Genomic DNA, 57,671 nt, shown 5'->3' with positions numbered 1-57,671 from the left:
TCTTATTCTTTTTAGGAGTTCTTTTTGGATACTATGTTATTTGCCCATTATCCATTAATTTCTTAGGAACATATCAGGTTAGTGAAAAAGTACATAACGATTTCGATTTAAGTAGTTACATCAGTTTAATTCGCTCTTCTGTAATTGCATGTGGTATTATATTTGAACTCCCAATAATTATATATTTCCTTGCAAAAGGCGGTATTATTACTCCTGAATTCCTTAGAAAATACAGAAAAATAGCCATGGTTATTGTACTTATAGTTTCGGCTGTAATTACACCTCCAGATATTGCTAGTCAAGTTATTGTTGCTATTCCTGTACTTATTTTATACGAAGTGAGTATTTATATTGCCAAATTTGTAACTAGAAAAGAACGTAAAAAATCTAAAGCTGTAAAAAATGTCAGATAAAATAACCGAGTTTAACGACTATAGAGCCAAAATGAACGACCGCATTTTGAGCGATGATAATAAAATTATTAAACGCATCTTTAATTTAGATACTAATGCATTTCAAGCTGGTGCTTTAGATGTAAAAACAAAAGAACTTTTAGGTCTTGTTGCATCTACTGTTTTACGTTGCGACGACTGTGTAAAATACCATTTAGAAACGGCTTACAAATCTGGATTAACTCGCGCAGAAGTTGTTGAAGCTTTAAGTATCGCAACCCTTGTTGGTGGTACAATAGTTATTCCTCATTTAAGACGAGCGTACGAGTTTTGGGATGAATTAGAAGCTACAGAAGCCTAAATTAAAGTAAAAACAATCGCTAACAGAAAGTGCTATGATTTTAGTATTTTAGCACTTCTGTTTTTATAATATCAGAATATAAAAAAACCACAACGTGAAACTAAAAGCTGAACATTTAATGAAGTCCTATAATGGGCGAAAAGTTGTAAAAGATGTCTCTTTAGAGGTTAATCAAGGGGAAATCGTGGGCCTACTTGGTCCAAACGGTGCCGGAAAAACCACATCTTTTTACATGATTGTTGGCTTAGTAAAACCTAACGGTGGAACTATATATTTAGAAGATAAAGAAATCACGAAATACCCTATGTACAAACGTGCACAACACGGTATTGGGTATTTAGCTCAAGAAGCTTCAGTATTTAGAAAATTAAGTATTGAAGATAATATTTTAAGCGTATTACAACTTACTAAATTGAGCAAAAAAGAGCAGCTCATGAAAATGGAATCGCTTATTGAAGAATTCAGTTTGGGACACATTCGTAAAAACCGAGGCGATTTATTATCTGGTGGAGAACGTAGACGTACTGAAATTGCACGAGCACTTGCTACCGATCCTAATTTTATTTTATTAGACGAACCGTTTGCCGGAGTAGACCCTGTAGCTGTAGAAGATATTCAGCGTATTGTGGCCCAACTTACTAAAAAGAACATTGGTATATTAATTACAGACCACAACGTACAAGAAACCTTAGCGATTACAGACCGTACCTATTTAATGTTTGAAGGTGGAATTTTAAAAGCTGGTAAACCTGAAGAACTTGCCGAAGACGAAATGGTTCGTAAAGTGTATTTAGGTCAGAATTTCGAGCTTCGTAAAAAGAAGTTGGATTTTTAATTCTTACACCTGTTCTACATACAACTTTAGTATTAAGAGTCAATTTATAAGCTATTTTAATTGATAATAAACTGCAGTATCCGCAATTTGAGTATGGTCTTTTCTAGACTATAACAAGTTAAACATCGGTAGTAAAATTACTATCTAAATCTACAAATGAGAGTTATAGATTACAATGATTCTATTTTAAGCTCGTAGGAATACAAGAATCACTTAGAAAGCATCAAATAGTACATACATTTTATAAAATTACAGCTATATTAAAGATTTTTGTGCTAATTAGTTAACGTTTAATAACTCCCCTTCATTACCACATCTAACATAGACATCGCAACATATACAAGTATAATTATTGGGATTGCTGCAAACTTTAAAGAAATCAGGAGCAAGACACAAATTATAAGAAAGATATAGCGAATGGCATTCGGCTTAAAGTCCCAAGATTTAAACTTTAAGGCAAATAATGCTATTGGCGCGTTCAATAAAAAAGTACTAGTAATAGTTAGCGCAATTAAAAATCCTTGATTCATAATTATGGCATTCATCATATCGTTTTGCTGCAATTCCATAATTAACGGCAATGAAATAATTAACAACGTATTTGCCGGTGTTGGTAGTCCTTTAAAATAATCTTGTTGCTCTTCGTCTAAATTAAATTTTGCTAAACGATATGCAGAAGATAAGGTAATAAAAAAACCAATTAGAGGTAAGAAAGAAGGCATAATAGCATCGCCACTAAAAAACGCATTCCAAGAACCTTCGTCTGTAGATAATTCTGGTTTCTCAATACTAAAGCTCAATAATTTATACATTACAATACCCGGTACAACCCCACTGGTTACCATATCTGCTAAAGAATCTAACTGTAATCCTAATTCTGAAGATACGCCAAGTTTTCGTGCAGCAAATCCATCGAAAAAATCAAAGAATATACCTGCAAACACAAAAGCAGCAGCGACAATAAAATGATTGTGGGTTGCAAATATTACGGCAATACAACCACAAAATAAATTTAATAACGTCAGTGCATTTGGCACATAATTTTTAATCAACATACAGTAATGTGTTTATGTAAAAATAGTAAAGATTTAGGGTGTAAGATAAGACCATTTAAAAAAATAACACAATAAGCCGTTATATTTTAAGTTAAATACTAAGTTAGCATAAGTGCAATGCTAAGTACTAACTACATTTTATCTTTTTACAAAGGCAAAAATAAAGTTTTTAAGCCAATTAAATTATCTGCATATTTGTAAAAAAATTAACGTTGAGAATATTTTTCACTACCCTATTCGTATTAGTAAGTGTTTCGGTTTTTAGCCAAACAACTAGAAAATATTCTAATGAATTTATGAATATTGGAGTCGACGCCGCCGCTCTAGGTATGAGTCACGCCGTTACCGCCCAATCTGCCGATGTTAATTCGGGGTATTGGAATCCTGCTGGATTAATCCATTTAGAAGATAATCAGTTGGCGTTAATGCACTCCAGTTATTTTGCAAACATTGCAAATTACGATTATGCAGCTTTTGCTATGCCTATAGACGACAGAAGTGCAATGGGAATTTCTTTAATTCGATTTGGAGTAGATGATATTTTAGACACCACACAATTAATCGATGATGACGGAAATATTAACTACGATAGAATTGAACTGTTTTCTACCGCCGATTATGGCGTAACATTCTCCTACTCTAGACAACCTGTTTTTGCAGAAGGCTTTAGTTATGGTGTAAATGCTAAGGTAATTCGAAGAATTATTGGGGATTTTGCTAATTCTTGGGGATTTGGTTTAGATCTTGGTATACAATACGAAACAGAGTCTTGGAATTTTGGTTTAATGGCCAGAGATATTACAACTACTTTTAATGCATGGCAAATTGATGAAGACAAGTTCGAAACCATACAAAATGCAATTGGAGGGGAAAATCAGGAATTACCTGAAACTACAGAAATCACAATTCCTAAATTACAATTAGGCGTTTCTAAAACCTTTAATTTTAATTACGACTATTCGTTAGAAGCTGCAATAGATTTACAAATGCGTTTTGCTGAAAACAATGATATTATTTCAACATCTTTTGTGAGTATTAATCCGTCATTCGGATTTGAATTCGGTTATTTAGATATGGTTTACTTACGCGGCGGTATGGGAAACTTTCAAAATGAATTACAAATCGATAATACAGAACAAGTAAGCTTTCAACCCAGTTTAGGTGTTGGTTTTAAATATCAAGGCATACAAGTCGATTATGCGTTTACAGATATTGGCGACCAAAGTGTAGCTTTATACTCGAATGTGTTTTCTTTGAAATTGGATTTTAGTATCTTTAGACACTAATTAATAGGATGAATCTGTCCTTATAAATTTAGTTTAAACACTTTGAAACACCTCTTATTAGCCTTAGCAACAGGATTATTATTAGCCTTTGGCTGGCCCACTTACGGTTTTCCTGTTTTATTATTTGTAGCTTTTATTCCCCTGCTTTATGTTGCGCACGACATTAAAGAACAGCAAACCATAAAATATAAAGGTTGGCGCTTATTTGCGTTGTCTTATTTAGCTTTCTTTATTTGGAATTTTATTACTACAAACTGGTTACAATATGCCGATATGTTTGGAGCATGTTTTGCCATTTTAGTAAACAGTTTACTCATGGCTCTTCTCATTCTAATTTATCAAGCCGTTGCTAAACGTACAACTATAAACAAATCTCTTTTATTTTTAATTACACTTTGGATTTGTTTTGAAAAACTCCACTTAAATTGGGAATTTTCTTGGCCTTGGTTAAATTTAGGAAATGCTTTTTCTGAGTATCCTAAATGGATTCAATGGTACGAATTTACAGGTGCTTTTGGTGGTACACTTTGGGTGTGGCTGGTTAATGGCATCCTGTTTAAAGCGCTTTTAACCTTCTTTAAATTTAAAGAAAATAGCATCTTAAAACGTGCCGCGATACAAACTACTTTACTAATTTGCTTACCAATAGTATTTTCTATAGTCCGTTATTACACCTACACTCCAGAAGAAGACACCATTGAAGCTGTAGTTTTACAACCTAACATTGACCCTTATAGCGAAAAGTATAATGCAACTAATAAAAGAGTTGGTGAGTTATTAATACAGTTAGCTGAAGAGAATATTACAGAAAACACGAATCTTTTAGTGTCTCCAGAAACCGTTTTAGCCGAAAATTACGGTGTTAATTTACCTCGATTTAATAGTAGTAGTGAGTTTTTTCAAGCAAAAAGCTTCGTATATAACTATCCTAATTTAAATTATTTACTTGGTTTACAATTCTATCAAAAACATACTAATAAAGCAGATATTCTACCAACTTCAAATCAATATAACGATAAACTTTGGGTAGATTATTACAATTCGGCCGCTTTTATAAATGCCGATAAAGAACCTTTAATTTATCATAAATCGAAGTTGGTTGTTGGTGTAGAAAACTTCCCATATCAAAGTATCTTAAAGCCTATTATTGGAGATGCCATGTTAGACTTAGGTGGTACTGTAGCCATGAAAACAACCCAAAAAGAGCGTTCAGCTTTCAAGTTAAAAAATTCAGAATATAAAGTTGCTCCTGTAATTTGTTACGAATCTGTGTATGGTGAATATGTTACGGGTTATGTACGTGAAGGCGCAAATGTTTTAGCTATAATGACAAATGATGCGTGGTGGGGCAATACTCAAGGACACAAACAACATTTAAGTTATGCTAGACTTCGTGCTATAGAAACACGTCGTGCAATTGCTAGAAGTGCGAACACCGGAATTTCTGCATTTATAAGTCCGAAAGGAGATATCATAAAAACCTTGGCTTACGAAGAACAAGGAAGTTTAAAAGCCCGTATTCCTGTAAATACAAACATTACTTTTTATGTACAAGCAGGCGATTATATTGCTAGAATAAGTATGTTTCTTGCTCTTGGGTTATTTGTAATTACCTTTTTTAGAAGAGATCGGGTATAACGCTCAAATTATCTATTTCTAAATAAGTTTACTTAAAACATTAAATGTACTAAAAGCTCTTTTAATAAATCGCCCTGTGGCACTGCATTAGACCCAATTCCCTTGCTTTTCACATCAAATTCACGTAAGATAGAAATATTTGCACTCACCTTTTTCATTGGGTAATTTCTCACAGCAACTAAATATTCATCTACAAAATAAGGGTTTATTTTAACTGCTGAAGCCACACTTCTAGGATTCTTATCCGATAATCCGTGAATTTGTAATAACTGAGAAAAGAAACTAAACACTAAAGAGACTGTAACCACCATTGGATTATCTTTAGGGTTTTCGGCAAAATACTTTACAATACGCTGCGCTTTCACCACATCTCTAGCTCCTATAGCTTTTCGTAACTCAAAATTATTATAATCTTTACTAATCCCAATATTTTCTTCAATATGCTCTGGAGTAATTTGAGTTTCTTTTGGTAAAATAATCTGAAGCTTCTCTAACTCATTATTAATTTTACTTAAATTATTTCCTAAGAACTCTACTAGCATTTGAGCCGCTTTAGGCGTAATGGAATACGATTTTGGAGATAGCGTTCGACGAATCCAATCGGCCACCTGATTTTCGTACAGTTTTTTACTCTCGAAAACTACTCCGGACTTTTTAATTGTTTTATAAAGCGCTTTACGCTTATCGGCAGATTTATATTTATAATTCAGCACTAAAATTGTAGAAGGTTGCGGATTTTTAGCATATTCAGCTAATTTTTCAATGGTGCGCGATAAATCTTGTGCTTCTTTAACTATTATCACCTGATATTCTGCCATCATTGGATACCGTTTGGCATGCCCAACAATATCTTCGACAGTTACATCGCGACCATACAATACCATTAGATTAAAACCGCGCTCTTCTTCTGTCAGTACATTGTCTTCAATATAATCGGAAAGCTTATCTATATAATAGGTCTCTTCTCCCATTAATAGATAAATCGGTTTTAAATTCTTTTGCTTTATATCGGCAACTAATTGTTTAATCTCGTCCAAACTGTAAACTATATAGGATTATTCCAAAAATACGTCTTTGGAATTTGGTTTTTGAATTTTGAAATCTACCTTTGAAAATTCAAGACCTAGCAATGCAAGAACTTAACTTTCCGAAGTTTTCATTTCGATTCAAAAGTAGCGAAAATAAAATTTCTATTTTTGATGATATCCGTAAAAAATTTGTGATTCTTCAGCCCGAAGAATGGGTACGACAACATTGTGTACACTATTTAATGCAGGTAAAAGGTTATCCCAAATCGTTAATTAATGTTGAAAAGGAATTAATTGTAAACAAGTTACGCAAACGCTACGATATCGTTATTTTTAATCCCGATGGCAGCATACATGTTATTGTAGAATGTAAAGCACCAAAAATTAATATTACACAAACCACGTTCGACCAAATTGCAAGTTATAATTTAACGCTTAACGCCACCTATTTAATGGTAACAAACGGGTTAAATCATTATTATTGTCAGATGGATTTCGAATCTGAACAATATAATTTCCTTCAAGACATTCCTAATTATAACGCCTAACAGATTATGAAAATTGCTATTGCTATATTAAATTGGAATGGACAACAGTTACTAGAACAGTTTCTACCTTCTGTTATTTTAAATTCTGAAGGTGCCGATATTTATGTTATTGATAATGCATCTACAGACGATTCTATAATCGTCTTAAAGCGTAAATTCCCTTCGGTACATATAATTTTAAATTCAGAAAATGGTGGCTACGCAAAAGGCTATAACGACGGATTAAAACATATTCCCGCAGATGTATATTGCTTATTAAATAGCGATATAGAAGTAACTCCAAATTGGCTAGAACCTATTAAAGCGGCTTTTAATGCAGATGATAAAACCGCTATCATCCAGCCTAAGATTTTAGATTACAAGAACAAATCGTATTTTGAATATGCAGGAGCGGCTGGCGGATTTATAGATAAGTATGGTTATCCGTTTTGTCGTGGACGTATTTTCGACACTTTAGAACAAGACCATGGACAATACAATACTAGTGTAGAAATTGATTGGGCAAGTGGTGCCTGTTTATTTATAAAATCTGATGTATTTAAAAAGGCAAACGGCTTAGACAACGATTTTTTTGCACATATGGAAGAAATCGATTTATGTTGGCGTGCTAAAAATTTAGGCTACAAAATAAAATGTGTTCCAGATTCTATTGTATACCATCTAGGAGGCGCCACTTTAAATACTTCAAACCCGAAGAAAACCTATTTAAATTTTAGGAATAGTTTATTCACTTTAGTTAAAAATGCTGGCGGAAATTTACTCGGTATTATCCTCGTTAGAATGCTTTTAGATGGTGTTGCAGGAATTAAGTTTTTGGTATCTCTAAAATTCAATCATTTCTACGCAATAATTCGTGCACATTTTAGTTTTTATAGTCAATTATCAAAAGTATTAAAACAACGTAAAACCTTGATTCAGCAAGCTAATTACTTCAGTGTAAAGTCTATTGTTTGGTCTTATTTTGTTAAAAACAAAAAAAGTACATCGAATTGAAAAATAGTTAGTAAAAGTTTTGTTAAACACTAATTTAACATCTTTTTTTTCATATTTTTGATATGTTTAAATGTAATTTAAGAATTATTATGAAGAAACTCATTTTAAGCAGTGTAGCTGCTTTACTCCTATTATCATCATGTGTATCTAAAAAAGAATATGCTGCCTTAGAATCTAAGCAAAAAGAAACTCAGGATTTATTAAATTCGGCAACTGTAAAATTGAATAGCTGTTTAACAGAGAATGCTGCAGCGACTGCTAGAGCAGAAGCGTTAAAAGATCAGATAACAGATTTAATTGACACTAAAGGTAACTTAACAACACTAACTCAAAAAGGTGCTGAAAACTTAGAGAAATCTTTAGAAAGCATGAAAGAGAAAGATCTTAAGATCACAAGATTACAAGATGCTTTAACAAGAAAAGATAGTGTTACTTTAGCTGTTGTTACAAGTTTAAAGAAAGCAGTTGGTATCGACGATCCAGACATTGAAATTAATGTAGAAAAGGGTGTTGTATTTATCTCTATTGCAGACAAATTATTATTTAAAAGCGGTAGCTACATCGTAACAGATAAAGCTAAAGATGTTTTAGCTAAAGTTGCTAAAGTAATAAATAGTAAACCAAACTTTGAAGCTATGGTTGAAGGACACACAGATAACGTACCTTACAAAAAAGGTGGAATTCTTGAAGACAACTGGGATTTAAGTGTTAAACGTGCTACATCTGTTGTAAGAGTATTACAAGACATGAGTGTTAATCCTGCGCAATTAATCGCAGCTGGTCGTAGCCACTATGTACCATTAGTAGATAATGATACCGCAGAAAACAGAGCGACTAACAGACGTACTCGTATTGTTGTACTTCCTAAAATTGACCAATTCTACGAAATGGTTGAAAAGGAAATGAAAAGTATGGTTGAAGCTGATAAACAATAATTCATCTTCATCTCAAATATTAAAAAGCTCAATCGAAAGATTGAGCTTTTTTTATAGCATATCTTTTTAAAAATTAAAATAGAAGTTTAGCTTTGACTATCTTTATTTTCAAACTTTAATTATAGTAATCAACCTAAATATTTTATTACCTATGATAAATAAAAACTCTGTTCCTCCTGCTCTTATAACTCGAGATTGGCTTGCCATAGAGCGTACAAAACTTGCAAACGAACGGACTTTTCTAGCATATTTCAGAACATTTATGGTGTTTTTAGGAACGGGATTAACCATTATAAAAATGCATATGTTTGAAAAAGTAGAATGGTTTGGGGTTGTATTAGTAATAATGGCACCGATTGTATTGGGTATCGGAATTTTTAGATTGTTAAAAGTGAGAAGTATAATTCGAAAACATTATAATGTCTAATGAAAGCAGCAACAGTTAGACAATTAAAAGTAGAATTACAAGATCAAACACAGGAAGAACTTGTAGCATTGTGCTTACGTTTATCCAAATTCAAGAAAGAAAACAAGGAGCTCCTCACCTATTTATTATTCGAATCTCATAACGAAGCCGATTATATAGATCATATAAAAGTTGAAATAGCAGAGCAATTTACAACCATAAACACCAATAGTTTTCATTACATTAAAAAGAGTGTCCGCAAAATATTAAGGCAACTTAAAATCTACGCGAGATATTCTGGAAAGAAAGAAACCGAAGTAGAATTACTCTTATTTTTCTGTTCCGAGTTGAAGGCCTTTAGACCATCGATTACACGAAATGTGACGCTTACTAATTTGTACGACAGACAGGTTGCTAGTATTAAAAAAAGCATAGCTACTTTACACGAAGATTTACAATACGATTACGAATTAGAACTTGAAAACCTATAGAGATTGAAGATTATAATTAGTCATCTTTAAAGTAATTTTACCCGTTTTCATACCATCTTCTTTCATTTGTTTTCTATCGATAGATGTATCTTTCCCCATATAATTCAGGGGAATTTTAACACGTTCAATTTCAAAACTCACATCTACTTGTTCTGGTAATAGCTTCTGCTCATCTTCAAAATGAAACATTAAATTATAAGTCCCGTTTTTCTTCGTATTTATTTCAGATTCAGCTATACGTACACGTTTGGTATCTAAATAGAGAGTTGCAATAGAAAAATCTGCACGCTTATCTGTAGGAATAACATTTATAAGTTTATATGTTATGCCATTTTTTGTCTCTTCACCACGATTAACCGTTATAAAAGGATATTCAAACAATTGTTGAAGCGAAAAATCTAAACCACGTTTAGGAATCATTACAAAATCATCCGACTCAAATTCTGCGCGTTTATCTTTGGCGTATATCATTTTGGCATGCTTAGTCGGCATGTTAATAAAACTCACATCTACATCCAATTCTATATCTACCGTAAAGGCCTCAATAGCATCCATACGCGTTTTAATAGCTAATAAATCGGCATCAATCTCTTGTGCAAACACACTAGAAACACATAAAAACAAAAGTAAAAATCGTATCATCCTATATCTTTTTTGTTAAACACATAAATCCCTAACCACATTATTAATCCAATATATAAGGTTAAAACCAATGTGTTATGAATTATGGCATCCCAATGAATTATATTATAAAAAAAGTACTGCCAGGTATCGTTTAACTTGGCAAAAAACAATATATTAAACCAATCTACACCAAAATCGACTTTCAGTAAAATATTAGAAAGAATTAAAAAGAAAGCTGAAACAATCCATGTTTTTGTGGCTTCCTTAAAAAATACGGCTATGGTTAAACTGACCACCGAAAAGAATACCATAGAAAACGCACCAGACACAAATGCCCATTTTAAACGGTAAAAGGCATCGGCTTGTTCAAAGAAATTTAATGCATTTAAATACACGATTAAATCGCCTTTACCAAAAATACCATACGACAATACAAACGCCGATAGCGCTACAAAAAACACAACTATTAGTGTAAAAATGATGGCCACGATATATTTACTAGCAATAAATTTCCATTTACTAATGGGTTGCAACATCACCGCCTGCAAGGTTCTATCTTTATATTCAGACGTTAAAGTTCCCGAAACAATAATCATTAAAATTAAAGGCAAATGAAACCATAACGTATTTAAAATAAGATACACTAACAGATTCCCGTTAAGCAAAGTTCCTTCAAAATAAAAGGTTTGCTTTAAATTATCGAGAAGAATATCTATAATATTTGTACCCTGAAAATACGCACTTACTAATACCACGGCTTCAATAATAAAGAGCGCAGCAAGCGCATAGTAAGTTTTACTTTGTTTGAAAAGTTTATAAAATTCTGTTGAAATTAATGCCAGCATGCTTAGAGTTATTGAAACAATTTATCCATATCTAATTCTGGCACGCAAGACGTAATAAAAATCTGTTCGTCAGCTAATTCCTGAATAAGTTTTGGGACTTGATTAGTGGTTATGGTAACATGAGCAATTTCACCTTTATACATAACATCGTAATGTTTTAACGCTTCAGACAATTTAATATTCGGAGCACTAAAACTAAAACTCGTAGTATTTTCGAGAATAATATCTTGTGCTAAGCCCGATTTAATAATTTCACCTTGCTTCATCACATACATGGTGTTGCAAATTTTACTAAGCTCTTCAATAATATGAGAAGAAATTAGAATGGCTAACTGTTCCTTTTCAGCTAAATCGATAATTAATTTTCTCAAGGCTGAAATCCCTAATGGGTCTAATCCAGAGAACGGCTCGTCTAGAACCAAACATTTGGGATTATTAAGCAATGCTATGGAAATACCTAAACGTTGCTTCATTCCCATTGAAAAATTCCGAACTGGATCTGTTCTATCTATAGGTAAACCAACTTGTAATAATCGGTTTAGAATATCGCCTTTAGATACTTTTAAACCTTGAATTTTACAGAATAAATTCAGATTATCGTAGGCGTTTAAATACTCGTAAAGGGCAGGTTTTTCAATAATTCCGCCAATAGGCTTTATACCTTGGGCTTCTAAATTAACCGTACCTGAATTCGGTTTTACCAATCCCAAAATAATTTTAAAGAGCGTTGTTTTTCCAGCGCCGTTAGCACCTAATACACCACAGATTTCTCCTGCTTTACACTGAATGCTTACAGATTTTAAAACTTGTAATTTTCCGTACGATTTACATAAATCTGTTGCCGATAATATCATGAAGTTAATTCGGGTTGAAGTTTCTTAAAGTCGAATTTTGCCGTATACGACCGTTCTAGAAAAGTACGCGACCAAAATGCTTTTCTAATTAAAAACAAAGGATCTTTTACCATGAAATAAGGCACATAATGAAACCATTTTACACCGTGTTCTTCATAATAATTTGCAACCTTTTCTTTAATTCCTAATTCGCTTGCTGCCACTAGAGCGGCTTCACGTTGGCATTTTGAAACGATATAATTTGCGGCTATACGTTTTCTAAACCCGTATTCGAAAAACTGATCTTTTGCTCGTTTATAATTCTGATAACGCGACCAGCCATCCATAATCACTAAAAAAATATGAACGAAAGAGAACAGGAAACACCAAATCCAAAAGCCTTGAATCCATATATTACTTTGTAAAAAGGATGCTTTTAATTGTATCCAATAAATCCAAGATTCTAATATAAATAGAAAAAGAGAATAATATAACAGTTTACCTACCCTAAAGTAAGAAACAAATGCACTAGGCTGTTTTGGTAAACTCAGCAATTCCATAGAAGCAAATTAAATAAATCTTTAAAAAGATTCAAACTTTAAAAGTGATTAAAAAACAAAAGCCTGTAAAAAATTACAGGCTTCTCTATATATTATAACAATATTGAATTAAAATTGTTCTCTTCCAGAAAAATGGAATGCACTTTCAATAGCAGCATTTTCATCGCTATCGCTACCGTGAACAGCATTTTCACCGATTGAAGCAGCAAATAACTTACGAATTGTTCCTTCTGCAGCTTCAGCAGGGTTTGTAGAACCAATAAGCGTTCTAAAATCTTCAACAGCATTTTCTTTTTCTAAGATTGCAGCAATGATTGGTCCACGTGTCATGAATTCAACTAAATCTGCGAAGAAAGGTCTCTCGTTATGAATTGCATAAAATTCTTGAGCGTCTGCAGTTGTCATTTGCGTTAATTTTAATGCAACGATTCTAAATCCTGAAGCGTTGATTTTTTCTAAAATTGCGCCAATGTGTCCGTTTTCAACCGCATCTGGCTTAAGCATGGTAAATGTTCTATTTGTTGCCATTTGTATTTTTAAATTTAGGCCAAAAGTAATGTATTTCTTAGAAAATACCATATAATCACATATTAAAAAATTGTATCTTCGCCTCTTATGACAACATCAGAAATCAACCAAATACAAGCGCTTTTAAGTACGCCTAAACAGATTATTATAGTACCACACAAAAATCCAGATGGCGATGCTATGGGCTCTACCCTAGCATTATACCATTATCTAAAAGGATTTAATCACGATGCTCTAGTTATGGCTCCTAACGATTATCCCGACTTTTTAAAGTGGTTACCAGGAGATGAAACGGTTTTAAAGTATGAATCTGAAACCGAACGTTGCGAAATTTTATTACAAAAAGCAGATCTTATTTTTACCCTAGACTTTAATGCGTTACACCGTGTTGGAGATATGGGAGATAAAATTGGTACAAGTGAAGCTATTAAAATTATGATAGATCACCACCAGCAACCAGACAACTATGCGAAGTTTATGTTTTCTGATGTACGTATGAGTTCTACATGCGAAATGGTCTACCGCTTTATCGAGATGCTAGCTCATGAAAACAGAGTTACAGCAGATATAGCAACCTGTTTATATACGGGAATCATGACAGACACCGGCTCGTTTAGATTTGCTTCTACAACAAGTAAAACCCACTATATTATTGGAAAGTTAATGGAACACGGTGCTAAAAATGCCGAAATTCATAATGCGATTTACGACACCAATAGTTATGCAAGACTACAACTTTTAGGTTGTGCTTTAAAAAATTTAAAAGTAATTCCTGAATTACGAACAGCCTATATTACATTATCTCAGGACGAATTAAATCAATTTGATTTTAAAAAAGGAGATACTGAAGGCTTTGTAAACTATGGACTTTCTTTAAATAATATTATTTTTGCAGCCATTTTTATTGAACACAAGAAAGAAAACATCATTAAAATATCTTTAAGATCTAAAGGCGATTTTTCTGTTAATGAATTTTCTAGACAGTATTTTGAAGGTGGCGGACACACCAATGCAGCAGGCGGTAAAAGTGATTTAAGTTTAGATGAAACCATTGAGAAATTTATTAGTATCTTACCAAGCCATAAAAATGAACTAACCTCATGATAAAACTAGGTTTATGTTGTTTGGTAATTTTCAGTATTATAAGCTGCAAGTCCCCAGAAGCCAGACGACCAATATCTGTAAAAAGTGGTTCGTTTGTAGATGCATCTATAGAACGAAACATTCAATTATATGAAAACGAAAAAATACGTTTCCAAGAGATCATGGATGCAGATCCAGAGCAAGATTACTTACGCTCTCAAAATGGATTCTGGTATACGTATAATATTAAGAAAGATTCTGACACTTTACCAAAACCCGATTTTGGAGATGTTGTAAATTTCGATTACAATGTTAAAACCATAAACGGAGATATGGTTTACACCAATGCCGAAACCAAACCCGACACATATATAATGGATAAACAAGAACTGTTTACCGGATTACGTGAAGGTCTTAAATTAATGAAAGCAGGAGAAACAGCAACCTTCTTATTTCCCTCGGCAATTGCCTATGGCTATTACGGAGATCAAAATAAAATTAACACAAATACTCCGCTAATTTGCAGAGTTACCATTCATTCAATAACAGAAAATTAAGATTACACAAATGACATTATTAAAACAATCTATTAAATTTATTTTACTTACACTTTTAGTAAGTTTTACAGCATGTAACGAAAAATACCCTGATTTAGAAGACGGGATGTATGCTGAAATTATTACGAATAAAGGAACTATGGTTGCCAACCTAGAATTCGAAAAAACACCTGTTACGGTTGCCAATTTTGTGTCCCTTGCAGAAGGAACAAACACTATGGTAGACAGTACGTTTAAAGGAAAAAAATATTATGATGGTATTATTTTTCACCGTGTAATTGATGGGTTTATGATTCAAGGTGGAGATCCAACAGCAAGTGGTTCTGGAGGACCAGGTTATAAATTTGAAGACGAATTTGATGAGACTTTAAAGCACGACAAACCTGGTATTTTATCTATGGCCAATGCAGGTCCTGGTACAAACGGAAGTCAGTTTTTCATCACAGAATCTGCAACTCCTAACTTAGATAACAGACATACAGTATTTGGAGAATTAGTTGAAGGTATTGCCATTCAAGATTCGATTTCTAATGTTGAAGTTGGTCCAAACGATAAGCCGGTAGAAGATGTTGTTATCAAATCTATTAATATTATTAGAAAAGGTTCTGCTGCTAAAAAGTTTGATGCTAACGCTGTATTCTTAGAAAGTTTTAAAGAAATAGAACGTAAAAAAGAAGAAGCTGAAAAGAAATTAAATGAAGCTAAAGCTGCATTCTTAGAAAATGATAAAGCCATAAAAGCGGAAATGAAAACACTTCCTACAGGCTTAGGATTATCTATGCTTAGTGAAGGTGATGGTGCTAAACCATCTTCTACAGATCAGGTTCTTATTAAGTACGCAGGATATTTAGAAGACGGAACTTTATTCGACACTAATGATCCAGAAACAGCAAAATCTTTTGGAGTATACAACCCACAAAGAGATCAGCAAGGTGGTTACCAAGCTTTCCCTATGATTTACAATGAAACTGCAGGTTTAATTCCTGGATTTAGAGAAGCCATGTTAAACATGAATGTTGGCGATAAAGTTAGAGCTTATATCCCTGCTGCTTTAGCATATGGAGAAAGAGGTGCTGGTAATGTTATTAAACCTAACTCAAACTTAATCTTCGATTTAGAAATAGTTGGAATTGCTGAATAATTACTTTTCACTTTAACACACAAAAAAGCCGCTAATTATAGCGGCTTTTTTGTTTTAAACTTTGTCCTATTTTTTTTACTTCTAAACTAAAATTCCAGCTAAATAAGTATACAGATTACTTATTTAAATTAACAACTTCCTCAGTTTTGATCTTAGAAAGTTCCTTCAACTTATTCGCTTCAAAAAGCATTGGCAAATTTTTTAAAGGGGTACCAACTGTAGCTTCATAATTTGTGTAATCCTGAAACGTAATTCCATCTACAACTCGTTTATTATAAGCCACTCTAAACCTTACTCCACCTTCATTTACACTATAATTATAAGCTAAATAATCAATCTTTTTTGTATTTTCATTAATCCAATACATATACTCATCGTCGTGATCCTCTCCACCACCTTCTTGGTTAAATGTAACTTCAATCACATTATAAGTATCATTTTTAATACTTATGGTTTCAATAAATTTAGAGTTTACAGCTTCATCATTTAATTTATGAGGAAGTGTTGCAAAATAAATCACAGAATTTACAGCACCTGTTCCACTCGTCACCTCTTTTTCTGAAAGATTTATAACTTCATCATTAACCGTCCTAGAAAAGTTTCCATTCTTTAAAACATCAACTACTAGCGAGTCTCCTTTTTTATAAGTTTTGGTATACTCGTAACTCGAGCCATTATTTTTAAAACTATATGTTTTATCTCTAAACACAAACGCATATTGTGCAGTATTATATAAATCGCCGCCATGAGCAGCAATCGCTTCATTAATCAAAGTTTCAGATTTCGATAAAGCTACCGACTGTTCTGTTAGTATAGATGTTTTAACCTCTTCTAGTTCGACGTCTTGTTTCTTTTCTTTTGTATTACACGATGTAACGAATCCTATGGTAAAAAGGATTAAAAATGATTTGAAAATATGCATTAAATTATTTTTAAATTAGAATACAATATTAATCGCTTAAAAAGTGAATACCTTTCAATTTTTCGGTAAATTTTTCAGAGGTATGTACTTATTCTACTAACATTATTAATATATATTCAAAAAGAAGGAATTTCATATCATTTTAAATCTGCTTAGCTGAAATTAATTGTATAAGCTAACACAGTTCGTCATCTATAATTTTGAGAATATTCTCAGCATTCAATATCTTTGTAAATTCAAAACCTACTTGACCCACTCGTCTTTAATGACAAAAATTATAAATACGACCCCAACATCTTAATTATATGACTACCAATAAAAAATGGAAAATCGGTGGATTAGCATTTGTCCTAATCATACTTTTAATATTGATTTTTGTACCCACCGTAATTAAAAACTATGCCATTAACAACAGTAAAACATTACTTGGTAGGCAGATTGATATTGATAAATTAAAACTAAATTATTTTACAGGAACCGTAAAAGTCATCAATTTTAAACTCTTTGAAGCAGATGAGACAACCAATTTCATCAGTTTTGACACATTGATTTTAGACACAGAACCTTACCGTTATCTAAGTAAAGAATTAGTGGTCGAGCAATTTTACTTAAAAGGGTTAACCGTAAACGTAACTCAGCAAGACTCTATTTTTAATTTCGATGATTTAATAGCGTTCCACACCTCTAAAGTAGATACCGTTCAAGTTGAAGCACCTGAAGAAACAGAACCTTTAAAATACAATTTAAACAATCTAGAACTTAAAGACGCTCACTTTGTTTTTAATGATAAGAATGTAGACCACATAACTAATATTGAGGATTTCTCTTTTATCATACCTTTTATAGGTTGGAATCAGGAAGAAAAAAGTAATGCAGATTTAAAATTTAATTTTGAAAATGGTGGCTATTTCACCTCTAACTTAAATGTAAATCCTACAGATGGAGAGTACGATGCCAGAATAACTATTCATGATTTATATTTAAATTCTTTTTATAAATACGCAGCAGCTAATGCCAATATAAACAGTCTTAACGGTCATTTAAACACCGATATTAAAATTGAGGGAAACATTAACGATGCCGTGAAATCTATTGCTTCTGGTCGCGTTTCTATTAGTGACTTTGAAATGACAGACAATAACGATGAAAAATTTCTGGCTTTAAAAAACTTCAAAACCAAATTACAAAAAATAGATTATGCCAACAGCTCGTATATAATAGACTCTTTGAGTTTAACAGAATCTTATACCCATTTTAAATTGGATTCTGTAACCAATAATTTCTTTAAAATTTTTAAAATTGAAGAAAACGCAACTGCAACACAGGATACTTTAGCAGAACAACCAATAGATACAACTCAGGTTACTGAGGAAAAAACAAATCTATTTTATGCCATAAATCATTTTAACGTGAACCGTGGTGTTTTAGACTATTCTGATAATCTTACAGGTGAACAATTTGACTACCATCTTAGTGATATTCAAATCAATTCAGATAGTATTTCTAGTAAATCCGATTGGGTAAACATATACTCAGATATGGTTTTAAATAACCGCGGTACTCTAAAAGCTAAACTTGGTGCTAATCCATTAGACACTAACAATGCAGAAATTGACATTAGTATAGAAGACTTTTTATTATCAGACATCAATATTTATTCGCGTTACTATTTAAGTCATGACATTTTAGAAGGTGACTTTTATTACAACACAAAAACTACCATTGTAGACGGCGAATTAACGAGTGAAAATAAGTTATTAATAAAAAATGCAGAAGTGTCTAATACAGCAAAAGGTGTAAATACACTTCCTTTAAAGTTTGCATTATTTTTATTGAAAGATAAAAATGGCGATGTAAAATTAGATGTTCCTATAGGTGGAAACATGAACGACCCTTCTGTAAGCATTGGTAAAGTAGTAGGGACAACATTAAAAAACCTTATTGTAAAAACAGTGGCTAGTCCTGTGAAATTCTTGGGTGGCTTAGTTGGCGGTGACCCAAAAGATTTAGAAGAAATTGAGTTTACATATTTAGATACAATTCCTACAGGAAAATCAATTCATCAATTAGATAAACTTAGTAGTTTAGAAGAAAAAAAAGATGGTTTAAAAATTGAAATGCTTCACTATGTCGATTTAGATTTACAAAAAGAAGCTATAGCATTAGCTGAATTAGGTCAAGCTTTTAATACAGAAACCAAGAAGGATTATACTAAAGACGAAAAGGCTTTTGAGACTTATTTACAAACAAAAGTCGGTTCAGATTCTATTTCGGTTAAAGACGCTATTTTAAAATTAAGCGCAGACATCAATTTAGATGCTTTAGCAGCCCAATATAATACTCTGCTTATAAAAAACACAGAAGCCTATTTAAAAGAAAAAAATACGTTTACAAAAATTAAAGTATTAGCTGCAGATCCAAAAGCTCCAGGACATACAGGGTCTAAATCTCGATTTAAAATTACATATGACTTGTTAGAAGCAGACATACCAAAATAAAAGTATAGCGAAATAAAAAAGTCTCAGATTACAACTTAATCTGAGACTTTTTTATTTCTATTTTTTTTATAAAACACATAAGATTTAAGATGTAATAAAAGCTAATATATCGGCCTCTTTAAGCTTCGGATTTGCACCTTCATGACTTGCAACTAAGGCTCCAACAGCACAGGCATAATCTATAGCATCTTGTGGCGGCGTGTCTTGTAGTAATTTAGTTATTAAAGATCCTAAGAATGAATCGCCAGCACCAACCGTATCTACAACTGTAATTTTATATCCAGCATTACAATAAAACGTTTCATCTTGATAGTAAATTGCACCACTAGCCCCCTTAGTTACACAAATCGATTTTGTATTAGTTTGTTTAGACATAAACTGAATATTGTCTTCTAAAGATGTGGATTCGAAACCTAGGGATTTAGCGATTTCAAAAATTTCATCGTCGTTAAATTTTATAAAATCGGCTGCATTCATTAAATGATTTAAAACCGTTTTGGTATAATGAGGCGCTCTTAAATTAATATCTAAAATTTTATAATTAGCGACTTTTAAAAGTTCGTATAAGGTATTGCGCGATATAACATCTCTTGCCACTAAACTTCCATACACAAAAGCATCTGCTTGTTTAGTTGCCTCTAAAGCTGTTTCTGTAAGCTGAAGATTATCCCAAGCACGATTTAAATTTATAGTATAAGATGCCGAACCATTTTCATCTAAAAGCACATCTACTTCTCCCGTTTCTAAAGCAGCATCAATCTGAACGTTAACTGTATTCACACCATGTGCTGCAATAAAATCAGCAATTTCTGTTCCTTTCGTATCATCACCAATTCTGGTAATAATAGACACCTTATTTCCTAAAGACTGTAATCGTAGCGCAACATTTAAAGGTGCACCTCCAATTTTTTTATGCGTTGGAAACACATCCCATAACACTTCGCCAAAACAAACTATATTTTTCATTTAACTGTGTTTTAAAGCTGATTTATTCCATGCCTTTAGGCTGTGTACTATACCATTTTCAGAAATGGCATTGTACGCTTTAGAAAATGCATTTACAAACGTTTCAGACGTTTTTAATTTTCCAAAAATAGATTCTAGTTCTAAAAATTTAGCCGGATCTTCTTTAGCTAATCGCGCTTGTTTTGCTAAAGTTTTAGCCATGACATCTTTTATAAGTAAATCGTCATGGTTTTCGTCCTTTCCTAAACTGTAAATCGCCCAAGCAGCAACCACTAATGCGGCAAAATCTACAGAGCCTTGACGCGCTAATTGTGCATTAACAGTAGGTAATACGAATATTGGAAATTTAGCAGAACTCTCTGAACAGATACGATCTATTTGATCTTTCATATAAACATTCCCAAATCTATGTAATAAAGTTTCTTTATATTTATCTAAATCTACGCCGTCTAAATCTGATAATGTTGGCGTAACTTCCTGATCCATATACAATCTTAAAAACGTACTAATTTCTGGATTATAAACCGCTTCATCTATGGTAGAACATCCTCTTAACGCTCCTAAAACGCCTAATACAGTATGTCCTGCATTAAGAAGTGTTAGTTTCATTTTTTCGTAAGGATCGACATCTTCTACAAATTGCGCACCAACGGTTTCCCAAGCTGGTCTTCCGGCTTTAAAATCGTCTTCAATAACCCATTGGTGGAACGGTTCGCAAACTACTGGCCATGCATCATCGATACCAGAAGACGCATTTAAATTTGAAATATCTACCGGAGATGTTGCAGGTGTAATACGATCTACCATACTGTTTGGGAAGGATACATTTGCATCAATCCATGCAATTAATTCCGGCTCAGTTTTTTCAACATAACTCATTAACATACGCTTAGTTAAATCGCCGTTACCCTTAATATTATCGCAAGATTGAATAGTGATTGCTAATCCATTTTCTTTACGGCGTTTTAGAGCTTGAGTAAGATATCCGAATATGGTTTTTGGCGCATCTGGATGCTCTAAATCGTATTGAATTTGAGGATTCTCATAATCGAATGCTTCAGTAGCTTCATTGTAATTATAACCACCTTCTGTAATCGTTAACGTAATAATTTTAATTTCTGGACTCGCCATTTTTTCAATGACTTGCACCGGGTTTTCAGGAGCATACATACACTCTACAATAGAGCCAATAACCCGTTTCGTAAGCGTGCCGTCCAATTCTTTTATAACAAGGGTATATAAACCATCTTGTTCCTTTAATGTATTATATATTTTAGTATCGAAATCTAATAATGCCACACCACATATTCCCCAATCTGTGACATTGGTATCGTGTAATAATTGATCTGTATAAAATGCTTCGTGAGCTCTGTGAAATCCACCAATACCCACATGTACAATACCAGCCTTTACCTTAGAACGATCGTAAGTTGGGCAAGATATTTTTTTGGCAACTTTGGCCAAATTCATCTGATTAAGTTTTATTAAATTTTCCACGATATTATATGTTTTTAATTTTTCCTCTTTTTAATTTCCAATATGCCATTACAAAATATATAACCGTACATACAAAAGCATAACGATAAAAAATATCTCTATTTTCAATATAAATACTCTCGTCTGCACTTCCAAACAACACCTTGCAAGACAAGTATAAAGTTATGGCCAATGCCATTATTGCAATCCCGCCCAATACTTTTGAAAAGATAGAGTTGTCTTGAATTTTAGCAACTTCTTGTATCGCTTTTTGGTCTTGATATTTAGCAATGTTTTCATTTCTAACTTTTTCTTCTAAGACTTCTGTTGGATAAGATTCCTTAGCACCATATTTTCCTGCTAAAAGGGTATACACTATAATTGTAAATATCCAAGTAGGAATAAAAAGGTAGTAAAAAGGCATAATATTTATAATGTTCAATCCAAAACCAAATACTAATCCTAATCCCCATGATACAATAGCAGGCGTACTAAACGTTAATTTTTTATAATGCGACCAATATCTTGTATAACCTATTTTTGGAAAAATTTGATGTTCTGCAAATACAATTCCTCCTACAGGAACTACTAATAATCCTGCATACGTTAATAATGGTAATATCTGACTGAATACAAACGGAAAACAAGCAACAATCATAGTCACCACACCAACAACTAGTGTTGATTTTTTACGGGAATGCGAATTAAAAACCGCCTGAGCGGCAAGTCCTGCTCTATATAAATTAGCAATAGCAGTAGTCCATCCCGCAACAATTACAATTACAAATCCTGACCAACCTAAAGCGTAATAAGCAACATCTCCTGGATCTAAAGCAACTATAGGTTTGCCTATAATAACGGCTGCTCCAGCTCCCATAATTCCTGCAGAAATCCATGCCACATAGTGACCGAACATCATCCCTGTACTCGTTGATAATCCGTAAGATTTCTTTTTAGCAAAACGCAACATGGCCATATCTATTAAACCAAAATGCGTAATAGTATTGGCTGCCCATGCAAACCCTATCACTTCTACTAAACCTATACCTGGTTCTCCTTTACTGTTTAAACCGGTCCAAATGGTATGGTCTCCTAAAGTTACAAAATCAGCCCAACTTGAAGGAATAGTTTGTCCTAAATCTGAAAGGGACAAGGCAGGAAGTAACACAAAAGCACCGCTTAAAAACATTACAAACAACCAAGGCGCACAAATTCCTGAAAACTCGGTAACCGCTTTAAACCCATAAATAGCAATTGCAACAACGACTAACCCCACACACAACACGATTAAAACAAACCATAAATTCGTGGGATACCAATCTAGTTGGGCTGGTATATTAAAAGCAAAACGTACGGCGGTTGCTGACACCGTAATCATGGCGGCCGATATCACAGTAAAAATGATAATGTTTGCCCAATTGTAGAGTTTCGTCATAGAATCTCCGGCAATCTTATTTAAATACGTATATAAACTTAATCGTGTTTCTACCGCTATGGGAGCAGTAATTAAAGTCCAACTTAAAACAGCTAAAATATTACCTATTAATAACCCTAAAAGGATGTCTTTAGTGGTTGCGCCTAAAGCTACAAAAGTAGCTCCAATAACAAATTCTGTTGCAGCAACATGCTCAGCGGCATATAAACCTGCAAAATGTGTCCAATCATGTAACTTATGTTTAGACACAGGTAACTGCTCTTCGTCTATACTCTCAAACTCCTGATAATTAGTTTCTGTCTTCATGTGTTATTCGTTTGCTTGTGTTTTAAAGCCATTTGTAAAACGCTATAAAAACATGTTTTATTCGGTTAAATTTTACAAACGTCATTTTTACGCTTTAATTTATTTTTCAAAGTTATTCAAAAATTTGAAATATCAAAATAAAATCATAAAATATTCTATATTAACTCATTTATATTCTAAATTATCTCAAATTTCAGTTTTCAGCAAAACTAGAGACATCATAATATTAAGTCCCTATTGGACGTTTAATAATTAAAATACAAAAAAAATTATTACATTAGCTTCATATTTAAAGTTTATGAAATCAAAAAAAATAAACAACATCTCTGTTGACTGTGTTGTTTTCGGATATAATACTCTTGAGAAAACACTTAACGTCTTATTAATAAAACGCTATTTGGAATCTGAAACGACTTCTGAAATATTAGTAAACGATTATGTTTTAACAGGATATCATGTACATGAAGATGAAACCCTAGACGATACCGCTTCTAGAGCTTTAAAAGAGTTAACTGGACTAAGCCGTTTATACAAAAAACAGTTTAAAGCCTTTGGAAGTCCCAATCGATTACTGGACGAAAAAGACCAAGAATGGATTAAAAATGAAGGCTTTAACACCAGAACCATTACCATTGCATATTACTTTTTAATAAAAACAGAAGCTGTTAACTTAGAAAACAATAAACATAATGCCAAATGGTTTCCGGTAAATGAATTACCAGAATTAGGTTTCGATCATGAGTCTATTCTCTTAGAAGCTTACGAAGATTTAAAAATTAAATGTCTGTCCGAGCCTATAATTTTTGAATTACTACCACATAAGTTCACCATAAATGAGGTACAAGATTTGTATCAGTCTATTTTAGGAATTGAAATTGATAACCGTAATTTTAGACGAAAGCTTATTAATAAAAAGTATATTATTCCTTTAGATGAAAAACAAGTTGGAGTCTCTAAAAAGCCCGCGCAACTGTATATGTTTAGTAAAGATGTTTACGAGAAAATGTTTCAGAAAAATTATTTAATAAGCATTTAATTGAATTTTAATCTCATACCTAACTTATAGAATTAAACAGAACCCATTTAGGTGTGGTTCTGTCTTACCAAGAAATTATATCTAGCAGCACAAACTCGTATACTCTCAAATACGCTTAGCGAATTTTTCACTATAGTTCAGCACTAATTTTATTTAAAATAAATTAAAAAATGAAACTATATTTACCCTGAAAAAACAGCTAAAATTATAAGCACACGTTTACAATTTTAGTTTTATAACCAACCACCAAGCTTAAAAGAGATTAAATGAGTAAAAAACCAACCATTAGAATTGCAATTATTGTAATCTTATTTTCAATATGCAATGTGGCGTTCTCGCAGCACACAGATTTAGTTGATAAGTCGCAAACACAAATTTTGGCCGACACAACAAGAACCTATTTTATTCCAGATGCTACACATAGAGGTATGAGGTGGACTAGGTCTCATAATAAATGGTTTACTACAAAATTAGGGTTCTCTCCTATTTTAGATTACAATCTAAACATACAAGACCAAGACAGTAAAGACCAAGTTGGTTCTCAAGAAAGCCGATTCGATATTAGAAGTGCCCGTGTGATGCTTCGTGGAGATATAAATTTTAAAACACCATGGCATTATTTAATAAGTGTAGAATATAAAGGATTTGATCGAGGCGACGATGATCCAAATTTTGGAATTACCGATTTTAAAATTGTTGCGCCCCTGTCTGAAAATAGCGATATTACATTTGGGAAAATTAAAGAAACCTTTGTTTACGAAATGGTTGGGGATGCTGCCAACTTACCGCACTTTGAAAGATTACTAAGTCCTTTTTTTAACAGTAGAAACATCGGTGTTATATATCATCACTTTTTCTTAAACAATCGTTTAACAGCTTCTGCTGGTTTTTATAAAGATTGGTTTGCTAGTGATAAAAGTTTTTCTAAATCTAACAACACTTTTACAGCTCGAGTTACCGGACTTCCTAAATGGGAGAATGATGGGAAACAGTTTATGCACATGGGAATTGGTGTACGTTATGTAGATGCTGTCGACGATATTATTCAGCTAAAAGGTAAAAACGAATCTAATATAACTTCTAATTATGTAGACACTGGAGCTATGGATGCGTCTAATCAATTAAACGTAAACATAGAGCAGTTATGGAGTTTAGATAACTTTTCTGTTTTAATGGAATATGTTCACAACTGGACAGATACCAAAGATTTTGGAACCGAACAATTTAACGGATATTATGTTACTGGAAGTTATGTATTAAGTGGAGAACAAAGACCATACGACCAAAGAGCCGCTTACGCGAGACGTATAAAACCTACAGGAAAATACGGTGCATGGGAAATATTTACGCGTGTGGGACGCACCGACCTTGAAACAAAACAAATTCATGGAGGCATAAATAACCGATACGATCTAGGTTTAAACTGGTGGGCAACCCAATATTGGAAAGCGGGGGTGGTTTACGGTATTAGTAATTTAGAAAGAGACGGACTTACGGGAATAACAAATAATGTGCAATTCCGAATCCAATGGATTTACTAATGTGAATTTAATCAATTGATTTGAAATTTTCAGCTAAACAAACATTACAGTCCTATTATATTTCATTCAATTGCAAAAAATAAGCTATCTTTTCAATCACTAAACAAGTAAATACTTTTAAAACATCTTTACATGATTTAACCACATGTAATACTTGAATTAAAGTTTAACCTAAAATTAAAAGATTAAAACAAACAAAATTATGAAACAACTATTTCTACTTCTATTAGTAACCTTAAGTTTTACAGTAAAAGGACAAAGTATTATTGGACAATGGGAAACCTACGACGACAAAACCAATGAAAAGAAAGCTCTTATTGAAATTGAAAAAACCAATGATATCTATACCGCCAAAATAATTAAGAAATATATTGGTGAAGAAAATTCGGTTTGTGAAAAATGCGAAGGAGATAAAAAAAACAAACCAATTATTGGATTGGTAATTATTGAAGGTATAAAAAAAGATGGTAAAGAATATAACGACGGTACAATCCTAGATCCAGAATCTGGCGACGTATACAGCTGTTATTTAAAATTAGTAGACGACAACAAACTTAAAGTAAGAGGCTATATGGGTGTTGCACTTCTAGGAAGAACACAATACTGGATTAGAAAGCAGTAAATCTTTTTTAATTTAAGCTCAAAAAAAAATAGCGAGATAAGTCTCGCTATTTTTGACACTATCATAAAAAGTGTGTAAGTTCAAAATTTCAGGGTTAGGTTATTTATAACTTAATCCTGTTTTCAAATATAGCTAAAAATTGATTTAGTATCACTCCCCAATTTCTGATTGGCATGGTCCATTTTTTAGTGCTTTCTCTCAAAGCTAAAAACACGGATTTCATAACTTCTTCATCGGTTGGAAACGAGAGTTTGTTTTTTGTGTATTTCCGTATCTTTCCATTTAGGTTTTCTATAAGATTTGTGGTGTAGATTATGGTTCTTATTTCAATAGGAAAATCAAAGAATACTGTAAGCTCATCCCAATTATTTTCCCAACTTTTAATGGCGTAAGAATATTTAGAATCCCATTTAGTTTTGAAGTCATTTAAAGCAGCTTTGGCAGCTTCTTTTGTAGGAGCAGTATAGATTTGCTTCATGTCACGAGTAAATTCCTTTTTGTCCTTCCAGACCACGTAACGACACGAATTTCTTATTTGATGCACAACACAAATTTGAGTCGTTGATTTCGGAAAAATAGTTTTAATAGTATCCGTAAATCCATTTAAATTATCGGTAGCTGTGATAAGTATATCTTGAGTTCCTCGAGCTTTAATATCGGTTAAAACACTCATCCAAAAGGCTGAAGATTCATTTTTACCTAACCATAATCCTAGGACTTCCTTTTTGCCATCTGTTCTCAGGCCTACTGCAATATAAATAGTCTTGTTTATGACTTTAGAGTTTTCCCTAACTTTAAATACGATGCCATCCATCCAAACAATTAGGTAAGTGGCCTCCAAAGGCCTGTTCCGCCAAGCAATAACATCTTCTGTAATCTTATCTGTAATCCTTGAAATAGTGGATGTAGAAATATTAAAATCGTACAGCTCACGTATTTGTTCTTCAATATCACTGTTACTCATGCCTTTGGCATAAAGCGATATAATAATATTTTCGATGCCTTCTGTTGTACTTTCTCTTTTCTTTACAATTAAAGGATTAAAAGAACTATCACGGTCTCGAGGAACTTGAATCTCTGTTTCTCCTAAAACGGATTTTAATTTCTTTTTAGTGTAACCATTTCGAAGGTTGGCTGCTTTACTTTTTTTGTGCTTATCGTAGTCTAAATGGGCATCTAGTTCCCCTTCTAGTAACTTCTCAATACCACGTTTGTGCAACTGTTCTAAAAAGGATGTTAGCTCTGGTGCATTCTTGAATTGTTTTAAAAAGTCTTCGTTTAATAAATCTTCTGGTTTCATAAGTGTGTAAAAAGTTAAAATTAATGAATAAAAAAAATCTCAGATTAATATTTAACCTGAGATTTTAAAACTTACACAGTTTATGAGATACTGCCCTATTTTTTTTCCTTTAGGTTGTGATTAACACAACCAACTTAACTAATAAACTTTAAAATTTAATAGGATTAATAGTAAACCTCTAAAACATCTGCATTTTCAGATTTTAAAGAAACCGCGTCTATCGATGCTGGTAGAAAAACAGTTTCTCCTTTAGAGATTTTATATGTTGTATTATTAAAAACCAACTCTAAACTTCCTTCAGCACAAATATAAATTACAAACGAATCTAATTCTGAATAATCTTTTTCCATTTCTCCCTTAACATTCATAATATTTGTTTTAAAATATGGTGAATGTACTAGTGTATTTGTTCCGTTTTCAGGTTTTGTATACGCAGTTTTATACGTATCGCTTACACTATAATCTATAACATCTACAGCCTGTTCTGTATGTAATTCTCTTGTTTTACCAGTTGTAGCATCTACACGTTCGTAATCATAAATACGGTAAGTAATATCTGAAGTCTGCTGAATTTCTGCTAAAAGCACACCTGCACCAATGGCATGAATACGTCCTGTTGGAATATAATACGTATCGCCAGGAGCTACAGTATCGTTATTTAACACATCTAAAATCTTTCCAGACTCTAGAGCTTCTACGTAAGATTTTTTATCGACTCGCTGATTAAACCCAACAATTAGTTCTGCATCTTTTTCGGCTTCCATAACATACCACATTTCGTTTTTACCAAACGAATTATGTCGTTCCTTAGCAATTTCATTACTAGGGTGTACTTGTATAGAAAGTGGTGTTTTGGCATCAATAAATTTAATTAATAACGGAAATTCTGTTCCGAATAATTCATACACCTTCTTACCAACAATGGCTTCTTTAAATTCTTCTATTAACGCGCTAAGTGTTTTTCCTGCAAGACTCCCTTCGCTTACCTGAGTTTCATCGCCTTTAACATCCGAAATCTCCCAAGATTCTCCAATACTGTCTTCTTGATACTCCTTATGTAAAACGGTTTTTAACTTTTCTCCTCCCCAAATTCTATATTTATATAGAGGCGTGAATTTTAATGGATATAGTGACATTTTATTATTTTATTACATACAAAAGGTTTCAAAATTTAATTTTGAAACCTTTTGAAATGAGTTAAATTCTTATTTATTAAAAGAAACTTCTAAAGGAGAGTTAATTTTCTCCGCAAATTCCTGAATATGCTTTTCCCAAGAGGCTTTCGTTGGATATTGCTTAGATTCTTTCCATGCAAATCCGGCGTAATATACCACTTTATTATCATTCACTTTAAGCTGTGTGTACAGATTACTACGATCTTTCATGTTAGTAACATAATAATCTGAAGAAATCATATCTGACTTAGCTGCAACAACGGCTGTCCCTAATTCCGAATCAAAGTATTCAGATTCCCAATACGAAATCCAACCTTCATCTACGTTTTCAGTAATAGTTCCTAAATTGTCGTGTAACGTTAAGCCTATAGATAATACATCTGTACCTTCAACATGAATTTCAAATCTTGAAAAATTATTTCCATAATCTAAAGAAATGTGCTTTTCTTCAGAAATCGTGTTTCCATTTGCATCCCAATCTGCATAATCTAAAACAAAACTCGTTCTTATAGGGCCATTGGTAATGGTTTTGTAATCTGTAAAGTTTTTAGAAATATAGTAAGACGTATCTACTTTTACAGCAGACCCTCCTACACCACGACTAGACCCTACGTGAAAATTATCTAAGCCTTCTCCATGATCAATATGATATGCACCTGGGTTTTTAGCATTCTTAGCATACCATTTATCAATAATAGGATAGTCTACTTTTTTTAACCAAGCATCAATTCCACTAGATAATGTTCCGCCAGGAATAGAATCTTCAATCATTTTTTGAGCTACTGGTCCATAAGTTCTAAACGCTACTTTATCGTTTTCCCATGTATAATCGTCTGTACGTTCTGGCACAAACCTAGAGTAACAGTGAACCACAGAATCGTGCTTGATTGTAACGTCTATTATAACCAATTCGAATTGTTTTTCTGAATTTGGGGCTAATTCTGGTTGAAATAATAACACATCTGCAGTACCATCTTGATCTTCATCTACAAACTGAGATGTTAACATCGATTTTGTTGCGACATCCTGAACACTAAAATCTTCAAAACGTTCACCTTCTTTTAATGTTACATCTGCTCTAGAGATTTCAATTGTTTCAAAACTACGAGGTAATTCTAAATTATTTTTTACTGTAATTAACGTACTTTCTTTTTCTTTAGAACCACAACTCACAAATAATGAAGCTGCAACAACACAAGAAAGTAATAAACCATTTTTCATATTAATCTTCGTTTGAAGGTTTTCCTATTGTGGCTAAAATACCACCATCGACATATACTACATGACCATTTACAAAGTTACTAGCTTTTGATGACAAAAACACCGCCGCACCTTGTAAATCTTCTGGATCTCCCCATCTTGCAGCAGGAGTTCTGCTAATAATGAAGTCGTTAAACGGATGACCATCTACACGAATTGGTGCTGTTTGCGATGTTGCAAAATAACCTGGTCCAATTCCATTGGTTTGAATATTAAACTTCGCCCATTCGGTAGCCATGTTTTTAGTTAACATTTTTAAACCACCTTTTGCAGCTGCGTATGCACTTACTGAATCACGTCCTAATTCACTCATCATTGAGCAAATATTAATAATTTTTCCTCCCCCTCTTTCTATCATACCTTTAACAACCGCTTTAGATACGATGAACGGAGAAATTAAATCGACATTAATTACAGCTGAAAAATCTTCAACCGACATATCAATCATTGGGATTCTTTTAATAATCCCTGCGTTATTAATTAAAATATCAATAGGTGCAACTTCTTCTTCTATTTGTTTTATACCCGCAATAACCTGAGCTTCGTCTGTAACATTAAACACATAACCATGTGCATCAATTCCGTCTGCTTTATATTCCTTTAGGGCATTATCTATCGCTGCTTGAGATAAATCGTTTACTACAATTGTAGCTCCAGCATTCGCTAAACCTTTAGCCATAGCCATCCCCAATCCGTGAACAGCTCCAGTAATTAATGCTGTTTTTCCTGTTAAATCGAATAAATTTGTTGACATTTTGTTATGTTTAATTTTATCTTAACTCAGTTATTTTTGCAACATCCATATCGTTGTAATCTAAATTCTCTCCTGCCATTCCCCAAATAAATGTGTAGTTTGAAGTTCCTGAACCTGAATGAATAGACCATGGTGGAGAAATTACAGCTTGATCGTTTTGCATCCAAATATGACGTGTTTCTGTAGGTTCACCCATAAAATGACACACGGCCTGATCCTGAGGAATATCTAAGTAATAATACACTTCCATTCTACGATCGTGAACGTGAGCCGGCATGGTATTCCAAACACTTCCTGTTTTTAATTCTGTCATTCCCATTTGTAATTGGCAAGTTGTTACAATGCCTCCAATAATCATTTGGTTTACCGTACGGTGATTGGCAGTTTCTAAAGACCCTAATTCTATTTTATTAGCTTCAGATTTACTTACTTTTTTAGTTGGAAAGTTGGTGTGTGCTGGTGCCGAGTTTAAATAGAATTTTGCTGGATTGCTAGCATCGTCGCTTGCAAACACTACATCCTTTACACCCATACCAACATATAAAGCATCTTTTAATCCCATATTATACGTTGTACCATCTACAGTTACAGTTCCGTTTCCCCCAACATTAATAATTCCTAATTCTCTACGCTCTAAGAAATAATCCGCTTTTAATGGATCTATAGTTTCTAAGGTTAAACCACTAGATGTGGGTACAGCCGAACCCGCAATATAACGGTCGTAATGTGTATAGGTTAAATTAACTTGTCCTTCTTGCATTAAATTATCAATTAGAAACTCGTCTCTTAATTCTTGTGTATCGTATTTTTTAACAGTTTGTGGACTTGACGCATAACGCGTTTCGAAATTCGTATTCATATCGTTTTGTTTAAATTATTATATCTTTCTTAATGGTAGCAATTGAATATTTTTTATTTTAACTGATAAACTTTAAAGTTATCGACTGTCATGTGGTTTTTAACTGTTCTAAATCCAAAATGACCAGAAGTATATGGTGCATCATCTTTAAAATCTACTAGTAACTGATCGTTTCTGTAATATTGAATAATTCCGTTATGAGCTATTATTTTTATATGATAAGGTGTGTTTGGCTCTAACATAAACTTAGTATCACTTAAATCGTGTTCTGGTAATAACGGACGACCTCCGTCTCCTGTATAACGTCTAAAGCGTGTGGTTTTGTTATCATTTCCACCAACTCCCATGTAGTAAAGTTGTAAACTATCGTAGTTAGAAAATTTACCGTCACGTTGCTTTGAATTTGCAAATAAGTTTGATGGATTTTCTGGATCGGTTGCCATCCAAAAGCAATTTAAATCGGATACACGGTCGTTAGGACCACCATCTTTAATTAAATTAACATCGTATTCAATCATAATAGATCCACTAAACGCTTCTTTTAACCAAACGGTACATCCAGCAACATCATCTATTTCTAATTTACTTTTATTGGTTTCTACGGTTCGTCCTTCAGATCCTTGTTCCACGTTCCATTGCTCCAAACCAGAATCAAAATTATCCTCGAAGATCAATTCTTTTTGCAACTCTTCGTTATGAATTTTAACAGTTTCCATTTTTTCTTCGCAAGAGGTAAATAAAAATCCTATTGCCAGAAGCAACACTCCAATGCTTGTTTTTCTCGTAATTCTAAACATTATCTTATTTGGTTTATTTTTAATTCGTTTGTTTTATTAGCACAACACTCCACGGTGTAATCTCTTGATTAATTTTTAACACCCCGTTTTTATCGGCTACGGCTTTATCTATTTTCATGGTATTTGCATAAGCTTTCATGGTCTTAATTTGCTCACGTGTTGGTGGCTCAGGTTTCCCCATAGATTCCCAATAATTATGAATATTACCATGATTTTTATCTAAAATTTCGATTTCGAATGTTGCTCCAGCTTTTAAGCCCGTTAAACTAAAGTCAAGTTTTTTATTTGTCCCTTGCTCTCTTTTATCTGCCCCTGCAGGCACTGCGTTTTCATATTCTTCTGGGTAATTATACGCCAATGCTACAATTTTACCATCGGTAGATTTTTTACTTACAAATAGATAATCATCTTTATAAATTTTCTGATCACCTAATTGATGTAACATACGGTACGCATGATAAGACGGCTTTACAAGACCTTGATAATTTATCATCCCGAAACCACCATGAAAAATACTTGATGCTCCTCCTTTTTCTTCGAAAATATCTGTAAACGTCCAGAAGGCAAGTGAATTTGTTAATCCAATACAATCTAAATTAGATCGTACAATATAGGCTGCAGATGGTAACCTGTCGTGCATAGCATCTCGACTACTCGGACTTGTGTTCCATTCTGTTAAGTGGATTTCGACATCTGGGTAAGCACTATTCTCTATGGTTTTATTCAACCATTCTAAATCTATTTTTAATGACTTTGCAAAACGTGTAAGTCCTCTTCCTTTTCCTGTTTCCGGATTAAAAGCATAATCTGTTGGGTATGGATGTGTACTTACAAAGTCAACTGGTAAGTTTTCTTCTTTACAATAATTAAGAAAATCTTCAATCCAAACACCTTTCCAATTTAAAACATTAATATCGTCTGCAGCAAATACAGCTTCAGACACTTTATCGTTAGTAACTTCTCCAGCAAAACGTTCGTCTGGAACAAAGTTACTTGTAGATGGGCCTCCTATTTTTAAACGCTTATCTACAGATTTTACTGCTATAGCAGATTGTTTGTACAATTCGAAATACTGCGATTTTGTGCCATCCCAAAACAATGGATATAAGTTTGGTTCGTTCCACACTTCGAAATACCACGTTAAGACTTCGTCAATTCCATAACGATCTACACAGTGTTGCGTAAAGGCCCTAACTAAATCGTGCCATTTATCGAACGAATCGTCTGCTGGAGTTATATTCGCTTTCCACCAAAATACAGTTTTAGAATCTTCAGCTGCCAAAGGTATTGGTAAAAATGCTAGTTCTACAAACGGTTTTACGTTCATATCTAGCAACCTATCAAATACATCGTCAATATATTGCCAATTGTAAACTAATTTTCCTCTTTCTTCAATTACAGGAAACATATCGTCATGAAAAATCCCATGAAAACGCACATATTCAAATCCGCAATTTTCCTGCACTTGTTGCATTTGCTCTAACCAACCTGCACGTAATGCTTCATTAGCTCGACCTGCGCCAACCATTTTACTCCAATAATGATCAAAATTCTCTCCGCCTTGATTTACATTAACCTCAACGTGTTCTTGCGCACTTAAATTTGCTGCAAAAAACAGAGAGACTATAAATACTGCGAGCGTATAAAATGATGTAGCTTTTTTCATTTAAAAATTAATTTTTTAAAACAATTGTATTGATTGATTTTGGTTGTACTTCTACCCCGAATGATTCGGTTTCTATTTTAAAATTTAAGGTTTGAGCTGTAGCTTCTGGGTTCTTAACTAAAACCATAACACGACCATCTTTTAATTTAAATGCCAGATGATTGTCTCCAGATGAAGATTTTAGATAATGATCTCCTGGTTGCACAAAGTGTGATAGGTGTTTAAATAAATAGAACTCGTCTGTATAGGTTACCTTTTTTGTATTTTTATCGATAATCACCATAGAGTTTTGTGGCCATCCCCAAGCACTTTTACCAGTTTGATCGAGCACCATATTCCAATACATATATGATCCCGATCCATTATTAAAGTAATGCACAAGATCTTTCCATGAACGTGCTACAGACGTCCAATCGTTTTCATGTTCACCGCATTTATTTTCGGTTTGCATCAACTTCATGTTTGGAAAAGTTTTATGCACCTCTGGAATGGCTTTAGCACCTCCCCATTGAAATCCGAGACCCTTAATATATTTAGAAGAATTTTCAGCTTCTAAAATTGTTTTCACATAATTAGGATCACCAGAATTCACGGTACCTAACCAAATTTCTGTATCTAAGTTATCGGCTTCAAACTGTGGCCCAAGAAAATCGTTAATAAAATACGCCATATCTTCTGATCTCCAGGTACAACTTGGCCAATTGGGTTGAAAAGCAATTTCGTTTTGAGGCATTACCGCGAATAACGGTACACCTGCATCAGCATAAGCCTGCACAAATTTTGAAAAGTATAAGGCATAAGCTTCTAAATACTGTTCTTGCATTTTAAAAGCTGTGGCATTATTAAGAATTTGATCTCCTGGACTCATTTTATTTCCTTCAATAGCATTTTCAAAATTGCCGCTTCTCATGGCATAATGCTCGTTGACTTTCATCCACGCTGGTGGAGACCATGGCGATGCCCATATTTGCAAATCAGGATTAACTTTTAATGCTTCTTTTATATATGGAATTAAAATATATTTATCTCTATCGATATTAAAATCGCGCATTTCGAAATCTTTTGCCACATCGTTACTAGAATAATAACTTAAGGCATAATCTGAAGCTCCTAAAGGAATTCTGCACATTGAAAAATTTGCACCCACTTCAGAAAACAAATCGTTAAACACTTGTTGCGACGCTTCTTTAGGTAGGGCACTTAAAGCATCCCAGCCTAATTCATTAAAAGCACCACCAATACCATCTATTTTTTGTAAAACACTTTCTGTATACACTGTAATATCTGGAGTAACATCTCCTTTATGTTTTTTTAAAAAACGCTTTGGTGTTTCCCATCTGCTTGTAGCTGTTGTCGATACTAATTCGACATTTTGAGCCCATAAACCACCAAAAACGAAAAACATAGTTCCGCTTAATACAGCTGTAAATTTTAGTTTATTAAAAGATAGTAGGTTCATGATTAGTATTAATATATTGAATTAACGTCTTATTCTTCTGTTGAAAACACAGCCGTTGGCAAACCTGCTGCATTATATAAATTTGCGCCTTCTGGATTCCCAGACCATGCATAACGTACAGCCGTTGGATGCTTCACTCCTTTACCCCAAACTTCTATAGTATTGTGCGACTTAATTTTTGCTTTTGCTGGTTTCCACTCGCCATCTTCGTCCTTAATTTCAAACCATTTTAAAGGTTCTTTTACAGGTACAGTCGCATCTAATAAATTTTTATGCCCTACTATTAAGCCTGTTCCAACTTCGTTAAATTCAATCTCGATTTTCTTTCCATTAACGGACTTCGATTTATATAATGGGCCGCTTACAGCATCTACTTTTACATTATAATCGTTTTGCAACGCCCAAAGTGCGAATCGTTTTCCTGCATCCATTTTATTATGCGGATGAACGTCTTTCGCTTCACCAATATCATACAGCACTGCCATACCTGTATTAGGCACTTTTAATGTTTGTCGTAATTGATTATTTACTAAAGCCCACCCAAGATTAGCCTCTTCACTTCCTCTTTGGCAAGCCGCTAATTGTGTAAAATAAAACGGAAAATCACCTTGATTCCATTCTGCTCTCCAGCTATTTATTAGTGTCGTTAAATAATACTCATATTCGTCTGCCATATATACTGCATTACTCTCACCTTGATACCAAATGGCGCCTTTAATTTTAAATGGAAGAATACTTGAAATCATACTATTATGTAAAGTTGCAGGTAACTGCATATCGTCTTTTGGATTTTTAGTTGGTTTTGGTGCTCTCCCTTTTTTGCCATTGTCTTCCCAAGCCTTCATCTTACTTTCATACTCCGTATCTACATAATCATCGGCCTCCATAATAGCTATCTCTTTTTGCGATTGCTTTCTACTCGCTTCAAAATAATCTTTCATGTTTTTGTCTTCCAAATACGTAGATTCAGAAATCCAAGGTTGCACACGTGTACCACCCCAAGAGCATTCTAACAACCCTATTGGCACATCTACATGTTTACGGATTTCTTTTGCGAAATAATATCCTGTAGCTGTTATTTTTTTAATTTGATCTGGATTCACACTCCTCCAATCGGCTTCAAAATTTGTTTGCTTTTCGAATAACGAAATAGATTGTGGTACTTCGATATGGCGAATCCAATTATCGTTAGCTGTTGCCACCTCGTTTCTCATATATTCTACTAAAGGCTGATATTGTGGTTCTCTAGAATCTTTTAGAAACTTAGACATATCAAAGTCCATATTAGATTGTCCTGTACACAACCAAACATCGCCAGAAAGTACATCGTTAATCTCGATTCTATTTTTTGAAAATACAGTAATCTTATGAGGTCCTCCTGCTTCTGGTGTTTGAAGATCTGCGCGCCAAGTACCATCCGTATTCGTGATTACTTGAGCTGACACTCCCCAGCTGGTTTCAATAGTAATAATTTCATTGGTATCTGCCCAGCCCCAAATAGGAATTATGGTTTCTCGCTGAATCACCATATGATCCGAAAAAAGAGCATGTAATTTTACGTCGGCTAAAATATATTGGGGGAAACTTAATACTATTACCGCCAATAACAACTGCCACTTTTTCATTTTATATATACTAATTTGCATGTTCATTTCGCTAAAAATTACTTCTTTTATTGGGTTGAAAAATGAAATTTCACCACAGCTAATGTTGTTAAATAATGGTTATCTCATTTGCTATTGTAATATTATTACTTCATTCTTAAAAACGATATAAATTATAATTCTTTGACTCTAACTTATAGCTCATTTTAATTACACGAAGCTTTTAAACCCTTTAATAACCATAACTCGTCCAATTTTGATTCTCAAACCTCATTTTTAAGACTCCTTTTTTTAAAATGATTTTTAAGTAGTACAAACGGTTAAACACAACTTCAATTTTTCAATATTCAAAGCCGCATTCTTTTTAGTGAAATAAGAAAAATAATATCTTTTACATTGTGAACTTTACATTATAGCTTATACATGTTTTTACGCTAATTTTTAATTTGATTGGAATAATTGAAAACTCAGACTTCCTGTAATTTTGACTCCAGATGAACGCAATTAACCATGTTCATTATTAAGTATTAATCAAAAAAATTAAATTATGAAAACGTACACAGATAATATTGGGAAAAAACTAAACGCATTATTAGAAAAAACCTATGATGCAGAAAAAGGGTTTTCTAAAGCAGCAGAACACGTTAAAGAAACTCCTTATAAGAATTACTTTAAAAGAAAATCTCAAGAGCGTTTAACTTTCGGACATGAATTAAAACAAGAATTAGCCGCTTACGGACAAGAGATAGATAAAGGTGGAAGTTTTACAGGGCAAGCCCACAGAACATGGATGGATATAAAATCGTTATTTACATCGGATAATGAAGATGCCATGCTTGAAGAAGCTATACGTGGCGAAAAAGCCGCTTTAGAAGAATATCAAGATATTATTAACGAAACGGAACTACCATTAAGTACAAAAAACATTTTGGAATCTCAGAAGCACACTATTGAAAGTGGATTAGAAAAAATTAAAACAGCTTCAGACATTAGATCTTAAACTTATTAAAATACAAAATGTATAAACATTAATCGACCTTAATTCTAGTAAGAATTAAGGTCGATTTTTTATAATAATTAGATTTCATTTAATAAAGAACTGAACATGATGTGTTCTGTTCTTTAAACTATGTATTATACTAGTTCTTAATCAGTTTTTTAGTAGATAATACCCCATTGTTATTTACACGTACAAAATAGATGCCGTTGTTAAACTGACTAACATCTACAGCTTCCTTGTTATTTTCTATGTGTTTCTGAAGGACTAATTTCCCCATAACATCATAAATAGTCATGTTTGCACCTGCAGCTTTAGAAATGGTAAACTGATCTGTTACAGGATTCGGATATAACGCCACTACTCTTTCATTAGTATCAATACTTAAAGATTCATCGTAATATTCTATCACCAATTGAGGTGGTAAATTATCTTCGAATTCTTTACTATACCAATCTATACCAATTCCACTATTAGCAGGATCTTTTACAGCCATAGAAATGATTTTATCGTCGTTAAATTCTTGAGCTACATAAGACGATGCATCCCATTCACTCCAAGTTGATGCAATAGTCGTTACGCTAGAGCGTTCATTCTCGAAACTTGGTTTGTTATTCCAGGTGATTTCAGATTCTACCCAACTGTCATCTTCCACATCATAAATCACACGAATATCCTCGTATCGTGTACGTTGATACATTCTTAATTTTGCAGAAACAATAGGACCTGGCACTGCACTTAAATCAAATTTTAAATACACATAACGCGCATCCACTTTGGTTACCATGCTTGTTACAGCTCCAAAATTATCATTTGCTTTTCCTTCGTGTACATAGGCGTCTGCATCTACAATTACATTCATAGTCCCACCAATCTGGCTTACTACGTTTAATTCTTGAGTTACTTCTGGAGCAGGATTAAACACATCATTGCCTTCTTGAATAGCCGAGATTGTAGTCGTTCCGACACCTACAAGTTGAACTTTACCATCTACAATTGTTGCTACAGATTCATTAGAACTTGTATAACTTACAGCTAAATTTGAACTAGAAGTTGCCATAGGATCGAAATCTTCGCTTCCTACAACTTTATACGGTAACGTGAAGAATTGAATCTCTTGATTTTCCTTTACCGTACCGGTTTGAGTGATTGTAAAATGATCTAATTTAAAAGCTTCTGAAGTACCTCCAAATGAAATTTTCAGACTTTGCACGCCTTTTTCAAGTAAGATGTCTTCTGCAACTGTAAATGACTTCCAATCTGAATCTCCTGTAGAATTTGGCGATCCAAACGGCATTACAATAGCGTCTGTTTTATCTTCACCTCCAAAAGTTAATTTCATAGTTCCGTCTGCTTGACTCGCGGCATAATTTACAGCAACACTGTACAATCCAGTCTCAGGAACAGAAATGGTATAGGTTAACCATTCGCCCGACTCTATGCTTGTAACACTAAAATTATCATCTCCCAATTCTTCTACATCTACACCATCAAATGTTCTATATGCACCTCCAGTATTTGTAGCACTAAGATCATGATATACTCTACCTTCTCCTTTTTTAATAGGATCATAATCGAAATTTTCAGCTTCAATAGGATTTGAAATATCATGCATAGCATACATAGGTAAACCTGAAGCATCAAAACCAACTATAGGATCTCCGTAGCATAACATTGGTCGTCGTGCTGTTAAAGCTCCCCAACCTAAAGCATCGTTGGTCCATCCTGCGGCCTCGTAACTCGATAATTCGATGGCTTTATCTCTTGCACGCGTAATCCATTTTACGTCCTCTTCGGTTTTAAATCCACGTCCGTAATAATGCGCTACCGGCATTTCGAAAACTGGGCGTACCCCTGGAAAATCACCAGCTCCATCTGGACTAATCGCTTTAGAATACCAGCGTCCTGTTCTATCGAATCCTTCTCTAAATTCTCCCGAGCTTACCGTTGGCACCCATGGTGTAGTCTGATCGTCGTACGACTCTATTGCAGATACATTATACTTCATATTATATTCTAACCCAAGTAACAATCTGTCGTTAGTAAAACTATACAAATCATCGCCTTGATTCCATGCCATTTCTGCCATAGATGTTAATAAGCCCATACCAAACATGGTGTGTTGCTGATCGCGTGAACTTTCTTGACACTGACCATTATCCCATATATAGTTTGTCATTACTTCATTATAGCCATAATCTTCTTCATCATAACCTCTTGTTATACTATATGTATCTGCATAATCATTAGATGACGTTACTGCATTACTAGTATTAGGTCCTGCAGGATAAGGTAAATCGTCTGCACGGTGAGGTAGTCCTTGCACATAGCGTAGTGCACGATCGTACATAATCTCATTATCTAAAAATATTCCCATAGCTAAGATGGTTCTCCATCCCGATAAACCCTGGTTTCCATGACGCACAGGATCTCCTAAATACGAACTCCAATAAAATGTAGTATTGCTTCTTATATCGTCTGGTACTGTGGTTGTAGAATATCCTGGATACACCAACATGTCTTTAAACGCTTGCACATCGCTTTCGCTCCATCCAGAATAGGTGCTATTAATAATTTCGGCGGCTTCAATCATAATGTAGGCAATACCTCCACTTAATGCTTCTGTTCCTCCACTGGTAACAGAAGTTAGATTAGACCAAGCTTTAAAAATTTCTACGGCTTTATCGGCATGTCTACTATCGCCTTCTATATACCATCTTAAAGCATTATAGTAGGCCGCACGAATATCGCTATTCCATGCGCCATAATTCACTCCTGAATCTCTTCCTAATTCCGTAAATGAAGGATCTCCTTGCACGACATAATCGTAACTCGATTTTGAATCAATAACCATTTCTTGGTAAGATGTATACCAAGGATCTACTTGGGCCCTTACCATGTCTTTCATTCTGTCTAAGTCGGATTTCTTATGCGTAATTCCGGGATGCACAAATTGTGCTTGCACAGTATATACGCCTAAAAACAGAAGGAGTATACAACAAAGTTTTTTCTTAAAAAAAGATGGATTGGTTATGTCCAGTCTAATAAAGTTTTTTCTCATAATACTTAAGTTAATTTGTTAAAAAATGAATGACTTACAACTATTGTAAGACATTTTAGGTTTAATACAACTCATTATGGTTTCTAAAATTTACGATGAGTTGTATGAATATCTTTATGTTGAAATGAGCAGGGTTTAATACTTAATCATTTTGAATGTTTTAAATTGAAAATTTGATAGGTTAACACTATCTATCTCGCTATTAGCGGCTACATTGTTTATGGCTATTTAAACACACGCTTAAAAGTGTAATAATTTCTCATATATGGTAGTTTACTATTAGTTAAAGACTGCTATTAAAATGGTTCTAATTTTAAGACTTGAAACATCAATTAAAACAAGTAACCTATTGATATAGAATACTTATCGCAATGTAATATTATCATAATATGAGTAGAATGATTATAAATTATAGTTCTTTAGATATAACTTATAAGTCATTTTAGAGAATAATGCCTTTTTACTATTTTATTAATATCAATATTTTATTATTAATAATTTACACGACAATCCAAATTCGTATTACACAAAAAAAAGCAGCAATCGGCTTACAAACAATTTACTGCTTTCTTATTCTTAAAAAATTTAATTCTAACTACTAAAAACTTATTGTTTTAAAATACGTTGAGTAAACTCACTCACTCCACTTTTAACTTTAATTAAATACAGTCCCGTAGCTAAACTAGACACATCTATATTAGTCTCTGTAGTACTTACGCTTTTATACAATAAAACTCTACCGTTTAAATCAAATACCGTAATATCAAATTCTCTTATTTGACTATTTTTTATAAAAATGATATCGTTTACCGGATTTGGATAGATACTAAAACCTAAATCTTTTTCTACTTTATCGACACTTAAGGTTCCTTGAGCTATGTTAAAGTTAGTCCACACAGCTGCAGCCTCATAAAGTGTTTCTGTACCTGTTGGTACAAATAAGTTTATATCACTTAAGGTTAAACCATTAAATAAGTTATTAACTGTCGCATCTGCAATATCATCAGAAGTCGTCCAATTAACTTGCATTTCTGTTATGCCAGTACATCCTCTAAAAGCGGCAACACCCATAGTTGTTACTGTACTAGGAATATTAATTGAGGTTACTGATTTACAATCTCTAATCATTTGGTCTGGAATAACTGTCCATTCACTAGGTATAGTAAAAGATGTAATACCTGTACCTCTAAGGGTTCCCACTCCTAAAGTTAAAGTTCCAGGAACAACTACAGAAGTGATCGATGCACAATTAATAAAGGTATAATTCCCCATACTTACTGCGTTCGTTAAATCTAAAGGCGCTAATGCTAAAGAGGAACAATTGCTAAAACTATTGTTTCCGTAGGTTTCTATATTCGCCAGATTAATAGTGCCTAAATTACTACAATCACCAAATGCAGTTGATTCTATTATTGTTACTGTATTTGGAAGTGTTACACTTGTAATAGTTGTGTTACCGTTGAAAGCATTTTCACCAACAGCCACAACATTATATGAAACCGAATTATTTGTCGCAGTCTCAGGTATCTCTGCATTTGCAATTTCTTGACCAGAAACAAAGCCTGTAACTTGACATTCATTAGGAGTAGTTCCTAATATATTATAGGTAAACACACCATCGTCAAAATTCTGGTCTTCTATACCTCCTTCTGCGTTAATAGTGTTTCCTGTACTATTATTAATAACGCTACCTGTTGTATTAATTGTACTCCCTGTTGTTGTTGGAAGAATTTCTACGGGCATATCTGTAGTATTATCTAACGTAATTCCTACCGTAGTATCTGCACCAAGTGGAGAGAATGGATTGGCTCCAGATGGTCTTATAGCTCCTAAAATAATTTTATGCTCCTCTGTTCTAGTGTTATCTCCCCATTTTGTAAATGTTACTTTATTATTAGAGCCTGCAATAGTTGCAAGAGCATGTAACGTAGTAGTAGGTAATGAAGGCATTAATTCTAATTCGACTTCAGAATCATCTCCACTTAAATATAACAATGGTCCATTTACTGCATCACCACGGCTATTCTTAATAGTTACATTCTGAACATTGTAACCTGCTTCACAACCTGTAGCTTCACAATTTTCAAGTAATATGGTACCACCAACTTCTGTAGCAAAACCAATACGCGTATTTTTAGCTACACAATTTATAAACGTAATATCTCCTGTGGTATGACCATCTACTCCGCCGCTACCATAAGTACGATAACCACCTTCACTTAACGATTTGGTATACCCTGGAGTTATAACTTTATCCCCATTGTAATTACCATAAACCGCCGCAAAGTCATTATCGAAAGCAGGTCCCGAAGTTTCAGCTAACATCTCATCTGTTGTTCTTGTAAGTGCTTCTGCATAACAATCTTGAAAAAGTACATTTCTTCCTCCTTGAATAAAAAATAGATGTCCGAATGTCTCTGAATAAATAGAGCAACGAAGAATATTGATATTTAAGCCTTCAACAAGTAAACCACTATGCTTTCTTAATGTGACTAAATTACCATCTCCTTTACCCAATAAGTCACCATAACCATACGGATAAGACCCTCTAGTATTTATTGTAACATCCTCGATGGTATTGTTTTCACCTGCCACAGTAACAGATTGCATTCCTGGGCTTGAAGGTGCAGCATCTCCAATATCGCTGATGGTTAAACCTTTAATATTAATATTATTTCCTGTTACATAAAATTCTATACAACGAGAACCATAATCATTTAAAAGCTCTGTATTTACCTCAATAGTAACGCCTGTTAAATCAAACGTATTATTATTTCCGCTAAATAATATCATACTATGCCGTCCATTGGCATCTGGAATAGAATTACTAATTACTGTAGGAGTTAGGTAATCTTCCATTTTATATACTCCTTCTTCCATCGTAACAATTTGATCTGAATTAGCTGCTGCTTCGGCAAGATCAGCAACACTAGACACAGTTACTGCTATTTGTGCAGAAATATTAGCCGAAGCCAATACAAACGATAAAGCAAAAAACATGTTTTTAAACGTAAACATCGTTTTATTTAAATCAATCTGGGGTAATAATTTTCTCATAATTATTTTGGTTTATAGTTATAACACTAAAGTGACAAAAAAACACCTTGATTATCTATAATTTATAATCCAAACCCTATAAAAAAACACCCATTTTAACAATAAAGCACTAGTATTATTAAGTATATAGCAATATATATATGATCTAAATCTAATTTTACAAAAAAAACAAAGATTAAATAATCAAAGCATAACCTATTCAAAATCACTATAATTGCTCATAATTTGAGTGGCTACTAATTCATAAATTTAACGTCTCATTACTAATTATTTAACCTAAAATCAAATTCGTATTACACAAAAAAAGCAGCAAATCGACTTACAAACGATTTACTGCTTTTTGAAAAACATGATATGTTTTCAACTTAAGATTTACTCTACAAAATGTCCAAATCATAGAACTATCTTTTTAATATCTATAAAAAAAGGGATTCTAAAACGTGTTCAGAATCCCTTTATATGATTTCAAATTGACTCTTATTTAATCAATTTGTGATTGATTCCAGAGTCTATATGGATCGTCGTGTGCTTCCATTTCTGATAATAACAAAGCTTCCATTTCGACTAACTTATCGGCGTATTTTGGATTTTCAGCTAAATCAGTTTGCATTTCTCCTGTTTTTTTATGTTCTGCAACATACTCAAATGGGTTTTCTGCTAAATTAAATAATTGCGTTTCATGAATTGTACCATCCATAGTATCGTATTTAATTAGTTTCCAGTCTCCTTTCTTTACAGCACGAATCCCAGGTTTTGTTCCTCCCGCATAAACACCATACATGACATCTCTAACTACATCTTGTTCTCCTTTTAATAAAGGCACCAAACTTTTTCCTTCTACAGTTTTAGGAATTTCTATTCCAGCCAAATCGCATAACGTTGGTAATACATCTAATAAATACATATTCCCGGTTACACGCTTTCCAGTATTTAAACCTGGCCCTTTTACAATAAATGGTACACGCCATGTGTGTTCGTATAAATTTTGTTTTCCTTGTAAACCATGTCTTCCGATAGCCATACCATGATCTGAAGTATAAATAATATACGTGTTATCTAACTCACCTGTTTTTTCAAGTTGTTTTAATACTTTTCCTAATTGAATATCTATATTTTCTGAACATGCAAACTCACGCCCCAACTCGTTGCGTATTGTATTTTCATCTCTATTTTTCCAAACACCGCTAACACGTTCTTCATCTCTAAGTTCAGGGTGCCCATGAAAAAACGGATGTGCCTCTAAATAGTTCTCTGGTAATTGTGGTTGTTTTTCGTTTAATGGTGGTAAACTGTTTTTATCTTTATGATTGATTGCACCATATTTTTCTAACAATTCTGGAGTACCATTACGAGTATCATGCGGGTGAGAAAATCCGAAATAGATAAAAAATGGATCTTGCTCTTTACCCGTTTCACGATCATGTAAATACTCTAAAACTTGCTTAGAGTGCCATGCGCTTCCACTTTCTTCTGTTCCCCCTCTTTTTGTAGCATCACGTACAACTGTAAATTGACGGTTTGCACCAGGATATGAATTCCCTTCTTTACAGGTACGCATGGTTTTATAACCTGCGCGATTAAATACAGCTCCAATAGTTTGTTCGTCTATTTCGTGGGGATCTATTTGTTTTTGAAATTCTGCACTTGGCGGTAAATGCCATACAGTTCGCCCACTCATAATCATATGTCGGGAAGGTGTACATACGGCTCCATTCATAGACCCCATGTGTCGGGCGTCTTCAAACACAACTCCTTCTTCTGCTAATTTACTGATATTAGGAGTTTCTAAAATAGATTTTGCATTATAGACTTGTAAGTCTAAAGGCGATTGGTCATCGACCAACACAAATAAGAAGTTTGGTCGTTTTTGAACTTCAGCTGTAGCTGGTTCTGTCGTCGTTTTATTGTCTTTACAACTCACAAAAGTTGCAAAACATGTAATTACTAAAATTTTAATTAATTTCATTCGTATAGTTAATTTTAATTTGTTTTAAATATTGAAAACTGATTTGATTTAAATATGTATTTAATGCCAAGTAATCTTAGCTTTTTTAGTTTCGGTATTTACCCAAACACTGGCATGTTCGAATGTTCGAGTAAAAATCCATTGGTTTGGTGTTTCTCTTTTAAACTGACCTTTAGGTTCTCCTAATGGTCTTTGTAGTGCCGGATAATCTACTAAATTTCCATCTTCTAAATTCCATCCCCAATTCCACTGAAAATACGAATAGGGTTGTGTCCCTATAAGGAAACAAGCATGAAAATATTCTAATTGATCTTTAGACCTTTGTTCCATACCTTCTGTGTCGGTAGCTCCAAGGGTTATATCGATTTTTTTCTTTCCTTTAGCTCCAAAACGGTAAATAGAAATTTTACCATCTTTAGCAATTCTAGACATATCGTTCCATTCTTCTAGTAGATTTTCCTTATTAGTTACACTGCTGTTATAGTGTTCAAAAAAGATAGCATCGCAATACGGGTAAACCTCTTCGGTTTGTGCTGCATTATTGCCAACTAAAATTTTATCTGGTCCCATTTGTTTTTTTAGTTCAGACATCATTTCTCCTTTAGCTTTTGCTATTTCAACAATCTTGTCGTTAGGATAATCTGAATTTAAGCCCACATTCATCCGATCAATAAAAATACCATCTGCTCCTGAGATTCTCATACCTTGAACAGCAGACGCAACCCAAAATTCACGAAAATCTGGGTTTAATGCATCAAAATAGTATGAAAAATCGGGTTTGGTTTTTTGCCTTAATTTTCCAGTCTTTGGGTCGACAAATAAAAATTTAGCCAATTCTGGATTATTAGCAATTCCTTCTGGAGTAAATTCTTTATTAAACCTAGAGTAAGGCCATGCCAAATAGGAATTATAATAAAATAACACTTTAGTCTCTGGTTTTATATCATGAAACGCTTCTACTTCATGTTTTGTTCCTAATACCTGATCTCCAAGCTGATTGTATGCATGCGATTTTTCTATACAAATAAAATTTGTACGTTCTGAAATAAACTCAACCTCATCAGATTTTAACACACGGTCTATATCTCCAAAATGATAGTACATAGGAGTAACATCCCAACTAAATTTAGGAAAAAATGACTTTGCTTTAAACATAGTACCATCATTCACTTTAAAAGTATCATATTCTTGTGCATAAGAACACAAAGTCATTATACATATAAGACTTAATGTTATTATCATTTGCATTCTAAATAGAACTGTTTTTTTCAAGATACTTTTATTTATAACCTATTTATTTATTCTTCTCTAAATTGTCTGGAAATCCTTTTGGTAATGGAGGAAGCTCTAGCACGCCTTTAGGATCTGGAGTCCTATTAGATGTGGTATTCGCATCGCCGTACCAGTATACTCCTACACCATACCCCATATCGCAATCGGTACCACTCCATACTTCCATATCTAATTGTAATGAACGCTCAAAAGGCATTCCATCTAAAGCTCGTGTTCGTGTTTCGGTACTATAACCCGAAGAGTTTTTCTCGTTAGCTGTTTTTGGGTTTAACTTATTATATTTATACGATCGTGGCTGTGCATGAAACGGATGTTCATAAAATTCGGTACTGCGTCCTCCCCAAGAATATGCATAATAATCTTCTGTTCCTGTTCCAAAAATAGAAGGGAAATCTTCGCCATCTACCCAAATTTTCTCATCTCCTTCACCCCACCATCTTCTTACGGGATTCATTACTGTTAAAGCATCACCTACATAAACACCACGTCCTTTTAGCGTCACATAATTCCAATCGGAAAAAGGTCGTGTTGGCACTGGATATTGTCCGCGCCATGCGGCATTAAAATACATACTCTCTGAGTCCCAGTTCCAATCGCCTACAGTAGCTTCTAGCTGAACATCTATTGTTTTCTTTCCTAAATTAAGTACCGTTATTTTTCCTGATTTTTGATAAGGCATCACCCAACGACAAGACATTGTACCATCTTCTTCAACCGTTTGATACCAACCTTGCACTGGATTTAAACCAATTCCTGTGCCAAAAAAATCGCCAATCGGACTCCACACTGTTTCTTGTCCGTCAAATTCCATTTTTAAAATTACAGAACGTGTTATGGCTGGATCTTTATAATCGCCTAATTTCAATTTCAAAGATCGCACCGCACCCATGCCTTGTGGTAAACTCACAGATTCTTCCTTATTCGATTTTATTTTTTTATCTATAGCAATTCGTTTGCCTTCTTTAGTATTTTTCGGATTATTTAGTTCCTTTCCTATTTGTGCTGTAAGTGGTTTTGTTTTATTAAAATCTTCCATAGTAAAGGTTTTAACAGCTGTACCGTCATCATAAGCGCGATAGGTATATTGAAAAAAGAAAGGCTGTTTTAAAGCTGTAATTTTACATCCTTTGGCATAGGGAATTGGAAAAAATGACACTCCAGAACGCAAAGACGGATGCGCAAATGGAGTTGGAATAAGTCCAGTACCATCAAAAAGCGTAATCATATTTCCTTCTATTACCGGTTCTGGGTTTCCGTCTAAATAAATACGGATAATAACATCGCTACCAGGTTCGGTTTGTTCTAACCAAGGTGACCATACACGAACAATAGCTCCCGGACCAAAATGCTCCATAAGCACCCATTCTTTTTCACCATCAGTTTCTTCTGTTCTAATAAAATTATGATCGGTTTCTGCTTTATTGAAATCATGATTTGTAAACCAACCCACAGAATCTTCAACCGTTTTAGAGGCTCGGTTGTAACTACTGGCCTGATTTAACCTGAAATTCTTGTCAGGATAACGTGCAATAGCATCGCGATCTACCATTTCATACAATAAAGATTCTATAGAAACTTCTTGTTTTTCTTGAGCAGTAAGTAGTGTACTAAAACAGAAGGCAATAAGATAATATACTATTTGTTTGCTCATAATTTATAATTTAATATTACGTAATTCGCCTACGGTAAACGTCTTTTCAGAATTATTATAAGTGATGGTTACAGGAACTTCGTTATTTAATAGTAATTCTCCATTTTTAAATTCTAGTACAACATTACCTACTTCTGTTGCGGACACAGTATATCCATTTGCTTTTACTTGTTTTCCGTTTCCAATAAACACGACCCAATCTCCATGCTTTTCTTGAGATACTAGCGTATAGGTAGCATCTGTTTCCATGTCGTTATAAATTACATTTTTATGATTCGCAGATGAAAACACCACATCTTTTCTTCCTGATTTATGCGTGATATTTAATCCTACAAATTCCGTATTGCCAAGTTCATCTTCAAAACTTGAAATTGATGAAATACTTTTTCCTTTAGCAGAAGTAAACGGTTCGTAAACAGAAACAAAAGGATGCTCCCAAGCAGCGCCGTGTTGTCTGGCTGCAATAGTTAAATACGGCGATTTATCTACATCATAAGGTAAACCTTTATTGCCTTTAAATGCTTTGTTAGCAGGTGATTTAATTGAAAACACTTCTCGACCTTCAGTTCCTTTCATCCATAAATTCATAAAAACATCGTCTTCACCATCGGCCATATCTATTTTCCATTCTGCTTGATAATCATCATCTAACTTCATAGATTGTTTATCCCACATATAATCTAACGCGTATAAATGTCCGCCGGCGAATCCCATTTCATCACTTGGTTGAAGTGGCAACGGATTACCTTTTGTATCCATTATTGACATGCTTTGTCCTAAATTATGATAGAAATAGTCATGAAATTTATCGTCTTGACGTTGCTTTTTAGATCGGAACACATCGATGTAATATCCTGTTTCTTCACCTGTTTTTACAATACTTACCAATCGTGTTTGATCGCTTTGCGTTTCTGGCTCTAAGAAATATACATCAGAATACGTAATGTCTTTATAGTATCCTTTTTTTTGTTCTGACTTAGGATATTCACCTTGTAACTGAAAAGCATGATAACTTAACATTTCGGTATAGGACGACACCCCATCTACCATTACTGTATTATGTGCAGGAAACTGCGAATAATACTCTAAATACAAAGGTTGTAAATACCCAGCGCCTTTACCTGGATCTGCTCCTTGCACGAATCCTTTTCCATACAATTCCATATTAATACCATTTGCATGCATATGGTTACCAAGTGAGCCATTTAAAGATACCATCATTCCGTTATCTCCTGTTCCCATACGCTGTACGTGCCAACTTACATTAGGTGCATAAAATGTTTGAGTGACATAATCTTCTAGATTTGCTTTTTCAAACTTCGGATTAAGCTCTAAAGGTTTACTTGCAAAAAATGAACTTATGTTTGCTCTAGGTTGTCGCACTCTACCATCTTTAGAGTCTTCCGAAAATAACTTATACAAACCAGTAAAGTCTTTTTCCATCTCTTTATCACCCGTTTTTTGAGCAATACGAATCATATCATCAAAAGCATCAGGATTTAAAGTACCATAATAACTATCACCAAAAGCAACTGTTTGTCCGTTAGGGAACAAATATTGAGGTAACATTTTTACTGCCGTTTCCATAACTGGCGTATACGGTAAAATATTATGATCGAAGGTGTTATTAAAATCTTCAATAAAATGCGTTAAATCCTTAGTCACTCCCATAGAATACCCTGGACATTCTGCCCAAACACCATTACTTTTATCGTAACCGTAATCCATAAATTTGTTAAGTGACCATTGGCGTGTAGAGGTTACGTTTAAAATGTAATCGATATAATATTCACGTCCTTTTTTATCGTCGTAATTTTTATTATCCTGTAATACCATCGCCGCTTTTAAAATAATTTTAGCTTGATGTAAATTCCAATTATTTTGAGGCACTCCGTTCTTAATAATCTGATCAATCCAACGCTTTATTGTTATATCGTACATCGCTATATTTTTAGCATGATTGGCTTCTATGTACGGATGTAAAAAATCGTAAAGTTCTGCAATATCAATTAATACATTTTCATGAATCACTTGAAAATTAGTAAATCCGACTAGGGTTTGAATGTGACCATTTAATAAATCTATAGGTTCGCTTCGGTACGACATGCCTTCCATATACGTGTGAAAAATATCGTAAGCAAATTGTGCATAAGTCGGATTATTTTCTAACCAATATATAAACGCGGCATCGCGACCAAGTTCTATAATTTGTTCATTAATGGAGTAAATTACACGTCCAGTTTTCGATATTTCTGCCCATTCAAACGGGTTTCCTTCTTTACTTTTATTAGGTAACCACAAACCTCTTGGATCATCCATATAGGGCTTTACGTCTTCTAACTTAGGCGTACCGTAAGGGGTAGTATAATCTCGAGACCCTACAAATTTAACCGTAGGCACTGGAGCTTCACCATCTGCGTGCGAATAGTTTATTCCGTCTATATATACATTTGTAGATTTCGTTTTCCAGTACATCTGTAATCGAGAGACCATCCATTCTGGATCTGTTTCATGGCGTTTTACATGCGTATCAATACGATTATGCAAACCGCTTAACACTTCGGCAGCCCAGTCTTCTTTTTTAATGTTTTTTTGTAAATCCTTTTTTTCAGACTGTGATATATATATGCGCGGGTAGCCTTGTTCAAGCTGGCTTGGTAATGGAATTTTGTCTTGATTTTGTCCACTCATTGTGGTACATACACACCCTAAAACCAAAGCAAATATAGCCGTCTTTATAGGTTTGTAATTTATTTTAGTAAGTGCCATAAATATGTTTTTGTTCGTTTGTTTATTGTATATCATTAGTTGGTTTACTCAAACTGTAATGAGTTGGTTCAATTTATAACGGTGTATATATTATTGTGATTTTTCCTGATTTTGCAGACTCTTTAGCCTTAATACCAATACGAAATGCAGGACCGCCTTCTCTTAAATGTTTAACGGGAACTTGAATATCTTTAATAGTAACATTAAAGCCCTCGCTTTTAACTTCGGCTTTTACTTTCTTATTTTCAGACGTTAAAATCACCGTATTATTATCGATAATTTCATAATTGTTTAAGGTCATAATTGTCGTTTCGAATGCTACAGGTTCTGAAGCTAAAAAGTAATCTTCAACAGTAATAGTTCCTTTCCCCCTTTTATCATTCGTCATGGTACGCTCTAAAGTTTCTAACATCGGTAACTCGTAAGCTGGTTTTATATCTACAACCACGTGATCTGTAGTGTCGCTAAAATTTGTTGCTATAAAAACACCTTTAAAGCTTTTTCCATTAGATTGTAATGTGTTGTTAATTAAAGGCACTGGATGGCCCCATGAACTACGCGCTTTATTTTTTGGCGAAAATGAACCCGCCATATAAGATGGTGCTCCAATGTCTCCAGACATAATATCTGATCCTAAAACCAAGGTATAAGTCCCGACGTCACTATGATTATGATTTTCATCATTATGTCCAGCTTTTAAAGCAATTGAAAACGGATGTGCTTGTTTTCCACGAGAGATAACCATACCAAAATCGTTATAATATGTATGATTTGGTAATTCTGAAATCACAGGATGTACTTGAACTTTAAAAAGCTCCGGATTGTTCCAAGCAATTAGTTGCTCTGCAGCTTCTTCCATCCTAATTTCGTTAGGCACAATGGCTCCATAATGTTCTGCAGACAATACATTTGCAAAATTACTACCTGAACTAGAGATTGAAGATACGCCATCTGCAAACGGTGCACATCTCCCACTCTGTATTTCGAAATTTTCAGGAAAGTTCCCTACGTTTCTTAATTTTTCTGGATTATCGAATTTAAATAAATCTATATTTCCGTTTGAATAATCATGTAATATTTGAGCTAAATATAAATAATGTCCAAAGCCATATCCCCAATAGCCTAAACCTTCAGAACAATAACCGTCATCTCCAAATCCGCTTAAATAGTAAGTCATACTATTTATTGCTGATCCAACCGCTGCTAGACGTTTTTCATAACTATCTGAATTAGTAATTATGGTTAAAACAGCACCACTTGTACATACAGAATTCCAATTGCTTGTACTTTTTATCCAAGTATTATTTATGTCTAAAAACTCGGTGCTTTTTAAATAGGTGTCTGTAATACGTCTTTGAAGATTTTCGTTAATTTGATTTCGTAACTCTTGAGGTATTTTGTCTTCTAATAGGGATTCTGCTAATGCTAATACCGATCCAAATTTACGAGCGCCTAAATCTATAGAGACACGTCTACCTTCTAAAATACCATTATTTTTATCGTCGTGATTAGGATGTACCCAAGATTTCATAGCCATAATAGAATCTGAGAAGGTTTTAATTTGAGGTAAAAAACGACCTTTATTCTCGATACATTCTGCTAAAACAAAATGTTCCAATCGGTCCATAGTTCGGTAATATCTGGGCTTATATATTTTACGGTTTCCATCTTTATTCGCCAACCTATAAATGCTATCTGTAATAGGCACTTCGGGTTTACTGTCTAATAAAGTATTCGCTTTTTTTAAATACGCCTGACCTGATACAGAAGCAGCAACTTGGTCCCAATACGAACGATCTGATATTTTTGGAGCTGGTTGAAAATGGTCTTCCGGAATTGCTTTTTTAAGCAGTTCCATTTGCTGCGGTGAAGGGTACAACGTATCTGCATGACCTAATTCTAAATAGTCTTTAATATTTAATGGCTCTAGACTTTTTTCTGATTGCGAATTGCATGAAGTTGCTAAAATTAACACAGCCACTAAGACTAATAAAGGGGATTGAGATGATATTTTTTTAAAGGTCATAAAATAGCTAAAAAGTTATCTGCTATTAAAATAAAAATAGCCGATATGATTATCATGTGTCTTATACTATAACAATACTATTTTATTTATGTCACATTTGCTGTAAATCATAGTTCTTTCTATATAAACTATGTTCCTTTATGGTATTTTCTATTGATATCTCTGGGTTTTGAAAGCTAAATGATGCGATGTATGCTAAAAAACTTTACAGTAAAAACCATGTTGAATTATAAAATAAGCTACTTTAAAAAATGATTTATAAGGTGAAAATAGCACTCAAAATTTTACGTTTCTGAAATAATTTTCATCAAAAATCTGTTGTATTTCGAAAGGAAAAAAACTATAAATATTCTGAAATTACTCGTGCAACTGCTTTACCTTGTTCTTCACTTCCCAAGGAATTGTAATGCACATTTCCTGCTGCTTGAGCCCAATCTTTTTGGTGTGGTTTTGTAAACGTATACAGATCGTTTATTTCTATAACTGGATACTGAGACAAGACTTCCAGAGCTGCCTTATTATAGACTACGCTATCGCCCTCTTTTCTACCTTTAGCACCTTTTGGAACTGAAGTTGTAGTGGCGAAAATTAATGTTGCTTGCGGATGATTTGTTCTTAGATAAGTGCAAATAGCATCTAATTGCAATTTGTAGTCACTTATACTTGATACTTGCTCGCCATTTAGATTTAGATGTTTCCCTTTAAGATATTTTAAATCGTGTAAACCCACATTAAAATGAATAACATCCCATTTAAAATTCCAACCTGCTTCTAAATTTGGCTGAAACATGGTCTGATTCATTCGATCCATATTCGGAATAAAATGTTTACTAGAACCTCCGTTTTTAAATAACCGAATTACATTAGCTTTTCCCGCTAAGATTTTCATTACAGTAGACGAATACATAATGGAAATGGAATCGCCGTAAATTAACACATTGGGTTTCCCCTTTACAGGAGCTACATAGTTAAAAGCATCGGTTTTATACGTTTCTCCAATATCGCCACATAATGCATCCCAAACTTTTTTACATATGTCATGATTGGTGTCTTTTAAATTCTGAAAAGCATAGGTTAACGGTTGTAAACCCAGTGCGAGGACTCCTGTAACCATCAATTCTACAAAAGTTTGACGTTTCATATTTAAGATTGTTTTTTAATCTAAAAAGGTTTCAATTGGAATACTGTTCTCAAACTCTTTAATTTCTATATCACGATAATAAATTTCTGCTGTTTCCGATTGAAATCCGATAATACCTTTTTCCGGCGTTAAGTTGAAAGCCATATTTACTATAGCTCCATTTAGCTTATGAATGGTATATTCGCTGCCCATAACAATAATCTCACAAGTATTCCATTTATCGTTTAATGCATTATGATTTTTAGTTGGCGTTGCTAAGTGCATCCAATCACTTTTATCTTCAAGAATTCCGCCATCGTTTGGTGCTAGAAAATGTTTACCATCTTTAGTAGAAAACCAATCGTAACCTGCGCCTTTAGGTCTAATTAAATCTCCTGAATGATTCTTGTCGGTAAGATGATTGTATCTAATTTGATATTCTATTCCAATGGGCCACACTTTGTCGTCTGACACATGATAATATACGCCTGCATCGTATTGCCATCTTTCAAAATTATTCGTTATTTTCTTTCCCCATTTATACTTGAATCTCAAGATGTATTTGCTATATGTTTTATTGGTATAAAATAAACCGTGCGTAGCATTTTCACCTGTATTGAGGTTTAGACTATCTGGCATATCTCTAAAAACATGTACCACTTCATCTTCAATAGCAAAGACTTTTTTAGCCATCTCTGCATCGCCACTTCTTAATTTAAGATGCCAACCATCCCAATTTTCGCCATTAAATATAGGTTCAAATTCTTGGTTTTTTACAGCTTTAGATTGTGCATTAACAATTATAGTATTAAAAGTTACAATCAAGACTAAAAGTATGGTCTCCTTTAATTGTTTTATTTTCATTATAGTTTTAGTTAATTAGTTAGCTATTTTACGGTTATAATCTGTTTCTGAACAATTTCTGCTGAAGACTTCCCAATCTGAATTTCGTATCGCCCTAGATTTACTACATATTTTTGTTTATTTACATCCCACCACTGCATATCGTTTATAGAAAAATGTAACTCTACTTGCTCCGTGTCACCTTTAGCAATAGAAACTCTTTTAAACGCTTTCAATTGACGAATTGGCTGATATACTTTAGAATCTAAATTGGTAACATATAATTGAATCACATCATCGCCATCCATAAGTCCTGAGTTTTTCACATCTAATACAGCCGTGACTTCTTTTTTATTCTGAGTAATTTTCAATCCCGAATACTCAAACGACGTATAGCTTAATCCGTATCCAAATGGATAGGTAGCATTATCTTTCATATACATATACGTTCTTCCTTTACTGATTTCGTAATCTTCAAAATCTGGTAATTTCTCTGGATTAGTGTAAAATGTAAGTGGAAGATGTCCTGAAGGACTTACCTTTCCTGTAATTAATTCTGCTAAAGCATAACCACCTTCTTGCCCTGGAAACCATTGTAAAAGAATAGATGGCACGACGTCATTTAACTCCGATAACTGCACTACTGTGCCACCATTTAATACCACTAACATGTTTGGATATATAGACGCCAATGCTTTAATTTCTTCCATCTGATCTTCTGGCAAAATAGAATTCATGCGATCATGAGATTCTTTAGACATTCTCCATGTAAGTCCACCCACGTATATTAGCAATTTATCTTCTGGATGCTCTACAGCAACAACCTCTTGGGGTTCCACCCATTTTAATAATGCACGAGCGGGCTCTGCTTCTTCATTATAATATTCTACTTTTAAATTTACTGCTTTACCAGCTTCTAGAAAAATCCCTTGAGATTCTTCGTTATCCTTTGCTTTGCTATGCCAATTATCAAGAATTTTTTCATCGTTTATCCAAACACGTGCACCACTTAAAGCTGTCATAGAAAAATAATGAAGTCCGGTACGATTAGGAGTTAATTCTGCTGTCCAACG

48 protein-coding genes (2 of these 48 cut by a window edge) are annotated in these 57,671 nt (G+C 33.7%); 18 read left to right on the top strand and 30 right to left on the bottom strand.

Features of this window, described 5'->3' with window-relative positions:
* The 3 genes from tatC to lptB all read left to right on the top strand — a co-directional run.
* Positions 1-413, top strand: partial view of a twin-arginine translocase subunit TatC gene (gene tatC, locus BN863_RS05475; protein WP_038528297.1) — the 3' end only. The gene continues 430 nt to the left of window position 1, outside the view; 413 of the gene's 843 nt are visible here — the last part of the coding sequence; the start codon falls outside the window, past its left edge; it ends in the stop codon at positions 411-413.
* Positions 403-753 carry a carboxymuconolactone decarboxylase family protein gene (locus tag BN863_RS05470; RefSeq protein WP_038528294.1) on the top strand — a complete coding sequence of 117 codons (351 nt, stop codon included), beginning with the start codon at positions 403-405 and terminating at the stop codon, positions 751-753. Before tatC ends, BN863_RS05470 begins: the two co-directional genes overlap by 11 nt.
* 94 nt (positions 754-847) lie before the next feature.
* Positions 848-1,588 carry an LPS export ABC transporter ATP-binding protein gene (gene lptB / locus BN863_RS05465; RefSeq protein ID WP_038528291.1) on the top strand — a complete coding sequence of 247 codons (741 nt, stop codon included), beginning with the start codon at positions 848-850 and terminating at the stop codon, positions 1,586-1,588.
* 290 nt (positions 1,589-1,878) lie between these two features.
* Here lptB and BN863_RS05460 read toward each other — a convergent pair whose 3' ends face one another.
* Complete coding sequence (locus tag BN863_RS05460) at positions 1,879-2,643, bottom strand: CDP-alcohol phosphatidyltransferase family protein (protein ID WP_394331992.1); 765 nt, start codon at positions 2,641-2,643, stop codon at positions 1,879-1,881.
* Between the two features lie 212 nt (positions 2,644-2,855).
* On the opposite strand from BN863_RS05460, the gene BN863_RS05455 reads away from it, so the two are divergent.
* Together BN863_RS05455 and lnt are read left to right on the top strand one after the other, a co-directional pair.
* Positions 2,856-3,929 carry a putative type IX sorting system protein PorV2 gene (locus tag BN863_RS05455; RefSeq protein WP_084817478.1) on the top strand — a complete coding sequence of 358 codons (1,074 nt, stop codon included), beginning with the start codon at positions 2,856-2,858 and terminating at the stop codon, positions 3,927-3,929.
* Positions 3,930-3,971: 42 nt separating this feature from the next.
* Positions 3,972-5,567, top strand: a complete 1,596-nt coding sequence (gene lnt / locus BN863_RS05450) for an apolipoprotein N-acyltransferase (protein ID WP_038528286.1) — start codon at positions 3,972-3,974, stop codon at positions 5,565-5,567.
* Positions 5,568-5,599: 32 nt separating this feature from the next.
* Here lnt and holA read toward each other — a convergent pair whose 3' ends face one another.
* Positions 5,600-6,604: a DNA polymerase III subunit delta gene (gene holA, locus BN863_RS05445; RefSeq protein ID WP_038528283.1), complete on the bottom strand. Its 1,005-nt coding sequence runs from the start codon at positions 6,602-6,604 to the stop codon at positions 5,600-5,602.
* Positions 6,605-6,696: 92 nt separating this feature from the next.
* On the opposite strand from holA, the gene BN863_RS05440 reads away from it, so the two are divergent.
* The 5 genes from BN863_RS05440 (at position 6,697) to BN863_RS05420 (ending at position 9,968) form a co-directional block, all read left to right on the top strand.
* A complete protein-coding gene (locus tag BN863_RS05440; protein ID WP_038528280.1) occupies positions 6,697-7,143 on the top strand; it encodes a type I restriction enzyme HsdR N-terminal domain-containing protein in 447 nt (148 codons plus the stop codon).
* 6 nt (positions 7,144-7,149) lie between these two features.
* Entirely contained in the window at positions 7,150-8,136 is a 987-nt protein-coding gene (locus BN863_RS05435) for a glycosyltransferase family 2 protein (protein WP_038528277.1), read from the top strand.
* Between the two features lie 89 nt (positions 8,137-8,225).
* Positions 8,226-9,071 (top strand): OmpA/MotB family protein, encoded by an 846-nt coding sequence (locus BN863_RS05430; protein WP_038533224.1) that lies wholly within the window; start codon positions 8,226-8,228, stop codon positions 9,069-9,071.
* 151 nt (positions 9,072-9,222) lie between these two features.
* Positions 9,223-9,498, top strand: a complete 276-nt coding sequence (locus BN863_RS05425) for a DUF202 domain-containing protein (protein WP_038528274.1) — start codon at positions 9,223-9,225, stop codon at positions 9,496-9,498.
* Positions 9,498-9,968: a hypothetical protein gene (locus BN863_RS05420; protein ID WP_038528271.1), complete on the top strand. Its 471-nt coding sequence runs from the start codon at positions 9,498-9,500 to the stop codon at positions 9,966-9,968. Before BN863_RS05425 ends, BN863_RS05420 begins: the two co-directional genes overlap by 1 nt.
* Here the strand turns inward: BN863_RS05420 and BN863_RS05415 are convergent.
* The 5 genes from BN863_RS05415 to BN863_RS05395 all read right to left on the bottom strand — a co-directional run bounded on the left by BN863_RS05415 (position 9,963) and on the right by BN863_RS05395 (position 13,358).
* The gene (locus BN863_RS05415) at positions 9,963-10,610 is read right to left on the bottom strand and encodes a hypothetical protein (RefSeq protein WP_038528269.1); all 648 of its coding nucleotides are present in this window, start codon (positions 10,608-10,610) and stop codon (positions 9,963-9,965) included. The two genes, BN863_RS05420 and BN863_RS05415, sit on opposite strands and share 6 nt — an antisense overlap.
* The gene (locus tag BN863_RS05410; protein WP_038528266.1) at positions 10,607-11,437 is read right to left on the bottom strand and encodes an ABC transporter permease; all 831 of its coding nucleotides are present in this window, start codon (positions 11,435-11,437) and stop codon (positions 10,607-10,609) included. The genes BN863_RS05415 and BN863_RS05410 overlap by 4 nt, the downstream gene beginning before the upstream one ends.
* An 8-nt stretch (positions 11,438-11,445) precedes the next feature.
* Positions 11,446-12,291 carry an ABC transporter ATP-binding protein gene (locus tag BN863_RS05405; protein ID WP_038528263.1) on the bottom strand — a complete coding sequence of 282 codons (846 nt, stop codon included), beginning with the start codon at positions 12,289-12,291 and terminating at the stop codon, positions 11,446-11,448.
* The gene (locus tag BN863_RS05400; protein ID WP_038528260.1) at positions 12,288-12,830 is read right to left on the bottom strand and encodes a hypothetical protein; all 543 of its coding nucleotides are present in this window, start codon (positions 12,828-12,830) and stop codon (positions 12,288-12,290) included. Before BN863_RS05400 ends, BN863_RS05405 begins: the two co-directional genes overlap by 4 nt.
* 108 nt (positions 12,831-12,938) lie before the next feature.
* A complete protein-coding gene (locus tag BN863_RS05395) occupies positions 12,939-13,358 on the bottom strand; it encodes a nucleoside-diphosphate kinase (RefSeq protein WP_038533221.1) in 420 nt (139 codons plus the stop codon).
* 87 nt (positions 13,359-13,445) lie between these two features.
* Here BN863_RS05395 and BN863_RS05390 point away from each other — a divergent pair, with 87 nt between their 5' ends.
* The 3 genes from BN863_RS05390 to BN863_RS05380 are packed head-to-tail and all read left to right on the top strand — an operon-like array spanning position 13,446 to position 16,139.
* The gene (locus BN863_RS05390; protein WP_038528258.1) at positions 13,446-14,462 is read left to right on the top strand and encodes a DHH family phosphoesterase; all 1,017 of its coding nucleotides are present in this window, start codon (positions 13,446-13,448) and stop codon (positions 14,460-14,462) included.
* A complete protein-coding gene (gene gldI / locus BN863_RS05385) occupies positions 14,459-14,998 on the top strand; it encodes a gliding motility-associated peptidyl-prolyl isomerase GldI (RefSeq protein ID WP_038528255.1) in 540 nt (179 codons plus the stop codon). The genes BN863_RS05390 and gldI overlap by 4 nt, the downstream gene beginning before the upstream one ends.
* Before the next feature lie 10 nt (positions 14,999-15,008).
* Positions 15,009-16,139 carry a peptidylprolyl isomerase gene (locus tag BN863_RS05380; RefSeq protein ID WP_038528253.1) on the top strand — a complete coding sequence of 377 codons (1,131 nt, stop codon included), beginning with the start codon at positions 15,009-15,011 and terminating at the stop codon, positions 16,137-16,139.
* Between the two features lie 115 nt (positions 16,140-16,254).
* Here the strand turns inward: BN863_RS05380 and BN863_RS05375 are convergent, their stop codons facing one another.
* On the bottom strand, positions 16,255-17,061 hold the full coding sequence (locus tag BN863_RS05375; RefSeq protein WP_038528250.1) for a DUF6503 family protein: 807 nt from the start codon (positions 17,059-17,061) through the stop codon (positions 16,255-16,257).
* Positions 17,062-17,366: 305 nt separating this feature from the next.
* On the opposite strand from BN863_RS05375, the gene BN863_RS05370 reads away from it, so the two are divergent.
* Entirely contained in the window at positions 17,367-19,559 is a 2,193-nt protein-coding gene (locus tag BN863_RS05370; RefSeq protein WP_038528247.1) for a DUF748 domain-containing protein, read from the top strand.
* Between the two features lie 84 nt (positions 19,560-19,643).
* Here BN863_RS05370 and BN863_RS05365 read toward each other — a convergent pair whose 3' ends face one another.
* Genes BN863_RS05365 through BN863_RS05355 form a run of 3 tightly spaced genes read right to left on the bottom strand, consistent with a single transcriptional unit; the run spans position 19,644 to position 23,742 of the window.
* Positions 19,644-20,525 (bottom strand): carbohydrate kinase family protein, encoded by an 882-nt coding sequence (locus tag BN863_RS05365; RefSeq protein WP_038528244.1) that lies wholly within the window; start codon positions 20,523-20,525, stop codon positions 19,644-19,646.
* Entirely contained in the window at positions 20,526-21,995 is a 1,470-nt protein-coding gene (locus BN863_RS05360) for a mannitol dehydrogenase family protein (RefSeq protein WP_038528241.1), read from the bottom strand.
* 31 nt (positions 21,996-22,026) lie between these two features.
* Complete coding sequence (locus tag BN863_RS05355) at positions 22,027-23,742, bottom strand: purine-cytosine permease family protein (RefSeq protein ID WP_038528239.1); 1,716 nt, start codon at positions 23,740-23,742, stop codon at positions 22,027-22,029.
* Between the two features lie 298 nt (positions 23,743-24,040).
* On the opposite strand from BN863_RS05355, the gene BN863_RS05350 reads away from it, so the two are divergent.
* From BN863_RS05350 to BN863_RS05340, 3 genes are all read left to right on the top strand, one after another.
* A complete protein-coding gene (locus BN863_RS05350; protein ID WP_038528236.1) occupies positions 24,041-24,778 on the top strand; it encodes an NUDIX hydrolase in 738 nt (245 codons plus the stop codon).
* Between the two features lie 266 nt (positions 24,779-25,044).
* Complete coding sequence (locus BN863_RS05345; RefSeq protein ID WP_051774547.1) at positions 25,045-26,319, top strand: porin; 1,275 nt, start codon at positions 25,045-25,047, stop codon at positions 26,317-26,319.
* A 202-nt stretch (positions 26,320-26,521) separates the two neighbouring features.
* Positions 26,522-26,941, top strand: a complete 420-nt coding sequence (locus tag BN863_RS05340) for a DUF2147 domain-containing protein (protein WP_038528233.1) — start codon at positions 26,522-26,524, stop codon at positions 26,939-26,941.
* 103 nt (positions 26,942-27,044) lie between these two features.
* Here BN863_RS05340 and BN863_RS05335 read toward each other — a convergent pair whose 3' ends face one another.
* The 9 genes from BN863_RS05335 to BN863_RS05295 all read right to left on the bottom strand — a co-directional run bounded on the left by BN863_RS05335 (position 27,045) and on the right by BN863_RS05295 (position 37,857).
* Positions 27,045-28,241: an IS256 family transposase gene (locus BN863_RS05335; protein WP_038528232.1), complete on the bottom strand. Its 1,197-nt coding sequence runs from the start codon at positions 28,239-28,241 to the stop codon at positions 27,045-27,047.
* 164 nt (positions 28,242-28,405) lie between these two features.
* Entirely contained in the window at positions 28,406-29,377 is a 972-nt protein-coding gene (locus BN863_RS05330; protein ID WP_038528230.1) for a type I phosphomannose isomerase catalytic subunit, read from the bottom strand.
* 69 nt (positions 29,378-29,446) lie between these two features.
* Positions 29,447-30,637 carry a DUF4861 domain-containing protein gene (locus BN863_RS05325; protein ID WP_038528228.1) on the bottom strand — a complete coding sequence of 397 codons (1,191 nt, stop codon included), beginning with the start codon at positions 30,635-30,637 and terminating at the stop codon, positions 29,447-29,449.
* Between the two features lies 1 nt (position 30,638).
* A complete protein-coding gene (locus BN863_RS05320; RefSeq protein WP_038528225.1) occupies positions 30,639-31,430 on the bottom strand; it encodes a gluconate 5-dehydrogenase in 792 nt (263 codons plus the stop codon).
* 16 nt (positions 31,431-31,446) lie between these two features.
* Positions 31,447-32,289, bottom strand: a complete 843-nt coding sequence (kduI, locus tag BN863_RS05315; protein ID WP_038528223.1) for a 5-dehydro-4-deoxy-D-glucuronate isomerase — start codon at positions 32,287-32,289, stop codon at positions 31,447-31,449.
* Positions 32,290-32,342: 53 nt separating this feature from the next.
* Complete coding sequence (locus BN863_RS05310) at positions 32,343-33,086, bottom strand: DUF6250 domain-containing protein (RefSeq protein ID WP_051774545.1); 744 nt, start codon at positions 33,084-33,086, stop codon at positions 32,343-32,345.
* Positions 33,087-33,105: 19 nt separating this feature from the next.
* Positions 33,106-34,752: a GH39 family glycosyl hydrolase gene (locus tag BN863_RS05305; RefSeq protein WP_084817477.1), complete on the bottom strand. Its 1,647-nt coding sequence runs from the start codon at positions 34,750-34,752 to the stop codon at positions 33,106-33,108.
* 7 nt (positions 34,753-34,759) lie between these two features.
* The gene (locus BN863_RS05300; protein ID WP_084817476.1) at positions 34,760-36,211 is read right to left on the bottom strand and encodes a glycoside hydrolase family 30 protein; all 1,452 of its coding nucleotides are present in this window, start codon (positions 36,209-36,211) and stop codon (positions 34,760-34,762) included.
* Positions 36,212-36,240: 29 nt separating this feature from the next.
* Complete coding sequence (locus BN863_RS05295; protein WP_158408968.1) at positions 36,241-37,857, bottom strand: sialate O-acetylesterase; 1,617 nt, start codon at positions 37,855-37,857, stop codon at positions 36,241-36,243.
* Positions 37,858-38,362: 505 nt separating this feature from the next.
* On the opposite strand from BN863_RS05295, the gene BN863_RS05290 reads away from it, so the two are divergent.
* Positions 38,363-38,815 carry a ferritin-like domain-containing protein gene (locus tag BN863_RS05290; protein WP_038528220.1) on the top strand — a complete coding sequence of 151 codons (453 nt, stop codon included), beginning with the start codon at positions 38,363-38,365 and terminating at the stop codon, positions 38,813-38,815.
* 139 nt (positions 38,816-38,954) lie between these two features.
* Here the strand turns inward: BN863_RS05290 and BN863_RS17940 are convergent, their stop codons facing one another.
* From BN863_RS17940 to BN863_RS05240, 10 genes are all read right to left on the bottom strand, one after another.
* On the bottom strand, positions 38,955-41,873 hold the full coding sequence (locus BN863_RS17940) for a CBM96 family carbohydrate-binding protein (RefSeq protein ID WP_084817474.1): 2,919 nt from the start codon (positions 41,871-41,873) through the stop codon (positions 38,955-38,957).
* Positions 41,874-42,479: 606 nt separating this feature from the next.
* Positions 42,480-44,930, bottom strand: coding sequence for a leucine-rich repeat domain-containing protein (locus BN863_RS17935; protein ID WP_051774538.1), 2,451 nt, complete (start codon positions 44,928-44,930; stop codon positions 42,480-42,482).
* A gap of 481 nt (positions 44,931-45,411) precedes the next feature.
* A complete protein-coding gene (locus BN863_RS05275) occupies positions 45,412-46,896 on the bottom strand; it encodes a sulfatase-like hydrolase/transferase (RefSeq protein ID WP_038528218.1) in 1,485 nt (494 codons plus the stop codon).
* Between the two features lie 60 nt (positions 46,897-46,956).
* Complete coding sequence (locus tag BN863_RS05270) at positions 46,957-48,108, bottom strand: putative glycoside hydrolase family 15 protein (RefSeq protein WP_148304570.1); 1,152 nt, start codon at positions 48,106-48,108, stop codon at positions 46,957-46,959.
* An 82-nt stretch (positions 48,109-48,190) separates the two neighbouring features.
* Positions 48,191-49,840 carry a glycoside hydrolase family 172 protein gene (locus BN863_RS05265; RefSeq protein WP_051774534.1) on the bottom strand — a complete coding sequence of 550 codons (1,650 nt, stop codon included), beginning with the start codon at positions 49,838-49,840 and terminating at the stop codon, positions 48,191-48,193.
* Positions 49,841-49,843: 3 nt separating this feature from the next.
* Entirely contained in the window at positions 49,844-52,609 is a 2,766-nt protein-coding gene (locus tag BN863_RS05260) for a heparinase II/III family protein (RefSeq protein WP_197539172.1), read from the bottom strand.
* A gap of 73 nt (positions 52,610-52,682) precedes the next feature.
* Positions 52,683-54,635 carry a hypothetical protein gene (locus BN863_RS05255; RefSeq protein ID WP_051774530.1) on the bottom strand — a complete coding sequence of 651 codons (1,953 nt, stop codon included), beginning with the start codon at positions 54,633-54,635 and terminating at the stop codon, positions 52,683-52,685.
* 340 nt (positions 54,636-54,975) lie between these two features.
* Positions 54,976-55,776, bottom strand: a complete 801-nt coding sequence (locus tag BN863_RS05250) for an SGNH/GDSL hydrolase family protein (RefSeq protein ID WP_038528216.1) — start codon at positions 55,774-55,776, stop codon at positions 54,976-54,978.
* A 15-nt stretch (positions 55,777-55,791) separates the two neighbouring features.
* Positions 55,792-56,619, bottom strand: coding sequence for a 3-keto-disaccharide hydrolase (locus tag BN863_RS05245; RefSeq protein ID WP_038528213.1), 828 nt, complete (start codon positions 56,617-56,619; stop codon positions 55,792-55,794).
* A 23-nt stretch (positions 56,620-56,642) separates the two neighbouring features.
* Positions 56,643-57,671, bottom strand: the 3' portion of a protein-coding gene (locus BN863_RS05240) for a beta-glucosidase (protein ID WP_158408967.1). It continues 1,524 nt past the right edge of the window; 1,029 of the gene's 2,553 nt are visible here — the last part of the coding sequence; the start codon falls outside the window, past its right edge; its stop codon occupies positions 56,643-56,645.

It is taken from the genome of Formosa agariphila KMM 3901 (assembly GCF_000723205.1).
In the GTDB taxonomy this organism is placed as follows: domain Bacteria; phylum Bacteroidota; class Bacteroidia; order Flavobacteriales; family Flavobacteriaceae; genus Formosa; species Formosa agariphila.
Note: the sequence above shows the minus strand (reverse complement) of the source record. Positions and strands in the feature narration are given on the sequence as shown.

Bases quoted from the DNA above. Each gene is read 5' to 3' on its own strand.
- BN863_RS05350 (WP_038528236.1), top strand. From the start codon at position 24,041: ATGAAATCAAAAAAAATAAACAACATCTCTGTTGACTGTGTTGTTTTC.
- BN863_RS05250 (WP_038528216.1), bottom strand. From the start codon at position 55,776: ATGAAACGTCAAACTTTTGTAGAATTGATGGTTACAGGAGTCCTCGCA.
- BN863_RS05310 (WP_051774545.1), bottom strand. From the start codon at position 33,086: ATGTTTAGAATTACGAGAAAAACAAGCATTGGAGTGTTGCTTCTGGCA.
- BN863_RS05330 (WP_038528230.1), bottom strand. From the start codon at position 29,377: ATGTCACTATATCCATTAAAATTCACGCCTCTATATAAATATAGAATT.
- BN863_RS05335 (WP_038528232.1), bottom strand. From the start codon at position 28,241: ATGAAACCAGAAGATTTATTAAACGAAGACTTTTTAAAACAATTCAAG.
- BN863_RS05270 (WP_148304570.1), bottom strand. From the start codon at position 48,108: ATGACTTTGTGTTCTTATGCACAAGAATATGATACTTTTAAAGTGAAT.
- BN863_RS05325 (WP_038528228.1), bottom strand. From the start codon at position 30,637: ATGAAAAATGGTTTATTACTTTCTTGTGTTGTTGCAGCTTCATTATTT.
- BN863_RS05390 (WP_038528258.1), top strand. From the start codon at position 13,446: ATGACAACATCAGAAATCAACCAAATACAAGCGCTTTTAAGTACGCCT.
- BN863_RS05360 (WP_038528241.1), bottom strand. From the start codon at position 21,995: ATGAATTTGGCCAAAGTTGCCAAAAAAATATCTTGCCCAACTTACGAT.
- BN863_RS05245 (WP_038528213.1), bottom strand. From the start codon at position 56,619: ATGAAAATAAAACAATTAAAGGAGACCATACTTTTAGTCTTGATTGTA.
- BN863_RS05260 (WP_197539172.1), bottom strand. From the start codon at position 52,609: ATGGCACTTACTAAAATAAATTACAAACCTATAAAGACGGCTATATTT.
- BN863_RS05430 (WP_038533224.1), top strand. From the start codon at position 8,226: ATGAAGAAACTCATTTTAAGCAGTGTAGCTGCTTTACTCCTATTATCA.
- gldI (WP_038528255.1), top strand. From the start codon at position 14,459: ATGATAAAACTAGGTTTATGTTGTTTGGTAATTTTCAGTATTATAAGC.
- BN863_RS05400 (WP_038528260.1), bottom strand. From the start codon at position 12,830: ATGGAATTGCTGAGTTTACCAAAACAGCCTAGTGCATTTGTTTCTTAC.
- BN863_RS05415 (WP_038528269.1), bottom strand. From the start codon at position 10,610: ATGATACGATTTTTACTTTTGTTTTTATGTGTTTCTAGTGTGTTTGCA.
- BN863_RS05365 (WP_038528244.1), bottom strand. From the start codon at position 20,525: ATGAAAAATATAGTTTGTTTTGGCGAAGTGTTATGGGATGTGTTTCCA.
- BN863_RS05380 (WP_038528253.1), top strand. From the start codon at position 15,009: ATGACATTATTAAAACAATCTATTAAATTTATTTTACTTACACTTTTA.
- BN863_RS05460 (WP_394331992.1), bottom strand. From the start codon at position 2,643: ATGTTGATTAAAAATTATGTGCCAAATGCACTGACGTTATTAAATTTA.
- BN863_RS17935 (WP_051774538.1), bottom strand. From the start codon at position 44,930: ATGAGAAAATTATTACCCCAGATTGATTTAAATAAAACGATGTTTACG.
- BN863_RS05440 (WP_038528280.1), top strand. From the start codon at position 6,697: ATGCAAGAACTTAACTTTCCGAAGTTTTCATTTCGATTCAAAAGTAGC.
- BN863_RS05395 (WP_038533221.1), bottom strand. From the start codon at position 13,358: ATGGCAACAAATAGAACATTTACCATGCTTAAGCCAGATGCGGTTGAA.
- BN863_RS05435 (WP_038528277.1), top strand. From the start codon at position 7,150: ATGAAAATTGCTATTGCTATATTAAATTGGAATGGACAACAGTTACTA.
- BN863_RS05265 (WP_051774534.1), bottom strand. From the start codon at position 49,840: ATGAGCAAACAAATAGTATATTATCTTATTGCCTTCTGTTTTAGTACA.
- BN863_RS17940 (WP_084817474.1), bottom strand. From the start codon at position 41,873: ATGAGAAAAAACTTTATTAGACTGGACATAACCAATCCATCTTTTTTT.
- BN863_RS05275 (WP_038528218.1), bottom strand. From the start codon at position 46,896: ATGAAATTAATTAAAATTTTAGTAATTACATGTTTTGCAACTTTTGTG.
- BN863_RS05375 (WP_038528250.1), bottom strand. From the start codon at position 17,061: ATGCATATTTTCAAATCATTTTTAATCCTTTTTACCATAGGATTCGTT.
- BN863_RS05345 (WP_051774547.1), top strand. From the start codon at position 25,045: ATGAGTAAAAAACCAACCATTAGAATTGCAATTATTGTAATCTTATTT.
- BN863_RS05405 (WP_038528263.1), bottom strand. From the start codon at position 12,291: ATGATATTATCGGCAACAGATTTATGTAAATCGTACGGAAAATTACAA.
- BN863_RS05300 (WP_084817476.1), bottom strand. From the start codon at position 36,211: ATGAACCTACTATCTTTTAATAAACTAAAATTTACAGCTGTATTAAGC.
- BN863_RS05290 (WP_038528220.1), top strand. From the start codon at position 38,363: ATGAAAACGTACACAGATAATATTGGGAAAAAACTAAACGCATTATTA.
- BN863_RS05255 (WP_051774530.1), bottom strand. From the start codon at position 54,635: ATGACCTTTAAAAAAATATCATCTCAATCCCCTTTATTAGTCTTAGTG.
- BN863_RS05425 (WP_038528274.1), top strand. From the start codon at position 9,223: ATGATAAATAAAAACTCTGTTCCTCCTGCTCTTATAACTCGAGATTGG.
- BN863_RS05295 (WP_158408968.1), bottom strand. From the start codon at position 37,857: ATGCAAATTAGTATATATAAAATGAAAAAGTGGCAGTTGTTATTGGCG.
- kduI (WP_038528223.1), bottom strand. From the start codon at position 32,289: ATGAATACGAATTTCGAAACGCGTTATGCGTCAAGTCCACAAACTGTT.
- BN863_RS05340 (WP_038528233.1), top strand. From the start codon at position 26,522: ATGAAACAACTATTTCTACTTCTATTAGTAACCTTAAGTTTTACAGTA.
- BN863_RS05420 (WP_038528271.1), top strand. From the start codon at position 9,498: ATGAAAGCAGCAACAGTTAGACAATTAAAAGTAGAATTACAAGATCAA.
- BN863_RS05410 (WP_038528266.1), bottom strand. From the start codon at position 11,437: ATGCTGGCATTAATTTCAACAGAATTTTATAAACTTTTCAAACAAAGT.
- BN863_RS05305 (WP_084817477.1), bottom strand. From the start codon at position 34,752: ATGAAAAAAGCTACATCATTTTATACGCTCGCAGTATTTATAGTCTCT.
- BN863_RS05355 (WP_038528239.1), bottom strand. From the start codon at position 23,742: ATGAAGACAGAAACTAATTATCAGGAGTTTGAGAGTATAGACGAAGAG.
- BN863_RS05370 (WP_038528247.1), top strand. From the start codon at position 17,367: ATGACTACCAATAAAAAATGGAAAATCGGTGGATTAGCATTTGTCCTA.
- BN863_RS05470 (WP_038528294.1), top strand. From the start codon at position 403: ATGTCAGATAAAATAACCGAGTTTAACGACTATAGAGCCAAAATGAAC.
- BN863_RS05320 (WP_038528225.1), bottom strand. From the start codon at position 31,430: ATGTCAACAAATTTATTCGATTTAACAGGAAAAACAGCATTAATTACT.